39 protein-coding genes and 1 pseudogene are annotated in these 41,791 nt (G+C 60.9%); 9 read left to right on the top strand and 31 right to left on the bottom strand.

Going from position 1 to position 41,791, the window contains the following annotated elements; genetic code table 11:
* The 7 genes and pseudogenes from AB4Y87_RS23805 to AB4Y87_RS23775 all read right to left on the bottom strand — a co-directional run.
* Positions 1–372, bottom strand: a pseudogene (locus AB4Y87_RS23805) (pyridoxal 5'-phosphate synthase lyase subunit PdxS); the annotation flags it as partial.
* 230 nt (positions 373–602) lie between these two features.
* A complete protein-coding gene (gene pgsA, locus AB4Y87_RS23800; RefSeq protein WP_309929787.1) occupies positions 603–1,214 on the bottom strand; it encodes a phosphatidylinositol phosphate synthase in 612 nt (203 codons plus the stop codon).
* Complete coding sequence (locus tag AB4Y87_RS23795; protein WP_224090593.1) at positions 1,204–1,797, bottom strand: HIT family protein; 594 nt, start codon at positions 1,795–1,797, stop codon at positions 1,204–1,206. The genes pgsA and AB4Y87_RS23795 overlap by 11 nt, the downstream gene beginning before the upstream one ends.
* Positions 1,798–1,815: 18 nt before the next feature.
* On the bottom strand, positions 1,816–3,825 hold the full coding sequence (gene thrS, locus AB4Y87_RS23790; RefSeq protein ID WP_442006702.1) for a threonine--tRNA ligase: 2,010 nt from the start codon (positions 3,823–3,825) through the stop codon (positions 1,816–1,818).
* 131 nt (positions 3,826–3,956) lie between these two features.
* Positions 3,957–7,526, bottom strand: a complete 3,570-nt coding sequence (locus AB4Y87_RS23785; protein WP_442006701.1) for a DNA polymerase III subunit alpha — start codon at positions 7,524–7,526, stop codon at positions 3,957–3,959.
* Positions 7,527–7,529: 3 nt separating this feature from the next.
* Positions 7,530–7,874: a DUF6504 family protein gene (locus AB4Y87_RS23780; protein WP_442006700.1), complete on the bottom strand. Its 345-nt coding sequence runs from the start codon at positions 7,872–7,874 to the stop codon at positions 7,530–7,532.
* A gap of 79 nt (positions 7,875–7,953) precedes the next feature.
* Positions 7,954–9,009 (bottom strand): FAD-dependent monooxygenase, encoded by a 1,056-nt coding sequence (locus tag AB4Y87_RS23775; protein ID WP_442006699.1) that lies wholly within the window; start codon positions 9,007–9,009, stop codon positions 7,954–7,956.
* Between the two features lie 58 nt (positions 9,010–9,067).
* Between AB4Y87_RS23775 and AB4Y87_RS23770 the strand changes: the two genes are divergently transcribed.
* Positions 9,068–9,607, top strand: a complete 540-nt coding sequence (locus AB4Y87_RS23770) for a TetR/AcrR family transcriptional regulator (RefSeq protein WP_442006698.1) — start codon at positions 9,068–9,070, stop codon at positions 9,605–9,607.
* Positions 9,608–9,652: 45 nt separating this feature from the next.
* Positions 9,653–10,042 (top strand): hypothetical protein, encoded by a 390-nt coding sequence (locus AB4Y87_RS23765; RefSeq protein ID WP_442006697.1) that lies wholly within the window; start codon positions 9,653–9,655, stop codon positions 10,040–10,042.
* Here AB4Y87_RS23765 and AB4Y87_RS23760 read toward each other — a convergent pair whose 3' ends face one another.
* Positions 10,043–10,789 (bottom strand): SOS response-associated peptidase, encoded by a 747-nt coding sequence (locus tag AB4Y87_RS23760; protein WP_442006705.1) that lies wholly within the window; start codon positions 10,787–10,789, stop codon positions 10,043–10,045.
* Positions 10,790–10,955: 166 nt separating this feature from the next.
* Here AB4Y87_RS23760 and AB4Y87_RS23755 point away from each other — a divergent pair, with 166 nt between their 5' ends.
* The gene (locus tag AB4Y87_RS23755; RefSeq protein ID WP_017197512.1) at positions 10,956–11,213 is read left to right on the top strand and encodes a mycoredoxin; all 258 of its coding nucleotides are present in this window, start codon (positions 10,956–10,958) and stop codon (positions 11,211–11,213) included.
* Between the two features lie 4 nt (positions 11,214–11,217).
* Here the strand turns inward: AB4Y87_RS23755 and AB4Y87_RS23750 are convergent, their stop codons facing one another.
* From AB4Y87_RS23750 to AB4Y87_RS23735, 4 genes are all read right to left on the bottom strand, one after another.
* On the bottom strand, positions 11,218–13,545 hold the full coding sequence (locus AB4Y87_RS23750) for an FdhF/YdeP family oxidoreductase (protein ID WP_442006704.1): 2,328 nt from the start codon (positions 13,543–13,545) through the stop codon (positions 11,218–11,220).
* A 70-nt stretch (positions 13,546–13,615) separates the two neighbouring features.
* Positions 13,616–14,386, bottom strand: coding sequence for a lipoate--protein ligase family protein (locus AB4Y87_RS23745; protein ID WP_442006696.1), 771 nt, complete (start codon positions 14,384–14,386; stop codon positions 13,616–13,618).
* Entirely contained in the window at positions 14,386–15,189 is an 804-nt protein-coding gene (locus AB4Y87_RS23740) for a thioesterase family protein (protein ID WP_442006695.1), read from the bottom strand. The genes AB4Y87_RS23745 and AB4Y87_RS23740 overlap by 1 nt, the downstream gene beginning before the upstream one ends.
* A 31-nt stretch (positions 15,190–15,220) precedes the next feature.
* Positions 15,221–15,709, bottom strand: coding sequence for a DedA family protein (locus AB4Y87_RS23735; protein WP_442006694.1), 489 nt, complete (start codon positions 15,707–15,709; stop codon positions 15,221–15,223).
* Positions 15,710–15,779: 70 nt separating this feature from the next.
* Here AB4Y87_RS23735 and AB4Y87_RS23730 point away from each other — a divergent pair, with 70 nt between their 5' ends.
* Positions 15,780–16,742 (top strand): hypothetical protein, encoded by a 963-nt coding sequence (locus tag AB4Y87_RS23730; protein WP_442006693.1) that lies wholly within the window; start codon positions 15,780–15,782, stop codon positions 16,740–16,742.
* Here AB4Y87_RS23730 and AB4Y87_RS23725 read toward each other — a convergent pair whose 3' ends face one another.
* Positions 16,743–18,251: an FAD-dependent oxidoreductase gene (locus AB4Y87_RS23725; RefSeq protein ID WP_442006692.1), complete on the bottom strand. Its 1,509-nt coding sequence runs from the start codon at positions 18,249–18,251 to the stop codon at positions 16,743–16,745.
* 78 nt (positions 18,252–18,329) lie between these two features.
* Positions 18,330–18,818 carry a DNA alkylation repair protein gene (locus AB4Y87_RS23720; RefSeq protein ID WP_442006691.1) on the bottom strand — a complete coding sequence of 163 codons (489 nt, stop codon included), beginning with the start codon at positions 18,816–18,818 and terminating at the stop codon, positions 18,330–18,332.
* A gap of 61 nt (positions 18,819–18,879) precedes the next feature.
* Here AB4Y87_RS23720 and AB4Y87_RS23715 point away from each other — a divergent pair, with 61 nt between their 5' ends.
* Positions 18,880–19,983, top strand: a complete 1,104-nt coding sequence (locus tag AB4Y87_RS23715; RefSeq protein ID WP_442006690.1) for a PDDEXK nuclease domain-containing protein — start codon at positions 18,880–18,882, stop codon at positions 19,981–19,983.
* Positions 19,984–19,985: 2 nt separating this feature from the next.
* On the opposite strand, the gene AB4Y87_RS23710 is transcribed toward AB4Y87_RS23715, so the two are convergent.
* Positions 19,986–20,948, bottom strand: a complete 963-nt coding sequence (locus tag AB4Y87_RS23710; RefSeq protein ID WP_442006689.1) for a dienelactone hydrolase family protein — start codon at positions 20,946–20,948, stop codon at positions 19,986–19,988.
* 139 nt (positions 20,949–21,087) lie between these two features.
* Between AB4Y87_RS23710 and AB4Y87_RS23705 the strand changes: the two genes are divergently transcribed.
* Positions 21,088–22,365 carry a DUF222 domain-containing protein gene (locus AB4Y87_RS23705; RefSeq protein WP_442006688.1) on the top strand — a complete coding sequence of 426 codons (1,278 nt, stop codon included), beginning with the start codon at positions 21,088–21,090 and terminating at the stop codon, positions 22,363–22,365.
* A 164-nt stretch (positions 22,366–22,529) separates the two neighbouring features.
* Here the strand turns inward: AB4Y87_RS23705 and nrdF are convergent, their stop codons facing one another.
* The 4 genes from nrdF to nrdH all read right to left on the bottom strand — a co-directional run bounded on the left by nrdF (position 22,530) and on the right by nrdH (position 26,554).
* A complete protein-coding gene (nrdF, locus tag AB4Y87_RS23700) occupies positions 22,530–23,504 on the bottom strand; it encodes a class 1b ribonucleoside-diphosphate reductase subunit beta (protein ID WP_431115430.1) in 975 nt (324 codons plus the stop codon).
* Between the two features lie 121 nt (positions 23,505–23,625).
* A complete protein-coding gene (gene nrdE, locus AB4Y87_RS23695) occupies positions 23,626–25,767 on the bottom strand; it encodes a class 1b ribonucleoside-diphosphate reductase subunit alpha (RefSeq protein WP_442006703.1) in 2,142 nt (713 codons plus the stop codon).
* An 11-nt stretch (positions 25,768–25,778) separates the two neighbouring features.
* A complete protein-coding gene (gene nrdI, locus AB4Y87_RS23690) occupies positions 25,779–26,249 on the bottom strand; it encodes a class Ib ribonucleoside-diphosphate reductase assembly flavoprotein NrdI (protein ID WP_442006687.1) in 471 nt (156 codons plus the stop codon).
* Between the two features lie 62 nt (positions 26,250–26,311).
* Positions 26,312–26,554 carry a glutaredoxin-like protein NrdH gene (gene nrdH / locus AB4Y87_RS23685; RefSeq protein WP_011775022.1) on the bottom strand — a complete coding sequence of 81 codons (243 nt, stop codon included), beginning with the start codon at positions 26,552–26,554 and terminating at the stop codon, positions 26,312–26,314.
* 394 nt (positions 26,555–26,948) lie between these two features.
* On the opposite strand from nrdH, the gene AB4Y87_RS23680 reads away from it, so the two are divergent.
* A complete protein-coding gene (locus tag AB4Y87_RS23680; protein WP_431115432.1) occupies positions 26,949–27,914 on the top strand; it encodes a LysR family transcriptional regulator in 966 nt (321 codons plus the stop codon).
* A gap of 50 nt (positions 27,915–27,964) precedes the next feature.
* Positions 27,965–28,471, top strand: a complete 507-nt coding sequence (locus tag AB4Y87_RS23675; RefSeq protein WP_223933081.1) for a DUF2004 domain-containing protein — start codon at positions 27,965–27,967, stop codon at positions 28,469–28,471.
* A 69-nt stretch (positions 28,472–28,540) separates the two neighbouring features.
* Here AB4Y87_RS23675 and metE read toward each other — a convergent pair whose 3' ends face one another.
* From metE to AB4Y87_RS23635, 8 genes are all read right to left on the bottom strand, one after another.
* Positions 28,541–30,880 carry a 5-methyltetrahydropteroyltriglutamate--homocysteine S-methyltransferase gene (metE, locus tag AB4Y87_RS23670; protein WP_442006686.1) on the bottom strand — a complete coding sequence of 780 codons (2,340 nt, stop codon included), beginning with the start codon at positions 30,878–30,880 and terminating at the stop codon, positions 28,541–28,543.
* A gap of 80 nt (positions 30,881–30,960) precedes the next feature.
* On the bottom strand, positions 30,961–31,929 hold the full coding sequence (locus tag AB4Y87_RS23665) for a methylenetetrahydrofolate reductase (protein WP_442006685.1): 969 nt from the start codon (positions 31,927–31,929) through the stop codon (positions 30,961–30,963).
* Between the two features lie 369 nt (positions 31,930–32,298).
* Positions 32,299–33,009, bottom strand: coding sequence for a hypothetical protein (locus tag AB4Y87_RS23660; protein WP_442006684.1), 711 nt, complete (start codon positions 33,007–33,009; stop codon positions 32,299–32,301).
* A complete protein-coding gene (locus AB4Y87_RS23655; protein WP_442006683.1) occupies positions 33,006–34,028 on the bottom strand; it encodes a vWA domain-containing protein in 1,023 nt (340 codons plus the stop codon). Before AB4Y87_RS23655 ends, AB4Y87_RS23660 begins: the two co-directional genes overlap by 4 nt.
* A complete protein-coding gene (locus AB4Y87_RS23650; protein ID WP_442006682.1) occupies positions 34,025–35,008 on the bottom strand; it encodes a vWA domain-containing protein in 984 nt (327 codons plus the stop codon). The genes AB4Y87_RS23655 and AB4Y87_RS23650 overlap by 4 nt, the downstream gene beginning before the upstream one ends.
* A complete protein-coding gene (locus AB4Y87_RS23645; RefSeq protein ID WP_442006681.1) occupies positions 34,999–35,478 on the bottom strand; it encodes a hypothetical protein in 480 nt (159 codons plus the stop codon). Before AB4Y87_RS23645 ends, AB4Y87_RS23650 begins: the two co-directional genes overlap by 10 nt.
* Positions 35,459–36,385, bottom strand: a complete 927-nt coding sequence (locus AB4Y87_RS23640) for a DUF58 domain-containing protein (RefSeq protein WP_442006680.1) — start codon at positions 36,383–36,385, stop codon at positions 35,459–35,461. The genes AB4Y87_RS23645 and AB4Y87_RS23640 overlap by 20 nt, the downstream gene beginning before the upstream one ends.
* A 10-nt stretch (positions 36,386–36,395) precedes the next feature.
* Positions 36,396–37,403, bottom strand: a complete 1,008-nt coding sequence (locus AB4Y87_RS23635) for an AAA family ATPase (protein ID WP_442006679.1) — start codon at positions 37,401–37,403, stop codon at positions 36,396–36,398.
* A 105-nt stretch (positions 37,404–37,508) separates the two neighbouring features.
* Between AB4Y87_RS23635 and AB4Y87_RS23630 the strand changes: the two genes are divergently transcribed.
* The gene (locus AB4Y87_RS23630) at positions 37,509–37,712 is read left to right on the top strand and encodes a hypothetical protein (protein ID WP_442006678.1); all 204 of its coding nucleotides are present in this window, start codon (positions 37,509–37,511) and stop codon (positions 37,710–37,712) included.
* Here the strand turns inward: AB4Y87_RS23630 and AB4Y87_RS23625 are convergent.
* From AB4Y87_RS23625 to AB4Y87_RS23610, 4 genes are all read right to left on the bottom strand, one after another.
* The gene (locus tag AB4Y87_RS23625; protein ID WP_442006677.1) at positions 37,709–38,524 is read right to left on the bottom strand and encodes a carbohydrate ABC transporter permease; all 816 of its coding nucleotides are present in this window, start codon (positions 38,522–38,524) and stop codon (positions 37,709–37,711) included. The two genes, AB4Y87_RS23630 and AB4Y87_RS23625, sit on opposite strands and share 4 nt — an antisense overlap.
* Entirely contained in the window at positions 38,524–39,393 is an 870-nt protein-coding gene (locus AB4Y87_RS23620; protein ID WP_442006676.1) for a carbohydrate ABC transporter permease, read from the bottom strand. Before AB4Y87_RS23620 ends, AB4Y87_RS23625 begins: the two co-directional genes overlap by 1 nt.
* A gap of 38 nt (positions 39,394–39,431) precedes the next feature.
* On the bottom strand, positions 39,432–40,787 hold the full coding sequence (locus tag AB4Y87_RS23615; protein ID WP_442006675.1) for an extracellular solute-binding protein: 1,356 nt from the start codon (positions 40,785–40,787) through the stop codon (positions 39,432–39,434).
* Positions 40,788–40,819: 32 nt separating this feature from the next.
* The coding region (locus tag AB4Y87_RS23610) for an ROK family protein (protein ID WP_442006674.1) at positions 40,820–41,791 on the bottom strand (972 nt) is incomplete at its 5' end.

The following is a 41,791-nucleotide window of genomic DNA, read 5'->3' as shown; positions in this document are numbered from 1 at the left end:
GGCCGGGGTCAGGACCTCGGACTCGTCGATGTAGTCCACGCCGAGGGACTGCAGGACCTGGGCTTCGACGAAGTGGCCGATGCGGGCCTTGGCCATGACCGGGATGGACACGGCGGCGATGATCTGATCGATCATGTCCGGATCTGACATGCGGGACACGCCACCCTGGGCGCGGATATCGGCGGGTACGCGCTCGAGTGCCATGACGGCGACGGCACCGGCGTCCTCGGCGATGCGGGCCTGCTCGACGTTAACGACGTCCATGATGACGCCGCCCTTGAGCATCTCCGCCATGCCCCGCTTAACGCGGCTGCTGCCCGTGACGCTGTTCGCGGACGAACCGGCTTCGTTGCTTACATCTGGTGTAGACACAAAAACCCCTATGGGTAGATAAACGACCTTTTCGCCGGTGGCTCGCGCAGCCACACGACCGCAGTCAGCGCACACCGGGTTTTCAGGTCAAGGTGACCAAGTACTAGTAATACTAGTCGCACGTTGCCCGGTGGCTGTACATTCATTACCGCATTCGGGGGCCAAGAAGAGGGCGACTATAGGACACCTGCACAACTGCCGCTGCTGGGCTCTGGTCACATGCCAGTTTCCTAGGCTTCGGCCATCGCTTGCTTGCGGACAGTCGCCATTCTTTGCACGATAGTGACCACACTGGCGAGGGCGAGAAGGATCAGGGTGGCGAAGAGCACCACTGCTGGAAGTCCCAGCCCTGTGAGCCCGGTGATGAGAAGCACCGAAGCTAAACGCTCTGCACGCTCGGCAATGCCAACGCTGGCTTGATAGCCCAGTGACTCGGCCTTTGCCCGCGCATAGGAAACCACCATGCCCAGTACCAGGCAAACGACGGCGGCAGTACCAATAGCCGGGTCTTCACCTTTGGTGAAGAACCAGATGGTCAGCCCCGCAAAGATGGCGCCGTCCGCCAAACGGTCCAAGGTGGAATCGAGGAAGTTTCCCCAGCCGCCGCTTCGGCCTTGCAAACGGGCCATAATGCCATCCACGACGTCCGAGAACGCGAAGAACGCGACCACCACTGAACCCCACCACAGATATCCCAGCGGGTATAGAACCAGTCCACCCAGAATGACTCCTGCTGTACCAGCCACGGTCACTGCGTCTGGAGACACGCCAATCTTGAGGAGCCAACGTGCCAAGGGTGTGAAAAGGGAAGTAAAGAAACCACGCGCATGCCTATTGAGCATTCGACTCCCCCGGCCAGGCTTCGGCCACCAGTTTGCGGACCTCGTCGAGTGTCTGCGTAATGGCCTTGGTCTGGGCGATGATCGGGAAGAAGTTTCCGTCCCCACCCCAGCGGGGTACAACGTGCTGGTGCAGGTGCGCGGCGATCCCTGCTCCACCGGTAACACCCTGGTTCATGCCCAGGTTGAAGCCACTGGGGTTGGAGACCTTCCTAAGCACTCGCATGGCTGTCTGCGTGAGTTCGGAGAATTCCGCCGTCTCTTCCACCGTGATGTCCGTGTAGTCCGGAACATGGCGGTAGGGGCAGATCAGCAAGTGGCCTGGATTGTAAGGGAAAAGGTTGAGCACCACATAGCAGGTCCTGCCACGGTAGACGATGAGTGATTCCTCATCGCTACGCGTGGGCCCAACACAGAACGGGCAGTCGTCCTTGTTCTTGAACTGATCCTGTCCGCCCTTGATGTAGGCCATGCGGTGGGGAGTCCACAGGCGCTGAAAAGCGTCCGGAACACCTGCCAGGCCGAAGTCATCGGTTACTTCGGCGTCGCCCGGAAGGTCAGCTGCCGCGCCTGTGTTCTCCTGCACCGTCTATTGTCCGTTCCGTCAGCTTTCGCGGTTCTTGACAGCGTCCACGATTCTGCGGACCGCCTCTGCCACGGGCACGCCGTTATCCTGGCTGCCATCACGGAAGCGGAACGAGACAGCACCTGCCTCGGCGTCCTCACCGCCCGCGATCAGGACGAATGGGACCTTGTCCTTGCTGGCCGTGCGGATCTTCTTCGGGAAACGGTCTGAAGAAATGTCCACCTCTGCGCGGATTCCCGCGGCTTTCAGCTGGCCGACGACGTCGAACATGTAGTCATTGAATGCCTCGGCCACAGGGATGCCCACTACTTGGACGGGAGATAGCCATGCGGGGAAGGCACCGGCGTAGTGCTCGGTGAGAACGCCCATGAACCGCTCCACCGAGCCGAAGAGGGCGCGGTGAATCATGACGGGACGCTGGCGCGTTCCATCCGCTGCCTGGTACTCCAGCTCGAAGCGTTCAGGCAGGTTGAAGTCCAACTGAATCGTGGACATCTGCCAGGTCCTGCCGAGGGCATCCTTTGCCTGGACGGAGATCTTCGGCCCATAGAATGCTGCTCCACCCGGGTCCGGTACCAGATCCAGCCCGGAGGCCTCCGCAACCTCGGCGAGTGTGCGGGTGGCTTCCTCCCAGGCGGCGTCGTCACCTACGAACTTTTCCTCGTTCTTCGTGGAGAGCTCGAGGTAGAAATCATCCAGGCCGTAATCCTTGAGGAGGCCAAGGACGAAGTTCAGTGTTGTGGTGAGTTCGTCCTTCATCTGCTCGCGGGTGCAGTAGATGTGGGCGTCGTCCTGTGTCATGCCACGGACACGGGTCAGTCCGTGCACAACACCGGATTTCTCGTACCGGTACACCGAGCCGAATTCGAACAGGCGCAACGGCAGTTCGCGGTACGACCGGCCGCGTGAGCGGAAGATCAGGTTGTGCATGGGGCAGTTCATCGGCTTCAGGTAATAGTCCTGCGCAGGCTTTCGCACCGTGCCGTCTTCATTGAGCTCGGCATCCACCTGCATCGGCGGGAACATGCCGTCCTTGTACCAGTCAAGGTGGCCGGAGACCTCGTAAAGGTGTCCCTTGGTGATGTGCGGTGTGTAAACAAACTCATAGCCGGCGTCCACGTGGCGCTGACGGGAGTAGTCCTCCATGGCCTTGCGGATGATGCCGCCCTTGGGGTGGAACACAGGAAGGCCCGATCCAAGTTCGTCCGGGAACGAGAACAGATCCAGCTCCACACCCAGCTTCCGGTGGTCGCGGCGTTCTGCCTCAGCGATGCGTTCCTGGTAAGCCTTGAGGGCTTCCTTGGTGGGCCATGCGGTGCCGTAGATTCGCTGAAGCTGCTGGTTGTTCTGGTTGCCCAGCCAGTATGCGGAGGATGAGCGCGTCAGCGCGAACGCGTTGGAGATGATCTTGGTGTTGGGCAGGTGCGGTCCCCGGCAGAGGTCGCACCAGACGCTTTCGCCGCTCTTGCGGTCCACATTGTCGTAAATAGTGATGTCGCCGGCACCGACTTCAACGTTCACGCCTTCTCCGGCGTCGGCGGCGACGTTCTTCTTGCCCAGCAACTCAAGCTTGTAGGGTTCGCCGGCCATGGCTTCGCGGGCTTCTTCTTCGGTGACCACGCGGCGAACGAACTTCTGGTTCTGGTTGATGATCTTCTGCATCATCTTTTCCAGCTGGCGCAGGTCTTCCGGGGTGAACGGCTCAGCGACGTCGAAGTCGAAGTAGAAGCCGTCAGTAATGTAAGGGCCGATGCCAAGCTTGGCATCAGGCCGCAGCTGCTGCACGGCCTGGGCCATGACGTGCGCCGTGGAGTGACGGAGAACGTTGAGTCCGTCAGGAGATTCAATGGTGACACCTTCGACGTCTGCGCCCTCGGTGAGGACCTGGTCAAGGTCCGTCAGCACACCATTGACACGGGCAACAACGACGTCGCGGCGCTCGAAGAAGAGTTCCGCGCCGGTAGTCCCTTCCGTCACCTTGGTCTCTTCGCCATCGACGATGAGGGTGATCTGTTGGGCATCTGACACGGGTGTCTCCTATTCATAGTGAAGGCTTCATAGCTTGTGGCGTACGGGGACCACAGCCAGCCACCGTCAATCGTATCTGTTTCGACGAAGGCGGCCAAAGCAGCGCGCCGACACCTGATTTACCTGCCTGTTCAGCTTCCGAGGCCCGTGATGGCCAGGTTCCTGGAGATGCCCTCAAGGGGTCCGGAATGAGTGAATTCAGGCGGAAGCCCGACGCCGGGTGGCAGCACTTCGGCAAACGGCAAGGTTTCGGGGCGGCTAAGGTCCCAGGCTTTGCTGGCACTGAGGCTGATTCCCTTGGGACCTGTTCTTCGCGTAGTTCCGCGGATCAGCAGAAGCCGGGTACCGAACAGGAGCGGACCCGATTCTTCCTGTGCTTCATGGAAGAAGACGGTGTCCACGCAGCCTGTACCGTCGTCGATGCTGATGAACACCACGCGGCGCCCGCCGCGCATGGGAGGTGTCTGCGTTGCAATCCGGACACCGGCAACCAGTACTTCGGTCCCGTTGCGAAGGCCCAGGAGCTTATCCGCCGTGGTGACGCCAAGCTTGTCCAGTAATGGCCTATGGCTTTGCATAAGATGCTCGCTCACATCCACTGCCATGAGATCAAGCTCGGCCCTGACATTTTCCACCATGGAAGGCTCGGGAAGTTCAGGAGCCAGGTTCCTCAACTCAATATCACCCAGGGCAAATGACAGTTGACCCTCAATGACATCCGCAGCTTTCTTCGAGGGACTGGCCTGGAGGGCCTGCAAGTGCTGCACCAGATCGGCACGGTTTGCAGTTCCGCCGGCATCCCGGTGCAGGGCATCGAAGGCTCCGAGTTGGGCGAGCCTCTTGATATTCGGTTTGCTCACCCTGGCCCTTGCCCGGAGATCCGCGAGGGAATCATAGGGTTGACCAGCTACTATCCGCTTCAGCTCCACTCCCGACAGTCCATATATTCCGTTCAGGCTCAAGCGAATGCCGAGCTTGCCGGAATCCTTGCCTTCCTGGATTCTTTCCACTCTGTATTCAGCCTGGCTGCGATTAATATCCAAGGGCAGGATGGGAATACCCAAGCGGCGGGCCTCAGCAACCAGCAGCCGTTTGGGGTACATCCCTGGATCGTGTTCCCACAGCCCTGCAAGGAACGCTTCAGGGTGGTGTGCCTTCAGCCACGCCGATTGATAGGTGGGAACAGCAAAGGCAGCTCCATGGGCTTTGCAGAAACCAAAGCTGCCGAAGGCTTTGAGGGTTCCCCACACTTTGTCCACGACGTCCGGGGAGTATCTCTTGATCGCTTCCCGACGGAAATACCTCTCTACTTCAGGTTCGTGGAGCTCGTCACCCAAGGCCCTTCGAAACTCGTCCGCCCGGTCCAAACCACACCCCGTCATGACATGGAAGGTCTTCAGGATCTGCTCATGGAAAACCGTGACGCCATGGGTTTCCTGCAAAACGGGTTTCAGGTCCGGGTGCGGGTAGACCTCGGGTGCGAAACCATGCCGGTGTTCAAGGAAGGGGCGGACCATGTCCGACTTCATGGGTCCAGGCCGGAACAAGGAAATATCGATAATGAGGTCATTGAATTCGCGCGGCGCCATCTTCCCAATAAGCTCACGCTGGCCAGGGGATTCAATCTGGAAGCAGCCCAAGGTGTGGGTACTGCGGATCAACTCATAGGTGGGCTCGTCGTCGAAAGGCACCGCATTGAGATCAATCCTGCCGTCCTGGGCAATATAGTCCGGACCAGCGCCTCCCGCCTCCACCGGATGGTGGCCAGCAGCCACTACCTCCGCTTTGGACGGATGAAGGCGGATAACCTCCCGCACCGCAAACGCCATGGCACTTTGCATCCGCACACCCAGGACATCCAGTTTGAGCATGCCCATGGGATCCATGTCGTGTTTGTCGAACTGGCTCATGGGCAGGCCCAAACCGCTGGGCTGTACCGGGGTTCTGTCCAGGAGTGTGGCATCCCCCAGGATCACCCCGCATGGATGCATGGAAATGTGCCGGGGAAGGCGGTCCAACCTTTCAGTGAGATCCACCAGCAGGTCCAACTGCTGGTTTTCCTCCATGCCCCCAGGCCCTTCACGGCCAGCCTCCACCCGCCCGGCAAATTCGCGGAGTTCAGGCTTTTCAACCAATGCCTCCCTGAATTTACGTGCGGAGAAGCGCCACAACTGCTTGGCAATTTCGCCGATTTCACCATCGTCCATACCAAGAGCCATGCCGGCGTCGCGGACAGCACCACGGGCCCGGTACCCGTTTTGCATGCTCATCAGGGTCACCCGTTCGGCTCCGAAGCGCTCGAAGATCTTCCGGTAGACGTTGTGCCGTTCGGCGCTTTCGACGTCGATGTCAATATCGGGAAGGGTGGATCGGCGACCCGAGAGGAACCGTTCAAAAATGAGGTCATGACGGATGGGATCCACTTGGCTGATGTCGATCAGATAGTTGACCAAGCTGGAGGCCCCGGAACCTCTGGCAGCTACCCGGACGCCCATCTCGATGATCATCCGGGATACTTCCGCAACAGTGAGGAAGTAGGAGGCAAAGCCGAGTTTGTCGATGATCCCCAGCTCATGCTGCAACCGCGAGCGCATCTGCATTTCCGCATCGCCGTTGATGCCGGGGAAGCGCCGGGTGATTCCTGCCTCGCATCGTTGGGTGAGTTCCACCATGGGGTCACGGTCGATGCCGATGATGGAAGCTTCGGGAACAACGGGCTTTTTCCATCCCATGTCCAGGACGGGATCGATGCGGCATTTGTCGGCGAGCGCTTCTGTGTTGGAGAGCAGCTTGTTCAGTCCTGCTGCTCCTTGCCCTGCGGCGCCCATGATTTCCTTGCCGAGTTGGAGCATTTGTTGGGCGTTTTTCAACCAGCCTTGCCCTGTTGGTTGCAGCTGCCCTGTTGGTTGCAGCTGCCCTGTTGGTTGGAGCAGGCCGGTTGGTTGCAGCTGTGGGGCCGATGAGAGTTCGGGGAGGGATTTTAGTGTGCGTGCTGAGTCCAGGACGTCTGCGGTGGGGGCGCCGTCCTGGGCGCAGTAGCGGACGGCGTTGCTGAGAATGGCGGGGATGTTGTATTCGAGGGCGAGTTTGAGCATGCGTACTGCGTGGGATGTACTGAGGGGTTCTCCTGGGGCGCTGAGGTGGGATACGGTTTCGGCGACCATTGTTCCGGGCGGCATGGCGTCGATCCATTGTTTGAAAAGTGTGCGGGGGCGAAGATATTTCCGCCCTCCCATGGCGCGGCCCACATCGGAGTCCGGTCCTATGAGGACGGTTAGCACGGGTTTGAGGGTTTTGGGGTCCAGTGTGCGTGATGCGAGTTCTGCCCGTGTCACAGCGACAGGCACTACTCCCCCGGCCTTCCCGGAGGTGCGGGCATGGGCGTCTGAGACGAGTCGGCAGAGGGCGCGGTAGCCGGCGCCGTTGTTGTTGCCGTGGGCGAGTACGACGACGCGGCCCGCTACTTGGGTGCGGTGGTCGCCGTCGTCGTCGAAAATGGCGAGGTCCACGCCGATGATGGGGTCGATACCGGCGTCCATGCATGCTTTGAGGTGTTTGATGGTGCCGTACAGGCCGTCCCGGTCAGTACAGGCGAGCGCTGTTGCGCCGTCTGCTGCGGCTGACTGGGCAAGTTCGTCTGGCCAGGAGACGCCGTAGTGGGCGCTGAAGGCTGTGGAGACGTGCAGGTGTGTGAAGCTCAAGGTTCAGGCGGCTTCGTCTGGTTCGACTGCTTGGGCCGGTGCGGCGTCGTGGATGCGTAGAAGCCGCCAGCGGCCGCTGGCGAGGTGGCGGACGAGGTCAAGGGTGATGGTTTTGCTGGTTTGCCCTTCGTCCTGCGGGCGCTGGAGTTGGACCCGCCAGATCTCGTGATCCACCAAGCCTGCGCCGCTTCCCAGTGGGGCCCGGCTTTCTTCTACCCACCATTGGCGTCGTTCGTACCATCTGAGGGGTTCGTTGGTGACGAGGTAGTGGGTTCCTTTCCACTGGATTTCCTGCGGTTGGCCTGTATCCGTGCAGATGACGTCCACGGACTCGCTGAAAAGCCCCATATCCACACTCCTTGCCTGATGAAAATCGTTCGAAGGTATGTTCGAATATCTCCAGTTTACGTCGCCCATCCGGCAAAACCTACTGGGAAGTTTTGCTCCTTCCGGGCGCTTTGGACTTTCGCTTGGCAGCAAGGTCCAGCAGCTTGTCGCGGAGGGGTTGCGCACCTTCTGCGAGCGCCACGCGCATCATCAGGGATGAGCCGATGCGGTATTGCTGGGTCCGAAGAACGCGTTGATGGTTGTACGCCTTGAGGGCTTGGTACAGGGGCAGGGTGTTGACCAGCTTGCCCAAGGTGACGGCGTCTATCAGTGACTCGCAAGCGCCTCGTCCGAGGTTGGGTGCCATGGCGTGGGCCGCGTCGCCGATGAGGACCACATTGCCCCGGGAATAACGCCATAGTGGCGGGGTGGTCCAAATGCGTTGCGCCAATGATGTTTCGGGCGTCGCTGCTTGCAGGACATGCTGGATGCCTTGGGAGTGCCCGGCGTAGCGGCGGCGCGCAACTGCCAGGGCTTCGCCGACGTCAATTTCCTCGGGCCCCATCCGGGAGCGGAAGGACGCATACCAGTTGGTTCCGCCGCTTGAGGGGCCTATGCCAAAGAGGTCCCCGCGCCCCCAGTACTCACCTATGGTTTCGCTGCCTGGCTCTTGGGCAATGACGCCTCGAACGGCGAGGCAGGGTGTCAGCTTGGCCGAACGTGCTTGGCCCCACACGGAACGCCTCACCAGGCTGTGCACCCCATCCGCCGCCACTGTCAGGTGGGCGTCGCCTGGAACCGCGTCCAGCTTTTCGATGCGTCGTTGGACTGTTGGGGGTACGGCTGAGTCCAGGAGTCGCAGGAGCGTGTGGCGGGCGACGCCCACAAGATTCTGCCCTTCCACACTTAACCACGGCACCCCTGTGGCACTCCGGAGCGCGCCGCCCCTGATGACGGGACTGTTTTCCCGGACGGCGCCAAGGATCCCCAACGAGGCCAGGGCCTCCTGGGCTTCGGGCCACATGGCCAGGGTTGTTCCTACTGCCGGGAGGCCGGCCCGATGTTCGTACACGGTGACGTGGAACTGGCTGGGATCCAGAGTTCCTGCCAGGGCGAGGCCTGCTATGCCACCACCGACGATATCCACTTTTTTCATGCTGCCAATGTACTACTACATTTGTAGTAATAACGAGGTTAAAGACTAGACTTTCTCCATGCCGGACAGACGAACCGATCTTGCCGACGCCGCCCTCGCCGTGGTCGCCGCCAAAGGTCTCAAGGGACTGACCCATCGGGCCGTTGACGCCGAAGCTGGCGTGGCCGTCGGAACGACCTCCAATTACTTCCGCAACCGTGCCGCTTTGGTAGCTGCCGCCGTCGACCGCGTTGAAGAACGGGATTCGCTCCTGCTGCAGCAGCAGGGTGGGTCCGAATTCCCGACGTCGGTAGCCGCCTTGGCGGAACAACTCGCGGGAGCGCTGCTCGGGCTCGCAAAAAACCACGCTGAACTGACCCGGGCACGGTTCGCCTTTGCCCTGGACCAGCCCGACGTAGTGGCCGCCGGGCACCAGAGGATGCTTTCAGCTCTTGAACAGATGCTCGACTCACTGGGAATTCCTGGCCCAAGGGCCCGCGCAGAAGCCGTATCGGACTACGGCGACGGGTTGGCCCTGCACCTCCTGACGGCACGCAGCGGCCAGGCGATGGACCAAACCACAGTCGCGGCCAATGTGCGGCGACTCTTGGAGGGATGAAGCAAAGGGGTGGACGCGGGCGGGTCCACAGAGCAGGATTGTGGCATGAGTACCAATGACGCACTCCTGAAGCAGGTCAGTATCTCCGCCGCCGATGACAACCTCGTTGCGAGATTCGAAATCGAAGGCAACATACCGGGCTCCGGCGCTTATGTCGTGGGCCTTGTTGCTGCCAGCGAGGACTATTCCTCCCAACGCAGGCTGGGCATTGAGTTCATGAATGGAGAAGCGATCTCGTTCTACTCCTTCAACCACTCACTCAGTGCCGAGGAAAACTATGACATCAAGGGCGTGGAACACTCCGGCAACGTGATCACGGGGAACTTTCCGATGTCCGCCATCCATGGACTCAGTAAGGGCCACGTCATGACGGCCTTCAGCGAGGCGGACGGCCGCGATTTCCAGGCCGGCGTACCGGTCACGGAAGCGCTCTAGCTAGAAAAGGCCCTCCACCGGTTCAATGAGTTCCGGTGAGTTGTTGCGGACATTTCCGACCGCTTGCCCCACAGCGTCGAGCGTCCAGTCAGCAGCGGCATCGTGCGCCCTTGAGCGGACCATGTCCACCAAACCGGCCGCATCGTCCTGGCGTGGATCCAGCCAGGCCTCCATCGTTTCCCTGCTCATGGGCAAGGGAACCCGGTCATGCAGAACAGTCAGCTCGTCAAAGACGGAGGCACTTCGGCGCGTGCGGGCCGATTCGGACGTCGGAGTATCGGCAGTGATGATGGACATGGACAACAGCCACCGGTCGGGGTCGTCGTTGGACATCGACTGGTCCCGCCACCACTCATACAGGCCGGCGAAGACCAGCCCCTCACCATTCGCGGGATGCACGTAGTAGGGCTGCTTGGACTTTCCCTCACCCTTCTTCCACTCGTAATACCCATCAGCGGGAACAGCGCAGCGCCTGGCCGCAGCAGCCTTTCGGAACGACGGCTTCTCCAGGAGAGTCTCACTGCGCGCATTGATCAGGCGCGCGCCACCTTTGGGATCTTTCGCCCATGAGGGCACCAACCCCCAACGCGCAACATGCAACTGCCGCTTCAATCCATCGTCCACGAGCCTTTCCAGCACAATCGGAACAGCATCCGTTGGAGCCACATTCCACGATTTTTCCAGGGCGATCTCGTTTTCAAGTTCGGCATCAAAGTCAGCCAGCAGATCCCCCACGGCACGGGCCATTACATAACGTCCACACATGGGAACAGTCTGCCGTGTCGCTCAAGGACGCACCAGCCCGGAATGTGACGTAACCCCGATTCCCGGCCTCACGGGAATTATTGGGCTGCGGGTTACGGTTGATACCAACGAATCACCCGTGGAAACGACCAATACTGAGGAGAGCTCTGTGGACTTCACTCCCGACTCCGGCACCATCACCATGTTCTCGACCACCTGGTGCGGCTACTGCAACCGCCTGAAGAAGCAGCTCGACGCCAAGGGCATCGGCTACACCGAGATCAACATCGAAGAAGTAGATGGCACGGCCGAGCTCGTCGAGCAGCTCAACGGAGGCAACCGCACCGTCCCCACCGTCCTGTTCCCGGACGGAACCGCAGCAACCAACCCTTCTGCTTCCGAGGTAGAAAACCGCCTCGCAGCCTAAGCATTCACTTCCGCTGTCCGGCCGCCGCCTCGAAAATCGGGGCGGCAGCCGGTTCCAGACGAATAATCACAGACTTCGACGCCGGCGTATTGCTGCCTTCCGCTGTTGAATCCAAGGGCACCAACACGTTCGCTTCCGGATAGTAGGCCGTGGCGCAGCCCCTGGCACTGGGGTACGCCACCAAACGCAACTGGCGCAGCACACGGTCAACGCCGTCGTCGGCTTCGCTGTGCACATCCACGTAGGCGCCATCCTGGAAACCCAACCCCGCCAGATCCTCAGGGTTCACCAACAAGACCATGCGGCCCTTCTTGATGCCACGGTAACGATCATTCATGGAATACGTCGTCGTATTGAACTGGTCATGGGACCGCACAGTCTGAAGGAGCAATCTCCCCGGCGGCACTTCAATGGTGTCCAGGTCATTGACAGAAAACATGGCCTTTCCCGTTGCTGTGGGGAACGTCCGCGAATCCCTGGGGCCATGCGGAAGCACGAAACCGTCGCGCTCGCGGATGCGGGCATTGAAATTATCAAATCCAGGCACCACATGGGAGATATGGTCACGGATGGTGTCATAGTTGCGCCTCAGACCGGCCCAATCCACCGGAACCTTGTGGTCAAGAACCGCCTCGGCCAGCCGGCTGACGATCGCCACTTCGGAGAGTACGTCCGGAGCGATGGGTTCCAGCGTCCCGGCGGAGCGGTGCACTGCGCACACAGTGTCCTCTACCGTGACAAACTGCTCAATCCCATCCTGCTTGTCGATTTCGGTACGGCCAAGGGTCGGAAGGATCAGGGCCTGCTCCCCCACCACTACGTGGGAGCGGTTCAGCTTGGTGGAAATCTGAACAGAGAGCCGGGTCTTTCGCACAGCCTGCTCAGCAACCGTGGTGTCCGAGATCGCGTGGACCAGGTTCCCGCCCAGCGCGACGAGTACCTTGATCCTTCCATCCCGCATTCCACGGATGCTGTCCACGGAATCGACACCAGCCTTCCGTGGCGGGTCAAAGCCAAACTCATCCCGCACGGCGTCAAGGAACCGCGGCGGCATCTTCTCCCAAATACCCATGGTCCGGTCACCCTGGACATTGCTGTGTCCACGGATCGGCGAAGGGCCAGCACCCCGTTTGCCAACGTTGCCGCGGAGCAGCAGGAGATTAATGATCTCCTTGATGGTGGGCACTGCCTTCTTATGCTGGGTCAGTCCCATGGCCCAGGTGATGATGACCCTGTCCGCGTGGATGTACCTGTCAGCAAGTTCATCGATTTCTGCGCTGGTCAGGCCGGTGGCGGCAAGAACGTCCCGCTCCTGCAAAGTTGCGAGGTGGGCGGCGAAACCAACAAACCCCTGGCAATGCTCATCGATGAACGGGCGGTCCAACACCGAACCCGGCGCTGCTGATTCGGCATCCAGGACGCGCTTGGAAACAGCCTGCAGCAGCGCCATATCCCCGGCAAGCCTGATCTGCAGGAACTGGTCAGCCAAGTCAGTTCCCTTACCAACCAGGCCCCGAACACGTTGCGGGTTCCGGAAATTGATCAGGCCAGCCTCAGGCAACGGATTAACAGCGACGATGGACGCACCCGCGAGTTTCGCTTCCTCCAGCGCCGTCAGCATCCGTGGATGGCAGGTTCCGGGGTTCTGACCCATGATGATGATCAGGTCCGACTTCGCGAAGTCCGTATACGTGATGGCCGATTTGCCCACGCCGATGGTCTCGCCCATGGCCACACCCGTGGACTCATGGCACATGTTGGAACAATCCGGAAGGTTGTTGGTCCCGAAAGCCCTGACGAAAAGCTGGTACAGGAACGCTGCTTCATTGCTGGTGCGTCCACTGGTGTAAAACGTGGCCTGATTTGGATCATCAAGGGCGTTCAACTCGTTTGCTATGACGTCGAAGGCCCGCTCCCAGCTGATGGGTGCGTAATGCTCCGCCCCTGCCGCCTTATACACAGGCTCCACCAGCCGGCCCTGTTGCCCCAGCCAGTACTCGGATCGGGATTCCAGGGAACTCAGCGGATTCGCGGCCCAAAACTCCGTTGGGATCCTCAGCGGCTCTGCTTCCCAGCCGATTGCCTTGGCTCCGTTTTCACAGAATTCTGCAGCCTTGCGTTCCGGTGGATCGGGCCAAGCACAGCTCATGCAGTCGAAACCGTCTTTTTGGTTGACCGCCGTGAGGGTTTTCCAGGCGCGGGAAGGGCCCATATGGGCCATCGCATGGGGCAGGGTTTCGCTGAGGCTGGGCAAACCAGCGGCCGACCTCTTGGGCTCGCTGACGCTCAAGTCGACGTCGGTATCCTGAACTGGGTGCTTCTTCCGGCCCATCATTCCACCAGGTTTCGTGTGGTTAGGTTCCTGATTCCCTCAGCGTAAACCCGGCCCCCAGCGTGCTCAACTAGGCCAACAGACTCCGGAAGTCGCCGTCCACCACATCTGCATAGCCGCGGTACGCGTCAACCACCGCGTCCTCCACTGTTTTGACGTCCAAGTGCGGAAGCAGGTCATTTGCAGCACCGGCGGTAGCAGGATCCCAGTCCAAGCCCAGTGCTGCGTAGCTCGCCGTCAGGACGTCACGGATGGGGCCGGAGTTCTCCACCACAATCACAGAGCTGAACAACCAGCCTCCGGACACCACCCGTTGGGCCGTGCCAATGAGCTTGATGCGATGGGCGGGAAACTCCGCGTCCTCCCCGTGCACGCTGAACTCCCCGGGGCAGTACTCCCCCGGGATCTCCCCGACGGCGGCATGGACACCGACGCTGCGAAGCGCACCTGCCAGCAACTCACCGAACTCCGCGAAGCGGGCTTTTGCACGGACGATCGCGTCAGGGTGCGGCTCAATATGATCAATCACCAAGGTGCCCTGGTGATACGCCGCCGCACGTCCGCCGGCCTTCCGCACGAGAGGTTCGAAGCCGAGCTCCCGGCAGGCATCCTCAGCTGCGCTGAAGCCGGGCAGGTTCGCATCGCGCTGGCCAAAGGCAACGGTGGGCTGCGGGCGGTACAAGCGCAGGGAGGGACCCAATTGCCCGCTGCGGGCTCGTTTCAGCAACTCCAACGCAAAATCAAGATCCTCAGCAGCACCGAGGGTTTCCTCTTGGCGGTAGACCGTGAGCTTGGAGCGGTCGCCGACGCCGCCGTCGGACTCGTTCCTTGCTTCGCTCATCAGCTTTTCCTCAGCGTCAGGATTTGCTCGGCCCTGCCGAACGGTCCGTTGATGTCATGGAGCACGCTGGACGTCAGGCCGATGCCATCGGCTCCGAAGGAGACTTTGTTGTCCAGCCCGAGCCACTCGCCCTGAGGCGCACGGTACATGTGGATCTGCAGATCCACGTTGGGGAAGATGTAGCTGTTCTCGCCCGGCGGGACCCGTGCGGCGATGCCGTTGGCTGTATCGACCAATCCCATCAGTCGGGCAAGATCGCTGCTGTCTTCCTTGTCCGTCAAAGGATGCATGGTCCGGATCCACACCCTGCCCGAACCCGGCCTGTGGCCTTCGCCGATACGCATTTCCAGGGAACGGATGTAACCCCCGGGCCAGACGCTGGCAGCATCCCACAACTTGCATTCGTCCGGGGCGGGCATGGCCTCGTCTTCGAACGCCGCTACCGCGCTCGTATCGCTGGTGATCATGCGCCACGCCGCGGCACGAATCGCCACCCGCCCCCCGGCGGAAAGCTCAGCCTGGATAAGTTCAATGGTTCGTCCTGGCCTCAACGTTGAGGTGGTCACTTGAAACTCGCCGCCGGGGATCAACCCCAGGATCTCGTAGCTGATACGCGCCATACGGACGTCGTCACGGGGCTCATGCCTCAGGAGGGCGTCAGCCATGATGCCCGAGGCGGGGGCCATGTGTTGTTCGTGCGGATTCCAGGCACCTTGGGCATGAATCGTGGAGCGGTAGCGGCCCTCACCCAACGATTCGTAGTAGAAGTTACCCTCCGCCAGTTCCGGTAATGAAGTAGTCAACCCGAGCCTTTCGCAGATCCAGCAGTAGAACTCAGACCACTGTATCCGCTGATTTGGCAGCCGCCCGACGCCGCCGGGCAACGACCACCCACATGATCACGACGACCACAGCCGTCACTAACAGCCCGGCACCAACCGGCGACGCCGCAGCTACCGCAAGCCACGCCTCAAGTGCAGCGAGTCCGATAGTTGCATACAGCAACGCCCAGATGATGGAGCCCAGGACGGCAGCGGGGAGATATCGGCGCAACGGCATCCTCGCTGCCCCGGCGGCCAGGTTAACGGCGGTCTGCAGGCCGATGGTCAGGAAGGACAGCACGACGGCGTACGGTCCCCAACGCTGAATGAGGGCTTGGGCCTGGGCTGCTTTGGGCCGTTGGAGCGACGCCCCGAAGCGGGTGTGTGCGAAGCCGGCAACCGCTCCACGACCCAGCCAGTACGTGATGTTGACGCGGATCATGACAATCGCAAACAGCGCCGCAAGCGCGACGCCAAAGGGCAAGCTCATGATCTGGTCCACGTGACTTAGGCTACCCTAAGCGCTGCTGTGTCGTGGACGGGGTCAGCACAAGCGCACCTAGGATGAATCCATGGATCTTCGCGATGCCGCCCAACAGTTGTACGCCGTGCTGCCACGTGAATTCACCGCGCAGCGGACAGCCTTGGCGCGACAAGCGAAGGAGTCAGGCGACAAGGACCTCGCGAAGGAGATCGGCAGCCTGCCCAAGCCCGCGGCAGGCGCCTGGGCCATCAACATGCTTGCCGTCCACCAGCCCGAGGTGATTGACGGCGTCGTGCGTTTTGGCGCTTCCCTCCGTGCAGCACAAGAGGAGGGAGAAGCTGAAGCCTTCCGTGAACTTGGCCAGCAGCGCCAAGGCCAACTGACCTCGGCCGTGCACGCAGCAAAGGACTTGGCGAGCGGGCTGGGAGCGCCATTGAGCGCGGCCGGGGCTGCCGACGTCGAGCAGACGCTGCGGGCAGCAATGGCCGACGCCGGCGCCGCAGCCGCGGTGACCACCGGCCGGCTGGTCCGGGCACTAAGCGGAAGCGGATTCGAGTCCGTGGACCTGACGGATGCCGTGGCTGCGGCAACTCCTGATGAAATGTCCGGGGCGGGCGAACCGCCAAAAGTGAAGCTGTCTGCCGAACCCAGACCGGCACGCCCCAGCAAGAAGAAGCAAGAGCCGCAGCCGAAAGAGAAAGCACCTGCGGAAACCCCAACATCCCTGGCCGAACGCCGGGCCCAAAAGCGCCAGGCCGCGTTGGAGGAAGCCCGCGAGGAATTTGAGGCAGCCGATCAGGAAGCCAGAGAGGCTGAAGACGCCGCATCCACAGCGTGGAATGTTGTCAAGGAAGTTGCGGGCAGGCGCTCGGATGTCGAGGCCGAGATCACCGAGGTCAAGAAGCGTTTGGCGTCCCTCGAAGCTGAACTGATCGGTATCACGCGGGACGCGGAAGCTGCTGAGTCGCAGAAGAAGCTGGCAGTCCGCGCCGCGACCCAAGCACGACGCACCGCGGACCAGGCCCGACGGCGCGTCGAACGGCTGGCGTAGTCAGTCCTTCTTTTTAACAGGCGACTTTTGAAGGTTATGGGTTGCAGGACCTTCCAGATACTTGCCGTCGGGTGCGTACCTGGAGCCGTGCAAAGGGCAATCCCAGGATTTCTCGGCGTCGTTCCAGCTCAGCAAGCCTCCCAAGTGGGCGCAGCTCGCCGACACCATACAGACGTTGCCATCAACGGTAGATACAGCTGCTGGCTCGCCCTTGTAAAGCCCGACGACGCCGCTCCCCTCCGGCGGTCGCGTCTGGTCCGTGATCTCGGGGTTCCTCCTGACCTTGGCCTTGTCATCGACCATGCGTTTGGCGACGCTGGCATTGAGGCGAACAGATTCCAATGCGCCCTGGGGCGACGTAACGCGGTGGTGTATGACCTTGGCCCAATCAGACTGGCCGCCCAGAATGTCCGCAGTAATGGACAGCGCGGCAGCGACTCCGTTGCTCATGCCCCACTTGTTGTAGCCAGTGCCGAAGAAGATCCGGCCGTGGCCCCGGGGCATTTTGCCGAAGAAGGGAACGAGGTTGGTTGGCCGGTAGTCCTGGGCAGACCACGTATGGGTGACCTCCGCGCCCGGATAATGCTGGTTGGCCCAGGCGAGAAGGTCATCCAGATGGGCCTTGGGTGAGGCCGCCCGGCCTCCCGTATGTCCATAGCCGCCTACCAGCAGCAACTCAGCCTCCGGCGTCGGGTGAGTGCGTTGGGAACGTGTGGGTGGATCAATGCTCAGGTACATTCCGCTCGGTGGCGGGGTTTCACCTGGAAGCCGAAGTGCTGCCGCATAAGAGCGGTTGGGTTCGAGCTTGGCGAAATAGAGTCCGCGGTCCAGGATCGGCGTGCCGGTGGCAATGACGACTGTGTCCGCGGTGAAGGCGCCTTTTCGGGTGGATACTTCCACCGGAAGGTCAGAACCCACATTCTGCACCTGGACACCTTCGACGATTATTCCGCCGTGCTCCCGGATATCCCTTGCAAGCGTTTCCAGGACTTCCATGGGGTGGATCTGCGCTTGGTCATCAAGTTCCAGTGCCTCAACCACGGGGAACGGCAGGCCTGGGTCACGGCTGAAATGTACGTCCAAGCCGGCATCCCGTGAAACTGCGGCCTCCTTGCGAAGCCGCTGACCGCCGTCGTCGCTGGTTGCGAAGGTGACTGCCGTCCGGCGCTGAAACGGGACGCCCTGCTCTTCCATGTACCGCATCAGCCATGCCTGTCCAGTGCGATTCGCTTCCACGTAGGCTTGCACCACTTTCAGGGAGTACTGGCCACGCAGGGCCGAGAGTGCCCCTCCCTGCAGGAGGCTTAGCTTGCCAGTGGTGTTGCCGGTGGTCACAGCGCCGAGGGTTCGCGCTTCCAAAACTGCCACACGCTGTCCCGATCGGGACAACAGCAGGGCCGTCACCATTCCTGTGAGCCCGGCGCCCGCCACTATGGTGTCGAAGTGCTTTTCATCGGGGATTGCATCGGACGTGAAGCTGGATTCCCTGTCCAACCACAGCGATTTCATCGAACAACCTGCCTCTCAATTCACGGAATTGGTGCCTGGCATGCGTTGATGAAACGGTAAGCCGGTGGCTGCGGCTAATCAAGGGGTCGAGCTGTCCGTGGCGAGCTGCGCGGCCCGGCGGAGCCATGGATCCGGGTCCCGGGACCATCGCTCCACAACACGTGCGGCGCGCTCCTTCGCCTGTCCTTCAAGCCTGGCGAGCAGGGGTTTGACCACGTCCACAGCCAGAGGATCTGCCAGTTCTTCCGTGCCGGCCTGCCTGATGAAGCCCTCAATACGGGTCAGGTCCGTGTTGACCAGAATCCCCACCTTGGTTTGCAGCAGCACAACCGCAGCGAGCCTGCGTTCAAAGACCGGCTCATCCCACAATTCCGAACACAGGGCCGTGATGTCGTCATGGCCCAGATTCCTGTGCCGCTTCAGGGCGTCCCGCACAGTTCCTCTCACCGCACCAACCGATGCCCCGTAGACCTTCATTCCACCCAGGCGTTCGCGGGCTTCCATGGCCTTCTCCCAGGACGATTCACGCTGCAGCGTCAAGTCCACAAATTCACCGGCTTCACTCACCTGTCCATTCTGTCAGTGCCTCCCCTTAGCGTGAGGGCAATAGCAATCGACAGGAGAAAATATGCCTTCGCAAGAGCTCGTCAGCGGAACCGCGGAAACCACAGCGTCGTTCCCGGGCGTTCCGGCCGCGGCATCGATGCCCGACTGGTATCCCGCCCTGCTCAACACTGTGGCTCAAGAGGTCCGAACAGGCCGCACGCGCGCTCTGGCGGCAGCGAACAGCGAGCTCCTGAATTCCTACTGGAGCATCGGCCGGCAACTTGCCGAGCGCGAATCGCAGGAGGGCTGGGGCGCCAAAGTGGTTACCCGATTGTCCGCCGACATCCGAACGCGCTTCCCTGACGCAAAGGGCTTCTCCCCCAGGAACCTGCGGTACATGAAGAGCTTTGCCCAGGCTTGGCCCGAGTTTCCAATGTTGCAAGCGCCGCTTGCAACATTGCCCTGGTACCACCAGATCGCACTCTTGGAAAAGCTCGACGACGCCGCCACGCGCCTCTGGTACGCAGCGGCAGCTGCCCAACATGGCTGGTCGCGCAACATCCTGACGCACCAGATCGAGACCCGCCTGCATGAGCGTTCCGGGCAGGCCATCACCAATTTCAAAACCACCATGGTTCCTGCCGATTCAGACCTCGCCCAGCAGGCCACCAAAGATCCGTATGTCTTTGATTTCCTGGCCATGACTGACCGTAGGAGCGAACGGGAACTGGAGCTTCAACTGGTGCAGCACGTGGAGAAATTTCTGCTGGAACTGGGTCAAGGCTTCGCCTTTGTTGGTGAACAGGTGCGATTGGAGATCGCCGGCGATGAATTCTTCGCGGACTTGCTCTTCTACCATTTGAAATTGCGCTGCTACATGGTCATTGAGCTGAAGGCCGTGAAGTTCGAACCCGGGTTCCTGGGCCAGTTGGGCATGTACATGGCGGCCGTTGACGATCTCATGGCTCACCCCGACGACAAACCGACCATCGGCCTGCTGCTATGTAAGGAGAAGAACAGCGTGGTTGCCGAGTACGCCCTGCGTGGCTTCAACGCTCCGGTGGGAATCGCGGAGTGGCGGACCTCCGTTGCCGAATCCTTGCCCGACGAATTTGTTGCCAGCCTGCCCAGTATCGAGACGTTGGAGGCTGAGCTGGCCAGCCAAGCCCCTAGCCTGCCGGACTGAGCTCAGACGTTGTCCTTGAACCAGGCCAAGGTGTCGTTCCAGGCCGCCGTGGCCTGGGCCTCGTTGTAGCGGTCGCTTGTGTCGTTATGGAATGCATGGTCCACGCCCGGGTACACCTTGAGCTGGTGCTTGACCTGCGTCGCATCCAACGCGTCCTTCAACTGCGGCATGGAGCCGGTGATGCGCGCGTCTTTTTCAGCGTAGACACCGAAAACAGCGGGCTTGATGGTGGGGACCTTCGCAAGGTCCGGGGCGGGACCGTAGAACGCAGACGTTGCTTTCAACCCCGGGATCTCAGTCGCTGCCTGCCAGGTGATGCCTCCACCAAAACAGAAGCCGACCATGGCAATGCGGCCCTTGTCCACGAACTCCTGGCCGTTCAGATACTCGAATGCTGCCTGGAAGTCGCCAACGTGCCGCTGGGCGCCGGCCTTGGTAAGTGCACCCGGGACGGCGTCCGGATCCATCGATGCGGTGCCGCCCTCCCTGCTGAGAAGGTCAAGCGCCAGAGCCGCGTAGCCTTCCTTGGCAAAGCGCCGGGCGACGTCCTGGATGTGTGGCGTGAGGCCGCGGTTTTCATGACAGATCAGGACGGCCGGACCCTTTTGGCTTCCCTCGGGCCGGGCCAGGTACGCACTGATTTCAGTCCCTCCGGAATCGAACTTCACCGTAGCTGTTGCCAGGCCCGCTGTTCCTTCCGGCACTGTCAGCGGACTCTTGGCGTTGGGGACGGCTGTCGTTTTTCCCGACGTTGCTGACGCCGTCGGCGTTGGCATTGGGTCCCCGGTCTTTGGCACCTCGTCCGGCGTGCACCCCACCAAGGTCATAGCCGCCGCAGCCGCGGTCATGCTTCCCATGATGAACGCCACGCGCCTGGTGAACGTCCCGTGAGACATGTCGCCCGAGCGGTAGTCGTCGTAGAACTCTTCGATCAAGTACTTTTCAAACTTCTCAAGCTGAACCATGATGTCCTCCCGAAGTTGGGCAGTATCCTCCTCCGATGGAAAGACGCGGGCAAGGGTCGAAGGGTTCACCTGCAGCTTGGATCTGCTGTCTTAGTTCCGGACGCTAAAAAATGTCAGTGGCTACTGACATAGTGAAAATATGAGCCGGAGTCAGCAGATACAAGTCACCCAAGCGGTCGCTTCGCTGCCTGCACGTGCTCATGCAGGCAGCGTCAGCAGTGACCTGATAAATCAGCTGCGCGCACTTGAGGACATGAAGTCTGCGATCTCAAGTTTGCAAGCGAAAATAGCCGTGGCCTTTGACCTTGCCCAGCGTCAAGAGCTCGCAGAGTCCGGAGTTCCAGCGGCTGAACGAAGCCAGGGTGTGGCAGCGCAGATCGCGCTCGCCCGGCGTGAATCACCAAACAAGGGTTCCCGGCTTCTAGGACTGGCCAAGGCGCTGGTGTCGGAGATGCCACGCACCATGGCCGCCCTGGAGTCGGGAAAGCTCAACGAATGGCGCGCCACACTCCTCGTGAAGGAAACAGCCTGCCTCAGCGCTGAAGATCGCTGCGCAGTGGACGAGGAACTCGCCCCGGATGCGGGCACGTTCGATGGTGCTGGCGACAAGACCATCATCGCCGCCGCAAAAGCCGCGGCCTACCGTCTTGATCCTCGTTCCGTGACGCAACGGGCTGCCCACGCGGCGCCTGAAAGACACGTGAGCCTGCGTCCGGCGCCAGACACAATGACGATCCTCACAGCGCTACTCCCGGTCGCACAAGGCGTCGCTGCATACGCCGCGCTCACCCGCCATGCAGACTCAGCACGCTCCGACGGGGACAGCCGGCCCCGGGGACAGGTCATGGCGGACACGCTCGTCGAACGCATCACCGGTTCGCCTGCAGGGTTCTCTGGGATCGACCTTCAACTCGTTATGACCGACCGCACCTTGCTACAAGGGGACAGCGAACCCGCAAGACTTACTGGCTACGGCGTCGTGCCCGCAGAATGGGCCAGGGAGCTCCTAACCAGCGGTGAGAGCAGGACAGATCAAGACTTCAGCATTTGGCTGCGACGACTCTTCACGGCACCAAGCACGGGCGAGCTCCTTGCCACTGACTCGAGGGCACGTTTCTTCCCCACGGGCATGAGACGGTTCATCGAAACCCGCGACCACACCTGCCGCACGCCATACTGCGACGCCCCCATCCGCCATTACGACCACATCCTGCCGTGGGCCGAAGGCGGTAAAACCACACTGAATAACGCGGCCGGGCTCTGCGAACGATGCAACCACACCAAGGAAAACCCCGGGTGGAGCGTCAGACCAGAACCCGCAGAGAGACACACGCTGAAGGTGACCATGCCCACCGGGCACAACTACCACTCAACGGTTCCGCCACTGCCAGGCTATGAACGAACCCGGGTTCATTAAGGAAGTTTCGAGTCAATTGGCATGGTCCTACTGGAGCTGCCTGAGCTCTAGCGCGCATACGTCGTGCCCCGGATACGTGCCTTCCACAACTGCGCTCTTAACAACAAAACCCCTCACGCCAGCACAGCGTAAGGGGCTTTGAAGATACCAAGAACTAAATCCGTTTAGAACTCCCAGTCCTCATCTTCCGTGTTGACAGCTTTGCCAATCACGTAGGAGGAACCCGAGCCGGAGAAGAAGTCGTGGTTCTCGTCAGCGTTCGGGGAGAGTGCCGAAAGGATGGCCGGGTTCACGTCAGTGACGGAAGCCGGGAACATGGCCTCGTAGCCCAAGTTCATGAGGGCTTTGTTGGCGTTGTAGTGCAGGAACTTCTTGACGTCCTCGGCCAGGCCGACTCCATCGTAGAGGTCGTGGGTGTACTGGACTTCGTTTTCATACAGCTCGAAGAGCAACTCGAACGTGTAGTCCTTGATTTCCTGCTTGCGGGCTTCGGAAACCTTCTCCAGGCCCTTCTGGAACTTGTAGCCGATGTAGTAACCGTGCACGGCTTCGTCTCGAATAATGAGGCGGATAAGGTCGGCCGTGTTCGTGAGCTTGGCGCGTGAGGACCAGTACATGGGCAGGTAGAAGCCCGAGTAGAACAGGAAGCTCTCCAGCAACGTGGAGGCAACCTTGCGCTTCAGGGGATCGTCACCCTGGTAGTAGTCCATGACGATCTGCGCCTTCTTCTGCAGGTTCTCGTTTTCGAGCGACCAGCGGAAAGCGTCGTCAATCTCCTTGGTGGAGCACAGCGTGGAGAAGATGGACGAGTAGGACTTCGCGTGCACCGACTCCATGAAGGCGATGTTGGTGTACACGGCCTCTTCGTGCGGAGTCAGTGCATCCGGGATCAGCGAAACAGCCCCGACTGTGCCCTGGATGGTGTCCAAAAGAGTGAGGCCGGTGAAAACACGCATGGTGAGCTGCTGCTCATCCGGCGTCAGCGTGTGCCACGACTGGACGTCGTTGGACAGCGGCACCTTCTCCGGCAGCCAGAAGTTGTTGACCAGCCGGTTCCAGACTTCCACGTCCTTGTCGTCCTGGATCTTGTTCCAGTTGATCGCTTCGACGTGGCTAAGCAGCTTGACCTTTTCGGTCATTTCATCCCCTTTAGCGTTGGGTTCTTTAAGGTAAGCCTACGACGGCGGGTGGGAACCCGCCGTCGTAATCTTTAGTTTTGAGTGCGGCAACTGCCGCAAATAATCAACCGGTAAAGGTTGATCACAGCATGCAGCTAACGCAGCCCTCCACCTCCGTGCCCTCCAGCGCGAGCTGGCGGAGACGGATGTAGTAAAGGGTCTTGATGCCCTTGCGCCATGCGTAGATCTGCGCCTTGTTGATGTCGCGCGTGGTGGCAGTGTCCTTGAAGAACAGCGTCAGGGACAGGCCCTGGTCCACGTGCTGCGTTGCAGCTGCGTAGGTGTCGATGATCTTCTCGTAGCCGATTTCGTAGGCATCCTGGTAGTACTCCAGGTTGTCGTTGGTCAGGTACGGAGCCGGGTAGTAGACGCGGCCAATCTTGCCTTCCTTGCGGATTTCAATCTTGGCGGCCACCGGGTGGATCGACGACGTGGAGTTGTTGATGTAGCTGATGGAACCGGTGGGCGGAACGGCCTGCAGGTTCTGGTTGTAGATACCGTGCTCCATGACGGAAGCCTTGAGCTCACGCCAGTCATCCTGAGTAGGAATGTGGTGGCCGGCGAAGAGCTCGCGGACGCGCTCGGTTGCCGGAACCCATTCCTGCTCCGTGTACTTTTCGAAGAACTCACCGGAAGCGTAGGTGGACTTTTCAAAGCCGCCGAACTTCTGGCCGGTCTCGATGGCCAGACGGTTGGAGGCGCGCAGAGCGTGGAACAGCACCGTGTAGAAGTAGATGTTGGTGAAGTCCAGGCCCTCTTCGGAACCGTAGTGGACGTGCTCGCGGGCAAGGTAGCCGTGGAGGTTCATCTGGCCAAGGCCAATCGCGTGGCTCTGGGCGTTACCCTGGGCGATCGACGGCACCGAGTTGATGTAAGACATGTCCGAAACAGCGCTGAGCGCGCGGATGGACGTCTCAATGGAGAGACCGAAGTCCGGCGAATCCATGGTCTTGGCGATGTTCATGGAACCGAGGTTGCAGGAAATGTCCTTACCCACGGTCTCGTAGCTCAGGTCCTCGGCGTAAATGGACGGCGATGAAACCTGCAGGATCTCCGAGCACAGGTTGCTCATGGTGATCTTGCCGTCGATCGGGTTGGCCCGGTTCACGGTGTCCTCGAACATGATGTACGGGTAGCCGGACTCGAACTGGATTTCGGCGAGAGTCTGGAAGAACTCACGGGCGCTGATCTTGGTCTTCTTGATCCGCGAATCGTCAACCATCTCGTAGTACTTCTCCGTGACGGAAATGTCGGAGAAGGGAACACCGTAGACGCGCTCGACGTCATACGGGGAGAAGAGGTACATGTCCTCGTTCTTCTTGGCGAGCTCGAACGTGATGTCCGGAACCACAACGCCCAAGGAGAGCGTCTTGATGCGGATCTTCTCGTCGGCGTTCTCACGCTTGGTGTCCAGGAAGCGGTGAATGTCCGGGTGGTGGGCGTGTAAGTAGACGGCACCTGCACCCTGGCGGGCACCAAGCTGGTTGGCGTAGGAGAAGCTGTCTTCGAGGAGCTTCATCACGGGGATGACACCGGAGGACTGGTTTTCGATCTGCTTGATCGGGGCGCCGTGCTCTCGGATGTTGGTGAGCGAAAGGGCTACACCGCCACCACGCTTGGAGAGCTGCAGTGCGGAGTTGATGGCGCGGGCAATCGACTCCATGTTGTCTTCGATGCGGAGCAGGAAGCAGGAGACCAGCTCACCGCGCTGGGCCTTGCCGGCGTTCAGGAAGGTGGGGGTCGCGGGCTGGAAACGACCGTCGATGATTTCGTCAACAAGGCGGCTGGCAAGTTCTTCGTCACCGCGGGCAAGGTGCAGGGCAACCATGCAGACGCGGTCTTCGTAGCGCTCAAGGAAACGCTTGCCGTCAAACGTCTTCAGTGTGTAGGACGTGTAGAACTTGAAGGCGCCAAGGAAGGTCTCGAAGCGGAACTTCTTCTTGTATGCACGGTTGAAGAGCTCGCGGATGAAGTTCATCGTGTACTGGTCGAGGGTTTCGCGCTCGTAGTACTGGTTCTTCACCAGGTAGTCGAGCTTCTCTTCCAGGTCGTGGAAGAACACGGTGTTGTTGTTCACGTGCTGCAGGAAGTACTGGTGCGCGGCTTCACGATCGGCTTCAAACTGGATCTCGCCGTTGGGGCCATACAGGTTCAGCATGGCGTTGAGCTCGTGATAGCCCAGGCCCTTATAGGCCTCCGGCAGTGGCTTCTTGGCCGTTTCCACAGCGCCCCCGGTTACTTCTGTTTCTGCGACAGTAGTGTCCAAAACTTTTCCAATCCTTGATTGACCCGATCGACGTCTTCCGGCGTCCCCATGAGTTCAAACTTGTAGAGATGCGGCACGTTGCACTTGGCGGCGATGATGTCTCCCGCTGCGCAATAGTTGTCCGCGAAGTTGGTGTTTCCTGCACCGATAACACCACGGATCAGTTCCCTGTTCCGTGGGTTGTTGAGAAACCTGATGACCTGCTTGGGCACCGAACCTTCGCCGTTCGTGCCGCCGTAAGTCGGCAGGACGAGGACAAAGGGTTCAAGTGCCTGAAGCGGGGCATCGTGCGCATAGAGCGGGATGCGCGCTGCATCCCTGCCCAATTTCTGGACAAAGCGCTTGGTGTTCTCAGATGTCGAGGAAAAGTAGATGAGGTGACTCCTCGTGGTCACAGTGTCCGTGTCACTGCGCACGGATGCCGTTGCCAGCGGTGCCATGGGAGTCACCTCGACTACATAGGAATTCTTGCTTGCTGTGGTGGCGAAGTCCGAAAGGAAACTTAGGCCACGGAGGAAACGGCCTGGGCCAGTTCCTCGATCTTGTCCGGGCGGAATCCAGACCAATGGTCCTGCTCGGTCACGACGACGGGAGCCTGCATGTAGCCCAGCGCCTTGAGGCGTTCGAGCGCCTCGGCATCCTGGGAGATGTCGACACTCTGGTAGGCAATGCCCTTCTTGTCGAGTGCCCGGTAGGTTGCGTTGCACTGAACACAGGCCGGCTTCGTGTAAACCGTAACGGTCATGATCCCTGTCCCCTTAGTTGAAGTCTGTCGCTCTTCGTATCTGGCGGGCTCAACCGGAACTGAATACTGAATCCGATACCGGCCCGCAGGCTGCTGTGGCAGCCAACACGCTTATTTAGTCTTGTGCTGGTTTCCCGCTCAATCCGTAAACCGATACTACATGTAGTGCAAGCGCCTCGCCGGGACCCCAAGATGATGTATTACAAGTATGTCATTCAATCCACCGCTCGTCCACAGGGCAGGGACCTCAAAATGTCCGTGATTCCGCCAAAGTGAGAGATGAAATCCACACCCTGTGGACTACTTAGCCACATTTAATCTCCAGCGTGTCGCCGGGTTCCGGCGTGTCGTGACACTTTGAAAATGTGGCGTGGCGAACAGCTAAACTCTCCTGATGGTCAATCTCCTCCACCTCCGGACGCTGATGGAAGTAACCCGTTTGGGTTCTTTCGCTGCGGCGGCCGCACAGCTTGGCTACACAGCCTCCGCCGTTTCCCAACAGATGGCCGCACTGGAACGCGACACCGGCGTGGAACTTTTCCAGCGTTCGGCGAGGAGCGTCATTCCCACCGAGGCGGCCATCACCATGACGCGGCACGCCTCAAAGGTGCTGACCGACGTCGAAGCACTGATGGCGGCAGCATCAAGGACCAACGATGCGCCAGCCCAGGAATTGCGGCTGGGCATCTTCCCAAGCCTTGCCACGTATGTGCTCCCGGACATCCTGAAGAATGAGCGGTGGAACGGACTCGGAATCGAGCTGCGGGTATCAGTCGCTGAGCCGGCACAGACCATCCAGGGACTGCGCAGTGGTGGAGAATTGGACGTCGCACTGGTGTACCAGGTGGGCCAGTCCGGATTGGCCTGGCCACATTCCCTGGAGCGGCAATGGATCGGCGACGACGACTTCCGCGTGGTGCTGCCCGCTTCGTGGAAAATCCGCGAGGATGCCGAGATTGAGGCCGCGCACCTCTCGGACATGCCGTGGATCGTCCACCACCCGGGCACCAGCGACGCCCTCGTGATCGAACGCCTGTTCGCCAGCTGCAACCTGCACCCCCGCGTCGTGGCTTACAGTGACGATTTTCACGCCAGCCTGGAGATGACCGCGGCTGGCTTGGGTGCCTCTCTGGTACCGGAACTCGCGCTGCGCAACAGGCCACCCGGCGTCGTGGTCCTTGACGTCCCGGACATCAGGCTGGCACGAAACGTGTTCGCGCTGCTCATCAATGAAAAGCGCACAGCGCAAGTCCAACTGTTTACTCAGCTCCTGGCGGACACCCTCCGTGGCACCTCCGAAAAGAGCGGTTTGCATCCCCTGAAATCAGCGCCTGTCAAGGGTCCGCAGCGTCGGAGGTGAATTCTTCCCAATTGCTGGAACCGGCCCGATGTTGGGGTTAGATTGATCACATGGGCAAGGTAGCGAGCACACATTTTGGGGAGATCGAGCTCAATCACGGGCGTGAACATTGCTTCGTGACCAAACACGAACTCGGCGGCAATCAGCTTGAGCTGGACCTCAACGTCACGGCGCACGACCATTTCGACGAGGCTGCCATGCACAAGGTGGACTACCGCTTGCGCTTCCTGCCGGAGCTGGTTGACCAGGTCCGGGAGATGATCGCCGATGAGCTGGACCAGGATGGCACCAATCCACAGCAGTTCCTGCATTTCCATAGTTCCCAGCTCAAGGAAGAACAGCTCGAATCGGTTTTCGGGGTCAGGGACAAGTCCCAGCTCACCAACGACGTCTTCCTCAAAGCCCTCAAACTAGGTCATGTGGCCATCTACCCCGGCCAGCCCGAGCGCTATTTCGTCCTGGACTTCACCCTCGGCTCGCACTTCACGGATGAGCTGCTGGTAGTGGCCGCCGATGAAGACGGCGTAGTGGATGATGAAATTCTTTGGGAATCGTAAAACAGTTTTAACCGCGAACGACGGCGGCCGGTCACCTTTCGGTGACCGGCCGCCGTCGTTGTGGCTGGTTTACTTAGCGGTTTCGAGCAGCGTGGCGCGAACCGTCTGGGTTGCCTTGACCAGGTTGCGCAGGGACTCTTCGGTCTCCGCATAGCCACGGGTCTTCAGGCCGCAGTCCGGGTTGACCCAGAGCTGGCGCGAGGGAACGTGCTTGACGGCGGTGGCCAGGAGTTCGGTGACTTCAGCTTCACCCGGAACACGCGGCGAGTGGATGTCGTAAACGCCCGGACCAACGCCACGGCCGAAGCCGTGGGACTCGAGGTCGTGGACGACCTCCATGCGGGAGCGTGCAGCTTCGATGGAGGTTACGTCTGCGTCGAGGCCGTCGATTGCATCGATGATCACACCGAACTCGGAGTAGCAGAGGTGGGTGTGGATCTGGGTGGAGTCGGCAGCACCGGCAGTGGCAAGGCGGAAGGAGTCAACGGACCACTTCAGGTAGTCGGCGTGGTCTGCCTTGCGCAGCGGGAGGAGCTCGCGGAGGGCGGGCTCGTCCACCTGGATGACCTTGATGCCGGCTGCCTCGAGGTCAGCGATTTCGTCGCGGAGTGCCAGGCCAACCTGGTTGGCGGTCTCGCCCAGCGGCTGGTCATCGCGAACGAAGGACCAGGCCAGGATGGTGACCGGACCGGTCAGCATGCCCTTCATCGGCTTGCTGGTCAGCGACTGCGCGTACTCAGCCCAGGCAACCGTGATCGGGGCGCTGCGGGTGACGTCGCCCCAGAGGATGGACGGACGTGTGCAGCGGGATCCGTAGGACTGGACCCAGCCGTGCACCGTCACGTCAAAACCTTCAAGGTTCTCCGCGAAGTACTGGACCATGTCGTTGCGCTCGGGCTCGCCGTGAACCAGGACGTCGTAGCCCAGTTCTTCCTGCAGGTCCACAACGCGCTTGATCTCGTCCTTCATGAGCTGCTCGTACTGCTCGTTGGTGAGATCGCCCTTGTTGTTGCGGGCACGTGCGGAGCGGATCTCGGACGTCTGGGGGAATGAACCGATGGTGGTGGTGGGCAGCGGCGGAAGGTGAAGTGCCTCTTCCTGGGCAGCTTCACGAACCGCGTACTCGGAGCGGTTGAAGTCCGCAGCGGTCAGTGCTTCGGTGCGGGCGCGGACGTCGTCGCGGCGAACGCCTTCGGCGGTTGCACGGGAAGCGATCACGGCGGATGCTTCGTCGATGGCAGCCTTGGCCGACGCGGGGTCTGCCAGGTAGGAAGCGAGGGTCTTGACCTCCACTGCCTTCTGGTCGGAGAAGGCGAGCCAGCTACGCAGCTGCTCCGAAAGCGTGGTTTCCTCAGCAACATCGTGCGGGACGTGCTGGGTGGACGTGGAGGTGCTGACGGCAAGCTTGCCGGCAGCTGCCTTCAGTTCGTCCAGCTTCGCGGCGGATGCGGCGAGATCGTTGCGCCAGATGTTGTGGCCGTCAACCACACCGGCAACCAAGGTCTTGTTGCCCAGGCCTGCGAGGGCAGCTGCAGAGGGAACTCCCCCCTTGAAGACATCGATGTGCAGGGCGTCGATGTTGGTGGCAGCAATCGTACCGAGCTGGCCGTCAAGCGAACCATACGGGGTGGAGACAAGGATCTGGGGACGCTTCGCGGCAGACGTGAGGACCTCGTAAGCGCGGGCAACGGCTGCTTCGATCTCGGCGGCCGGGGTGTCCTGGTCAACAACAAGGGCCGGCTCATCAAGCTGGACCCAGCTGGCACCGGCTTCGGCGAGCTTCTCAAGCAGCTGCACGTAAACGGGCAGGATGTCCTCGAGGCGGGACAGCGGGGCGAAACCCGCCGAGGCGTCGTCGGATGCCTTGGAAAGCAGCAGGTAGGTGACCGGGCCGACAATGTACGGGCGGGACTCAATGCCGTTGGCAAGTGCGAAGGCGAACTCGTCAACCTTGGCAGTGGAGGCGAGGGTGAACTCGGTTTCCGGGCCGATTTCCGGAACAAGGTAATGGTAGTTGGTGTCGAACCACTTGGTCATTTCCAGCGGCTGCTGTTCCTTGTTGCCGCGGGCCAGGGTGAAGTAGCCATCGATGTCCAGCTGGCCCTCGGCGTTGAGGAGCTTACCGAAGCGAGCCGGAACTGCACCCAGGTGAGCGGTAGTGTCCAGCACCTGGTCGTAGAAGGAAAAGGTACCCGGAACGGCGGCAGCTTCGGTAAGGCCCAGTTCCTGAAGGCGCTTGGCGATGGTGAGCTGGATGTCCTTTGCTGCTGCGTCCAGTGCTGCGGCGTCGATCTTGCCGGCCCAGTAAGCTTCAACAGCCTTCTTGAGCTCGCGGCGACGGCCGATGCGAGGGTAGCCGAGCAGGGAGGCTGCCGGGAACGGAGTGGCGGGCGTGTTCTTTTCAGTCATGGGAATTCCTTGATGAAGTGGTTTGAAAAGGTTGGTGTCTTGGGTGGCCGGGATAGAGCCGACGGGTTGGTGGCAGCCTGTTAGCTTGCGTATTCCTGGCGGAGGGCCATGGTGTTTACGCGGCCAGCAGGCCGCGACGGCCGCGGCAGAGCCAGCTTGTCCAGCACGTCCAGGGCATCAGCGTGCTCATTGAACGTGTACAAATGAATGCCCGGCGCACCGGCATCCAAGGCTGCATTGGCCAGATCCACGGTGGCGGAGACGCCGATGCGGCGACGCTCTGCTTCAGTGTCCACGGCAGCGAGGCGCTCCATGAGTTCCACGGAAGGGTCGACGCCGGCCAGCTCGCCGAGGCGCTTCAGGCGCCGAAGGCTGGTGAGCGGCATGACACCGGGGATGATCGGAATGGTGACCCCGGCCCGACGTGCACGGGCAACAAGGTCCGAGTATTCGTTCGCGTGGAAAAAGACCTGCGTGATCGCGAAGTCCGCGCCGGAACGCTGCTTGGCCAAAAGAACTTCGACGTCGTGTCCCACACTTGGTGATTCAGGATGCCTGGTGGGGTACGCCGCCACTCCGACAGCGATCTTGCCAGCGCAAAGGAGTGCTGAACGACGCTGCTCCACGCGGCGGATCAGTTCGATCAGATCCTGGGCGTAGCGGAGTGAACCGCTGGCAGGCTGGCTTCCGTCTTTGGGAAGATCGCCGCGCAGTGCAAGGATGCCGCGGACGCCGTGGTCCAGGAGCTCACCGATGATTTCCGCCAGTTCAACCGGTGTGTTGCCTACACACGTCAGGTGGGCCAAGGGCCGAAGCGTGGTTTCGAGCAGGAGACGGTTGATGAGGTCAACGGCGGTGTCCCGGTTGGATCCACTGGCGCCGTACGTCACGGAGACGTAGTCCGGCTCGGTGGCTTCGAGTTCACGGATAGTGGTCCACAGAGTTTCTGCGGCCGCCGGGGAGCGAGGGGGAAACAGCTCGTAGGAAAGTGCTACGGGTGCCGTTCCGGCTAGGTTGGGATGTACGTCAATAAGACTTGGTGGCGACATTTGCGTCCTTGGCTGTTCGTCATCGAACGTCACCCAATGGATCCAAGAGAACCATTGATTGCATGATCGATGAATTGAGTTTGGGATACACGAAAGAACTCCAGCAGGACGCAGCCGCGACTGGTACGCCTGGAATGAAGCTTTCCGTGTGCAAATGTCAGGCCCACATGGGGGCACCCACACCCTCCTCACCGCCCTTGCGGGGCGGATCCAACGGAGGATCGCTGACACGTTACCGCGGTAACTTGTTTATGACTCTAGGTCGTGGGCAAGGAGGGGTTCAACTCGGCCACCGAATTAAGACGCAGTTTTACGATCCGTGAAGAAGGATTTGTGAACTTTGTTCGCCAAAAGGCGCCGCAGAAACCTTCACCACGGCCTGTCTACGCCCGAGTCGTTCCCGGGGCCGCGAAGGTACTCCTCGCGTTCCTGCCCTTCTGTCCGCTCACGTTGCGCCTGCTGCGCGCTCTCTCCCAGCTTTTGCAGTTGCTCCTGCTGTTGCTCGGACGGCGAATCCTTGGCTGGCTTCTCCGCCTCGCCACTTCCGTCGGAGTCCGCAGCTATCTTGCCCTTGAGCCGACCGGCAGCTGAGTCCAGGGCCTTTCCCTCCCCTGACGAATTTCCGGGACCCTCCTGCGCACACTGTGCAGGTGAGGACTCGATGACGTCCAATGCTTCACGAAACAACGTGGCTGCCGTTGGCTTACTCCCCGCGGACAGGGCAGCATCGCCCAGCTTCTCGACGCTCAACACCAGATTGACCCGCACTCGGCATTCATCAGTGCCGGCACCGGCATCCAGCGCCGCCTCGAAGTCCTTGCGTGCCGCTGTGAAGTCTCCGGCCAGAACATGGGCGTCGCCGGATGCAAAGTAGGCTTTGTGCGGCTCGAACAGGTTTGCAACCTGCAGCCACGAAGCGGCCCTGGCTGCACCATCCTGGTCGCCTGTTTCGAACGTGTGTGCTGCATACCCGCCCAAGGGGCCCACGCTCAGGAGTTTCGCTGCTACGGCGAGCGCCAGCAGGGCCGGCGGGGCGGACCACAGCGCAAGTCGGCGTCTCCGGCGTCGTGCATGATTCATGCCACTGGCTCCTTGGTTTTCGGGGGCAAGCTTTGACCCCGTACTTCCCGCAGCGTGGTCAGATGACGCAGGGGTTCGTGAAGGGCCAGCAGGAAGCCTGCGAGCGCCAGGAGCCAGTAGAGTTCCACGCGACCGGGTCCGTCGTCCTTGGTAGGTGTGAGGGTGCCGGGCCGCGCTTTGGCGAGCATGTCGGCCGTGGGTTGGTTCCCGTCCCGGTGGACATATGGGACATGGAGCTGCGCTGCGATGTTTTTCAGTTGCCCTTCATCGATCCTGGACACCGCGTCCTGGCCCGAGCTCTTGTCCTGTATGTACCCGGCTTTGGTGTCCGAGGAGTCTTTCATCCGGCCACCCTGCCCGGTGCCGTAACCCAGCACCGCTCCCCCACTTACGCTGTTCGCATCCACGGGCAGCGGCGCTGGTGCCTCGGCCGCCGTGTTCTCGCCGTCCCCGGCGTAGAAGACCAATGCTGGACGTCCTGGGTGCTGCTCCCTGGCGGCCGCGAGCCTGTCCTTGAGCAACGCTCCCGCGCCCGTAATGCTGCTGCCGTTGGCGTACCGCGGGTTTTGCGGCTGCAGCGTTGTTATGGCGGTTTGCAGCGCTGTGGCGTCCTGGCTCAAGGGCATACGGACGGTCGCCTTGTTGTCGAAGGTGATCAGGGAAAACTTGGCTCCCGCCAGTTCCTTGGCGATCGCCATCACGTCGTGTGTTGCCCCTGACAAGCGGGTGCCTGTGCCGTTGTAATCCTCAGCAGCCATGCTGGTACTGGTATCGACAACGAAGAAGACGTCCACGTCCGCGACCGCGGTCCTCGCTTCACTGCCGGACCACCCCGGTCGCAGTGCGGCAAGGACCAGAAGCACGACGGCGGCGCCCCGGATGGCGGTTGGCCGCGCCCACCCTTGGGGTGCACTGCTGCCGGGTCCGGGCCCGCGGACGATGGCCCACAGGGTGAAGGCCATGACGGCGACGCCCATGGCAACGAGGAGCGCCCACGGAATAATCGGTTGAAATATCACGGGTTCAGCCTCCATCCCAGGATCAGCATTCCGGCACCTGCCAGCAGCGCGACGCCAAGCGGCAGCGCCGGGCTGTCGCTCACTGCAACCTGGGGTGCGGCCAGGTAGCTGCTTGCTTCGGTCTCCTGCACTTTCTGGACGATCCCGGGCACCGCGTCAGGGCTGTCCAGAGTGAAGTAGCTGCCCCCGGTTCCTTCGGCAACAGCCCTGAGTTGGCCGCCGGGCTGATCAGCTTGATCTCCGTAGTCAAAGTCGCCGGGGTTCAGTGCATACACCTTGACATTCTTGGTCTGGGCCAGCGCGCCGGCCTGCTGCAAGGTGAAGATGGGGTCACCGGAGAGGAAGTTGTCCGTCGCCAGCACAACAGACCGCGAGCGCTTGGCGTTGCCGGACTCCGATTCGACGTCCGGGAAGCTTTGCACGCAGGATGCCAGCCCATCGCCGATCAGGGACGATCCTCCCCCGTTCCATGTCCCGTCGAAGAAGGATCCCGCCCCGCTGTCCAGGGCCTTCTGAGCTGCCGTGAGCTGTTCGGCGGCGTAGTCGTAGTCGTCTGTCAGCGGGAATAGTTGGACGCTGCTGCCATCGAAGATCACCATGCCGATGCGCTCGCCATCGAATTCCCGGGCGAGTTCCTGAAACACCTTGGCTATGGCAGCGTCCGTACTGGCCATGGATCCTGAAACATCCAGGCAGAGGACGATGTCCCGGTTCCGGATTTCGGGCTGTTCCGTGGTGCGCTGGGCGGGTCTTGCCGCTGCTGTGGCTGTGGCACCCAGGAACAACGCACCCAGGACCATGGCGAGGACCAACGTGGCCTTGTAGCGCCGCAGAGCATCTTGGTATTCGGGAAGGTCAGTGAGGCGCTCGCCGTGTGCCACTGGCCTGCCCCTTTGCGGACGACGCCGGATCACCAGTCGGGCGGCTATCGCCAGTACCAGCGCAGCGAGGGGAAGAATCCACCAGTAGGTCAGCTCCACGCCTGTACCACCTGGCGTGCGGTCTTTGCGGAGTCCCGAACGGATTGCATGGCTACGGGCGCGAATTCGTTGGGGTAAATCAAAGCGATACCCACGGCGAACTGATCCAGTCCGTTGCGGCGCAATTCCTCCAGTGTCATGGAAGTGGCCGGAAGGCCTGTGGCTGCACCCGCAAATTCCCGCACGAGGAGGCTGAGTCGCTGGTGGGCGTCACGCCCGGGGAGGCGGCCGGCGTCGGCCTCTCTTTCGAGGGCATCTATTGCTGACAGACACCTGGCCCGCAGCGTTTCCAGATCGTGTGACCCTCCATGCAAGCTAGCCGGAGTTTTTGGCGATGCTTTGCAGACGGGCCACAGGATCCACCCGTACCAGCACGCTACGAGAAGCAGTAGCGCCAATCCCAGCCATAGCCACAGCTGCTGATATTGAAGGGGTGCGTAGAAGCCCGCGTCATCCTGCACGGTTGCCACTCTTTGCAGACTTCGAGCCAGAGCGGTGCTTCTCCAGGAGCGCGAACACCGCCGGGAGGACGTCGCCTGTGGCACTAACCGTCTGCTCAGCAATGCCGAGCCTGCGGAAGAAGGCGCTGCGCTCCTCCCCGCGTTTCCGCATGGCGGTGGCGTATGCGGCACGAACAACACTGTTCCCCGCCAACGGCGCAGGGATCCGGTATCCGTTTCCGACGTCGAAGCTCGCCTCCTGCGTAGGCGCCGGATGCCCCGGTTCCTTGGCCAACTCAGCGTCGAGGATAGTAAGCCAAAGGACTTCGTGCCGGGCCCGCAGCCGCCGGAGCAGCGTTTCAGTGTGGGCGTCGGGCTTAAACTCATCCGCGAGAACGACGACAAGCAGCCGGCCCTTCAAGAACCTGAGCGCATAGTCGAGTTGCTCGGTGATGGCGCTCGCCGGCCCATCCAGGGAAATCCCCGCCTCCACTTCCCGCAGCAGCCGTTCCAAGTGCCCTTCACCGCCCTGGGGCGGGAGGTAGCGTGAGGTAACGGCCGAGCCGTGCAGGAGTCCGACGTCGTCCCCGTGCCTGCAGGCGAGATAGCCCAGCACGCCGGCAGCATCAACGGCGATCTCCTTCTTGGATTCACCGGAGGCGGCATGGGCTGCCATGTTCCGTCCTGTGTCCACGAGCAACAGCACCGAATGACGGCGAACGGCCACATAGCGTTTGACCAGGGGTGATCCGTGGCGGGCAGTGGCTTTCCAATCAATGTCCCTGACTTCGTCGCCGGGTACGTAGGAGCGCAATTCGTCGAAGTCCAGGCTGCGGCCCTTGGAGACAGAACCGTATTCGCCATCCAACAGGGTGAGGGTCCTGCGATGGGCGAAGATGAACATCTTCGACTTCACGCGTCGGAGCAGGCTTGGCATGCGGTGACCGCTACGGCGTCTGCACGGACGCGAGCACTGCATCAATGATGGTTTCCACGGGGACGCCTTCAACCACGGCATCAAACCCGAGCACTATTCTGTGACGCAGGATCCTGTGGGCCAGTTTCTTGACGTCCTCCGGAATGACGTGATCCCGCCCGCTCAAGAGTGCCAACGCCCTCGCCGCCTGGCTGAAGGCAATGCTCGCGCGCGGACTTGCACCAAACTCGATGAGGTTGGCCAAACGTGGCTCCAGGTATTGGGAAGCATGGCGGGTCACATAGGCCAGGCCAACGATGTACCTGATGATGGCAGGATCAACGTAAACCCTCTTGACGAGTTCCTGCACCTGGACAATGGCGTCAAGGGAAGCGGCCGCCGGTGGCTTCTGCGCTGCGCTGAACACCCCGGCATCTATGCGCCTGATGACTTCGGCTTCCTCCGCCGGGCTCGGATAGTCCAGGACGTCCTTGAGCATGAAGCGGTCCATCTGTGCTTCCGGAAGGCGGTAGGTTCCCTCCTGCTCAATCGGGTTTTGCGTTGCCAGCACCAGGAAAGGCTCGGGCAGAGGATAGGACTCGCCACCGATGGACGTCTGCCGTTCCTGCATCGCCTCCAGCATGGCGCTCTGCGTTTTGGCGCTGGAACGGTTGATCTCATCAAGCAGCACAATGTTCGCGTGAACCGGTCCCAGTTGGGTGACGAACGTGCCTTTGGCCGCATCAAATATCTGGGTGCCCGCGATGTCGCTGGGCAACAGGTCCGGAGTGCATTGGATCCGGCGAAAATCCGCACTCACTGACTCCGCAAGAGCTTGCGCCGCTGTGGTCTTGGCCAGACCCGGCACGCTCTCCAAAAGGACATGGCCGCCGGTCAGTAAGCCGATCACCAGCGTCTCCTGCAGCCTGGACTGGCCCACCACCTTGGTCTCGAAGCTGCGGATAATGCTGCCGACGAGCTGCTGGGCACGGGCCAAGTCCGGTGCATGGATTCCGGTCGTGGCTGTGTTCTGAAGCACTCGTGGTCCCCTCGCTGGCGTGAATCACTCTATCCAAGCCTCCCCTGAACAAGCTCGCAATGGGGAGCCCTCCCCATGCGGGCTTCTGAGGTCTATTCTTTTGCCATGCCTCAGCTACCAGTCCGCTATGAGCAGTACCTCAACGGCCAAAGCCAGCGCGTCATCGACGCCGTCCGCCCAGTTCTGTTGCAGTCCGCCGCAGACCAAAGGCATGGAGTCAGGATTATCTACAACACAGGCCCCACCGGGCACCAGGCTCATCTGGATGAATCGATACCCTACGGCGAAATAGTCGAGGACATCGACTAGCCCTTCACCGAGCCGGACAACGCGAAGGAGCTCCCCACGCTCCGCGACACCAGCACGTACAGCAACAGCACCGGCACTGAGTACAGGATGGAAAACGCCGCCAGCTGCCCATAGGCTATGGCGCCATGCTGGCCAAAGAAGCTGAAAATGGACACTGCCGCTGGTTGCTTGGCTGTGGAGAGCAACAGGATGAACGGGACGAAGAAGTTTCCCCATGCCTGTATGAAAACAAAGATGAATACTACGCCCAGGCCCTGCCTCATGAGAGGCAGGACGACGGTGCGTAAGGCCGTCATGCTTGAGGCACCATCCATCCATGCCGCCTCCTCCAGTTCCAAGGGAACGGAGTCCATGAAGTTCTTCATCATCCAGATGGCCATGGGCAGCGTGGTTGTAGCCATGAAGAATACGGTGGCCATCATGGAATCGAGCAACTGGAGCTGGACGAACAATCCGTAGACGGGCACCATAATGGCGGTGACGGGCAACGACGTCCCGAAAAGGACCGAGTACATGAACGGCTTGTTGAACCTGGACTGGTAGCGGGACAGCGGATATGCAGCAAGAACTGCTGCCACCAGGTTGACCGCTGCCGTTCCGGCAGAGAGAAGGAAACTGTTGGTCAAGGGCTGGAACAACAATTCCGGCGTGAACACCGCGCCAAAATTATCCATCGAAGGCGCCGACGGCACCGCAGTCTGGTAGCCGGCCTGAGGATCGACGGCGGCCAGCAGCAACCACAGCAACGGTGCCACAAAGCACAAACCGATCACGGCCAAGGCAACATCTGCCGCCAGCCGCGGCTTGGACATCACGACTTCTGCTCCTTGAGCAGGCGCACATAGACAGCGCCGAAGACTACTCCCAACACGATCAATACCGAGGCAATGGCCGTCCCATAGCCAATATCCCCGAATTTGAAGGCCTCTTGGTAGGCCAACACCGGCAAGGTGGTACTGGCATTGGCTGGGCCGCCGGCCGTCATCACCCAAATGAGCGTGAACACCGCCAACGTCTGCAGGGTAATCAGCATCAGGTTGGTGGCAATGCTGCTCCTGATCAGTGGCAACGTAATGAATGCCAGGCGCTGCCAGCCTTGAGCCCCATCCATCAGGGCAGCCTCCGAGACATCCTGCGGAACGTCCGCGAGGGCGGCCCTGAATACAAGCATGGAGAACGCCGTTCCCCGCCACGTGTTCGCCAGGATAATCGCGACAAGCGGGAACGTGTACAACCAGTCCGGCCCCTGCCCGCCAAAGAAGGCCAGCATCTGATTCAGTGTGCCGTCACGGTTGAAGTAGGCGTAGGCCGCGAAGGCAGCCACGATCTCCGGAAGTACCCAGGCGGCTACCACCGCCGTTCCCACCCACGAGGAAACTGCCTTACGTGAGCGCGTCATGAGCAGGGCGATCAATAGGCCGAGCACGTTCTGGCCGAACACGGCTGAGGCCGCGACGAAAACAACAGTCAGCCATGCCGCCAGTGGAAACGAGTCATCGCTGAACATCCGGACATAGTTCTCCAGCCCCACCCATTGTGGATCCCGGGCAGCCCGGCCTGAAAGTGCGGCATTGGTAAACGACGCATAAAAGGACCAGGCCACCGGGGCAAGCAGGAACAACAGGAGCAAGAGAACGGACGGAACGACCGGCAGGAGCCGCAGGTAGCGGCGAATCGTCATTTCGCCGCTGTCATTTCTTTGATGTCATCTCATGCCCGTCATCTGTCCAGGACCTTGTCATCGCCAACAACCTTGCGCACCGTGGCGTCATACTCCGCTGCGGCATCTTCAGGGCTTTGCCTTCCAGTGATGACAGACTCGGTGGCTACCTGGACCGCCGTCGAAATCCTCGGATAATCGGCGGTGGCTGGGCGGTAATGCGTCACCTTCACCAATTCCGACACGTCCTTGACGAACGGATTCGCCGAAACGTAGCTCGATTCCTTGGCAACATCCGTGCGGACCGCTATCTGGGAGTTGTTAACGTCAAAGGCCAAGGCATTCTTCTTGTTCAGCGCGGTGGTGAGGAACTTGAACGCCAGCTCAGCGTTCTTGCTCTTGGCACCAACTGCAAGGGTCCATCCACCGGACATACTGACGCCACCCGGTTCCTGTCCGTTCCGCGTGGGGAACATGGCCACGCCCATATCCTGCTCGTAGCCTGCCCACTCATAGGGCCCGCCCTTTTGCCAGAACGACGGCGTGTAGGAGCCTTCCACGGTTGCCCCCAGTTTGCCCTGCGGGAACCACTCGCCAAAGACCTTCTTCCAGACATTGGCGTCGAGGGCTTCAGCCGGGCTAGTTGCGAGTTTTTCGTCGTAGAGGGTCTTCAGGAAAGCCAGCGAGTCAGTAAAACCCTGGGAACCGACTACCCACTTCTTTTCCTTTTCGTCGTACAGCGTGCTGTCAGTCCCGTAGAGGAGTTCGTAGAAGCTCTGCATGACGGTTCCCTCGCCCGTACCCTTGCCGGCGTACATGTTGAAGGGAATCACGGTTGGGTCCGAGGCTTTGATGGCACGTGCCGTGGAGAGAATGTCTTCCCACGTTTTGGGCTGCCACGGAACAGGAATTCCGGCCTTCTGCAGCACTGCCTTGTTGTACCAGATAGCACGCGTGTCAGTGCCCAGAGGCACCGCGTAAATACCTCCGTCGTCGGCCCGGCCTGCAGCTTTGGCCGCTTCATTGAACTGGGACCAGTCATCCCACTTTTCCAGATAGCTGTCCAGCTTCAGGAGGTAACCGGCGTCGACGTCGGAGCGCACCTTGAACGTGTCCTCATAGAAGACGTCCGGCGCGGTGTCCGGGGATCGCTGGGCCAGAGCGAGCTTGGTGCCGTAGTCGTCATCGTTGGCTTGGATCGGTTCGAGATTGACCGTCACCGAAGAGTTGGCTGCCTCGAATTCTTTCTTGGCGTCCTGCATCACGGTATCCAGGGCAGTGAAGGAGTCGGATTTCTGGTAGACGATCTTCAGGGTCTTGTTCTCGGCAGTAGGCGGCGTCGAGGAACAAGCGGTTGCAGCGAGAAGAGCGGCTACGACGGGAAGGACGGTGGCAAACCTCATGGGGCGGCGCATTATGCTCCAATCGAGTCGACGTGGCGGAGTAGTTAGCCCTCCAGCAGGAGCCGTTGGGCGCGTGGTGCCAGCGTGTGCTCCAGCACGAGGCAGGCCGCACCAATGGCGCCCACATCCTCACCCACTCCGGAACCCACAACTTCAATACCGTGGATCATGCGGGCCGCACTGTTTTCAGCAATCAGGCCCGGAACACGCTCCAGGAAGTACTTTGACATCCGCCCCCAGAAAGGACCACCAAAAACAACGCGTTCCACGTCAAGGGTGTTGGTCACCACCGAGACAGCACGGGCCACAAGAGTGGCTGACTTATCAAGAATGGCGATGGCTTTTTCGTCGCCCGCATCGGCTTTGTCGCACAACAAGGCGTAACGTTCCTGTACCTGCGGCCCATCTGCGTCCTCGCCATGGCTGTCCAGCACACCCGCCGCCTCGGCCTCAGCCACAAGGACCTGTGGGATACACGAGGACTTCACGCAACCACGGAGCCCGCAGTCACACTGGGGCCCCATCGGATCAACGATGATATGACCGATTTCGCCCGCGTTGCCGGACGTTCCACGGACCACTTCATCGTTCAGGACAATGCCGCAACCAATACCGGTGCCCATATACATGAAGACGAAACTGCCGGCACCGCTGGCCCCGCCGGCCCAGGTTTCGGCCACCGCAGCACTCGTTACGTCCTTGTCCACCAGTGTCTCCAGGCCCGTGGCCTCTGTGAGGGCCTCGCGGATACGCACACGGTTCCATCGAGTCAACAGCGGAGGCTCCACGACGGAACCTTCATCGAGGTCGATTGGGCCCGGGACGGCTACACCGAGCCCCGCGATCTTGGATGCATCAACGCCCGATTCCTCAATGAGCACCTTGATCTGCTGGGCGATGCTCGTGATCACCGCGGCGGGGTCTCCACCGGGAGTAGCCATCCGCGAATGCCTGACGACGTCGCCGAGGAGGTCAAGGACAACAAAGGTGATGACTGCAGGGTCAAGGTGGACGCC

Origin of the sequence: Paenarthrobacter sp. RAF54_2 (genome assembly GCF_052113945.1) — a bacterium.
Taxonomy (GTDB): domain Bacteria; phylum Actinomycetota; class Actinomycetes; order Actinomycetales; family Micrococcaceae; genus Arthrobacter.
The sequence above is the reverse complement of the archived record's forward strand: the minus strand, read 5'-3'. Positions and strand labels throughout refer to the sequence as shown.

Excerpts from the sequence above, each read along its gene's own strand:
- pgsA (WP_309929787.1), bottom strand. The coding sequence starts at position 1,214 with ATGCTCAATAGGCATGCGCGTGGTTTCTTTACTTCCCTTTTCACACCC.
- AB4Y87_RS23780 (WP_442006700.1), bottom strand. The coding sequence starts at position 7,874 with ATGGGGCTTTTCAGCGAGTCCGTGGACGTCATCTGCACGGATACAGGC.
- AB4Y87_RS23775 (WP_442006699.1), bottom strand. The coding sequence starts at position 9,009 with ATGAAAAAAGTGGATATCGTCGGTGGTGGCATAGCAGGCCTCGCCCTG.
- AB4Y87_RS23770 (WP_442006698.1), top strand. The coding sequence starts at position 9,068 with ATGCCGGACAGACGAACCGATCTTGCCGACGCCGCCCTCGCCGTGGTC.
- AB4Y87_RS23765 (WP_442006697.1), top strand. The coding sequence starts at position 9,653 with ATGAGTACCAATGACGCACTCCTGAAGCAGGTCAGTATCTCCGCCGCC.
- AB4Y87_RS23760 (WP_442006705.1), bottom strand. The coding sequence starts at position 10,789 with ATGGCCCGTGCCGTGGGGGATCTGCTGGCTGACTTTGATGCCGAACTT.
- AB4Y87_RS23750 (WP_442006704.1), bottom strand. The coding sequence starts at position 13,545 with ATGGGCCGGAAGAAGCACCCAGTTCAGGATACCGACGTCGACTTGAGC.
- AB4Y87_RS23745 (WP_442006696.1), bottom strand. The coding sequence starts at position 14,386 with ATGAGCGAAGCAAGGAACGAGTCCGACGGCGGCGTCGGCGACCGCTCC.
- AB4Y87_RS23730 (WP_442006693.1), top strand. The coding sequence starts at position 15,780 with ATGGATCTTCGCGATGCCGCCCAACAGTTGTACGCCGTGCTGCCACGT.
- AB4Y87_RS23725 (WP_442006692.1), bottom strand. The coding sequence starts at position 18,251 with ATGAAATCGCTGTGGTTGGACAGGGAATCCAGCTTCACGTCCGATGCA.
- AB4Y87_RS23715 (WP_442006690.1), top strand. The coding sequence starts at position 18,880 with ATGCCTTCGCAAGAGCTCGTCAGCGGAACCGCGGAAACCACAGCGTCG.
- AB4Y87_RS23710 (WP_442006689.1), bottom strand. The coding sequence starts at position 20,948 with ATGGTTCAGCTTGAGAAGTTTGAAAAGTACTTGATCGAAGAGTTCTAC.
- AB4Y87_RS23705 (WP_442006688.1), top strand. The coding sequence starts at position 21,088 with ATGAGCCGGAGTCAGCAGATACAAGTCACCCAAGCGGTCGCTTCGCTG.
- nrdF (WP_431115430.1), bottom strand. The coding sequence starts at position 23,504 with ATGACCGAAAAGGTCAAGCTGCTTAGCCACGTCGAAGCGATCAACTGG.
- nrdI (WP_442006687.1), bottom strand. The coding sequence starts at position 26,249 with ATGGCACCGCTGGCAACGGCATCCGTGCGCAGTGACACGGACACTGTG.
- nrdH (WP_011775022.1), bottom strand. The coding sequence starts at position 26,554 with ATGACCGTTACGGTTTACACGAAGCCGGCCTGTGTTCAGTGCAACGCA.
- AB4Y87_RS23680 (WP_431115432.1), top strand. The coding sequence starts at position 26,949 with ATGGTCAATCTCCTCCACCTCCGGACGCTGATGGAAGTAACCCGTTTG.
- AB4Y87_RS23675 (WP_223933081.1), top strand. The coding sequence starts at position 27,965 with ATGGGCAAGGTAGCGAGCACACATTTTGGGGAGATCGAGCTCAATCAC.
- metE (WP_442006686.1), bottom strand. The coding sequence starts at position 30,880 with ATGACTGAAAAGAACACGCCCGCCACTCCGTTCCCGGCAGCCTCCCTG.
- AB4Y87_RS23665 (WP_442006685.1), bottom strand. The coding sequence starts at position 31,929 with ATGTCGCCACCAAGTCTTATTGACGTACATCCCAACCTAGCCGGAACG.
- AB4Y87_RS23660 (WP_442006684.1), bottom strand. The coding sequence starts at position 33,009 with ATGAATCATGCACGACGCCGGAGACGCCGACTTGCGCTGTGGTCCGCC.
- AB4Y87_RS23640 (WP_442006680.1), bottom strand. The coding sequence starts at position 36,385 with ATGCCAAGCCTGCTCCGACGCGTGAAGTCGAAGATGTTCATCTTCGCC.
- AB4Y87_RS23630 (WP_442006678.1), top strand. The coding sequence starts at position 37,509 with ATGCCTCAGCTACCAGTCCGCTATGAGCAGTACCTCAACGGCCAAAGC.
- AB4Y87_RS23625 (WP_442006677.1), bottom strand. The coding sequence starts at position 38,524 with ATGTCCAAGCCGCGGCTGGCGGCAGATGTTGCCTTGGCCGTGATCGGT.
- AB4Y87_RS23620 (WP_442006676.1), bottom strand. The coding sequence starts at position 39,393 with ATGACGATTCGCCGCTACCTGCGGCTCCTGCCGGTCGTTCCGTCCGTT.
- AB4Y87_RS23615 (WP_442006675.1), bottom strand. The coding sequence starts at position 40,787 with ATGCGCCGCCCCATGAGGTTTGCCACCGTCCTTCCCGTCGTAGCCGCT.